This is a genomic window from Arthrobacter sp. zg-Y844, assembly GCF_024385465.1.
In the GTDB taxonomy this organism is placed as follows: domain Bacteria; phylum Actinomycetota; class Actinomycetes; order Actinomycetales; family Micrococcaceae; genus Arthrobacter_B.
In genome coordinates this window covers 1-57,671 of record NZ_JANFLS010000001.1, presented here as the reverse complement: position 1 = coordinate 57,671, position 57,671 = coordinate 1, and the positions used below count along the sequence as shown (strand labels likewise).

47 protein-coding genes and 3 tRNA genes (1 of these 50 running past the window's edge) are annotated in these 57,671 nt (G+C 66.0%); 23 read left to right on the top strand and 27 right to left on the bottom strand.

All coding sequences use genetic code 11. From position 1 onward, the window contains the following. The 3 genes from NNX35_RS00250 to NNX35_RS00240 all read left to right on the top strand — a co-directional run. Window positions 1-1,830, top strand: the 3' portion of a protein-coding gene (locus NNX35_RS00250; protein WP_255866686.1) for an AAA family ATPase. 1,230 nt of this gene lie to the left of the window's left edge; only the last 1,830 of its 3,060 coding nucleotides appear in the window; its start codon lies beyond the left edge, outside the window; it ends in the stop codon at window positions 1,828-1,830. A 130-nt stretch (window positions 1,831-1,960) separates the two neighbouring features. Beyond that, window positions 1,961-3,313, top strand: a complete 1,353-nt coding sequence (locus NNX35_RS00245) for an MFS transporter (RefSeq protein ID WP_255866685.1) — start codon at window positions 1,961-1,963, stop codon at window positions 3,311-3,313. A gap of 98 nt (window positions 3,314-3,411) precedes the next feature. Beyond that, complete coding sequence (locus NNX35_RS00240) at window positions 3,412-3,582, top strand: hypothetical protein (RefSeq protein ID WP_227918232.1); 171 nt, start codon at window positions 3,412-3,414, stop codon at window positions 3,580-3,582. A 79-nt stretch (window positions 3,583-3,661) separates the two neighbouring features. On the opposite strand, the gene NNX35_RS00235 is transcribed toward NNX35_RS00240, so the two are convergent. The 6 genes from NNX35_RS00235 to NNX35_RS00210 all read right to left on the bottom strand — a co-directional run bounded on the left by NNX35_RS00235 (window position 3,662) and on the right by NNX35_RS00210 (window position 9,486). Next, on the bottom strand, window positions 3,662-4,630 hold the full coding sequence (locus tag NNX35_RS00235; protein WP_255764601.1) for a serine/threonine-protein kinase: 969 nt from the start codon (window positions 4,628-4,630) through the stop codon (window positions 3,662-3,664). Between the two features lie 155 nt (window positions 4,631-4,785). Continuing rightward, window positions 4,786-5,595, bottom strand: a complete 810-nt coding sequence (locus NNX35_RS00230) for an alpha/beta fold hydrolase (RefSeq protein ID WP_255866684.1) — start codon at window positions 5,593-5,595, stop codon at window positions 4,786-4,788. Window positions 5,596-5,598: 3 nt separating this feature from the next. Beyond that, the gene (locus NNX35_RS00225; RefSeq protein WP_227918229.1) at window positions 5,599-5,928 is read right to left on the bottom strand and encodes a biotin/lipoyl-containing protein; all 330 of its coding nucleotides are present in this window, start codon (window positions 5,926-5,928) and stop codon (window positions 5,599-5,601) included. Then, on the bottom strand, window positions 5,921-6,886 hold the full coding sequence (locus tag NNX35_RS00220; protein ID WP_255765686.1) for an alpha-ketoacid dehydrogenase subunit beta: 966 nt from the start codon (window positions 6,884-6,886) through the stop codon (window positions 5,921-5,923). The genes NNX35_RS00225 and NNX35_RS00220 overlap by 8 nt, the downstream gene beginning before the upstream one ends. A 133-nt stretch (window positions 6,887-7,019) precedes the next feature. Further along, window positions 7,020-8,039, bottom strand: coding sequence for a thiamine pyrophosphate-dependent enzyme (locus NNX35_RS00215; RefSeq protein ID WP_255866683.1), 1,020 nt, complete (start codon window positions 8,037-8,039; stop codon window positions 7,020-7,022). A 109-nt stretch (window positions 8,040-8,148) separates the two neighbouring features. Next, complete coding sequence (locus NNX35_RS00210; RefSeq protein ID WP_370646905.1) at window positions 8,149-9,486, bottom strand: amino acid permease; 1,338 nt, start codon at window positions 9,484-9,486, stop codon at window positions 8,149-8,151. A 282-nt stretch (window positions 9,487-9,768) separates the two neighbouring features. On the opposite strand from NNX35_RS00210, the gene NNX35_RS00205 reads away from it, so the two are divergent. The 3 genes from NNX35_RS00205 (at window position 9,769) to NNX35_RS00195 (ending at window position 13,211) form a co-directional block, all read left to right on the top strand. Then, the gene (locus NNX35_RS00205) at window positions 9,769-10,245 is read left to right on the top strand and encodes an Lrp/AsnC family transcriptional regulator (RefSeq protein WP_255764598.1); all 477 of its coding nucleotides are present in this window, start codon (window positions 9,769-9,771) and stop codon (window positions 10,243-10,245) included. 84 nt (window positions 10,246-10,329) lie between these two features. Continuing rightward, window positions 10,330-11,748 (top strand): M20/M25/M40 family metallo-hydrolase, encoded by a 1,419-nt coding sequence (locus NNX35_RS00200; RefSeq protein WP_255866682.1) that lies wholly within the window; start codon window positions 10,330-10,332, stop codon window positions 11,746-11,748. Then, window positions 11,748-13,211 (top strand): MFS transporter, encoded by a 1,464-nt coding sequence (locus NNX35_RS00195; protein WP_255866681.1) that lies wholly within the window; start codon window positions 11,748-11,750, stop codon window positions 13,209-13,211. The genes NNX35_RS00200 and NNX35_RS00195 overlap by 1 nt, the downstream gene beginning before the upstream one ends. Here NNX35_RS00195 and NNX35_RS00190 read toward each other — a convergent pair. Both NNX35_RS00190 and NNX35_RS00185 read right to left on the bottom strand, forming a co-directional pair. Then, on the bottom strand, window positions 13,208-13,663 hold the full coding sequence (locus tag NNX35_RS00190; protein ID WP_227918224.1) for a MarR family winged helix-turn-helix transcriptional regulator: 456 nt from the start codon (window positions 13,661-13,663) through the stop codon (window positions 13,208-13,210). The genes NNX35_RS00195 and NNX35_RS00190 overlap by 4 nt on opposite strands. 9 nt (window positions 13,664-13,672) lie before the next feature. Next, entirely contained in the window at window positions 13,673-14,797 is a 1,125-nt protein-coding gene (locus NNX35_RS00185; protein ID WP_255765684.1) for an LLM class flavin-dependent oxidoreductase, read from the bottom strand. A gap of 539 nt (window positions 14,798-15,336) precedes the next feature. Between NNX35_RS00185 and NNX35_RS00180 the strand changes: the two genes are divergently transcribed. Next, window positions 15,337-16,767, top strand: coding sequence for an HNH endonuclease signature motif containing protein (locus NNX35_RS00180; protein WP_255866680.1), 1,431 nt, complete (start codon window positions 15,337-15,339; stop codon window positions 16,765-16,767). A 209-nt stretch (window positions 16,768-16,976) separates the two neighbouring features. On the opposite strand, the gene NNX35_RS00175 is transcribed toward NNX35_RS00180, so the two are convergent. The 3 genes from NNX35_RS00175 to NNX35_RS00165 form a co-directional block, all read right to left on the bottom strand. Next, a complete protein-coding gene (locus tag NNX35_RS00175) occupies window positions 16,977-20,105 on the bottom strand; it encodes an efflux RND transporter permease subunit (RefSeq protein ID WP_255764593.1) in 3,129 nt (1,042 codons plus the stop codon). A 118-nt stretch (window positions 20,106-20,223) separates the two neighbouring features. Further along, window positions 20,224-21,714, bottom strand: a complete 1,491-nt coding sequence (locus tag NNX35_RS00170; RefSeq protein ID WP_227918220.1) for a malate:quinone oxidoreductase — start codon at window positions 21,712-21,714, stop codon at window positions 20,224-20,226. 104 nt (window positions 21,715-21,818) lie between these two features. Further along, window positions 21,819-23,543, bottom strand: coding sequence for an ABC transporter substrate-binding protein (locus NNX35_RS00165; protein ID WP_255866679.1), 1,725 nt, complete (start codon window positions 23,541-23,543; stop codon window positions 21,819-21,821). A 125-nt stretch (window positions 23,544-23,668) separates the two neighbouring features. On the opposite strand from NNX35_RS00165, the gene NNX35_RS00160 reads away from it, so the two are divergent. Then, a complete protein-coding gene (locus NNX35_RS00160; protein ID WP_255866678.1) occupies window positions 23,669-25,390 on the top strand; it encodes an ABC transporter ATP-binding protein in 1,722 nt (573 codons plus the stop codon). 2 nt (window positions 25,391-25,392) lie between these two features. Then, window positions 25,393-25,929 (top strand): tetratricopeptide repeat protein, encoded by a 537-nt coding sequence (locus NNX35_RS00155; protein ID WP_255866677.1) that lies wholly within the window; start codon window positions 25,393-25,395, stop codon window positions 25,927-25,929. A 134-nt stretch (window positions 25,930-26,063) separates the two neighbouring features. Here the strand turns inward: NNX35_RS00155 and NNX35_RS00150 are convergent, their stop codons facing one another. From NNX35_RS00150 to bcp, 5 genes are all read right to left on the bottom strand, one after another. Beyond that, a complete protein-coding gene (locus NNX35_RS00150) occupies window positions 26,064-27,008 on the bottom strand; it encodes an ABC transporter permease (RefSeq protein ID WP_370646904.1) in 945 nt (314 codons plus the stop codon). Further along, window positions 27,005-28,009, bottom strand: coding sequence for an ABC transporter permease (locus NNX35_RS00145; protein ID WP_227918216.1), 1,005 nt, complete (start codon window positions 28,007-28,009; stop codon window positions 27,005-27,007). Before NNX35_RS00145 ends, NNX35_RS00150 begins: the two co-directional genes overlap by 4 nt. A 102-nt stretch (window positions 28,010-28,111) precedes the next feature. Continuing rightward, a complete protein-coding gene (locus NNX35_RS00140; protein WP_255866676.1) occupies window positions 28,112-29,806 on the bottom strand; it encodes an ABC transporter substrate-binding protein in 1,695 nt (564 codons plus the stop codon). A gap of 238 nt (window positions 29,807-30,044) precedes the next feature. After that, window positions 30,045-30,126, bottom strand: a tRNA-Leu gene (locus NNX35_RS00135). A 58-nt stretch (window positions 30,127-30,184) separates the two neighbouring features. After that, the gene (gene bcp / locus NNX35_RS00130; protein WP_227918214.1) at window positions 30,185-30,652 is read right to left on the bottom strand and encodes a thioredoxin-dependent thiol peroxidase; all 468 of its coding nucleotides are present in this window, start codon (window positions 30,650-30,652) and stop codon (window positions 30,185-30,187) included. 151 nt (window positions 30,653-30,803) lie between these two features. On the opposite strand from bcp, the gene NNX35_RS00125 reads away from it, so the two are divergent. The 3 genes from NNX35_RS00125 to NNX35_RS00115 all read left to right on the top strand — a co-directional run bounded on the left by NNX35_RS00125 (window position 30,804) and on the right by NNX35_RS00115 (window position 33,460). Next, window positions 30,804-31,337, top strand: coding sequence for a MarR family winged helix-turn-helix transcriptional regulator (locus NNX35_RS00125; protein ID WP_255764587.1), 534 nt, complete (start codon window positions 30,804-30,806; stop codon window positions 31,335-31,337). A gap of 109 nt (window positions 31,338-31,446) precedes the next feature. Beyond that, window positions 31,447-32,619 carry an RtcB family protein gene (locus NNX35_RS00120; protein WP_255866675.1) on the top strand — a complete coding sequence of 391 codons (1,173 nt, stop codon included), beginning with the start codon at window positions 31,447-31,449 and terminating at the stop codon, window positions 32,617-32,619. Between the two features lie 46 nt (window positions 32,620-32,665). Beyond that, the gene (locus NNX35_RS00115) at window positions 32,666-33,460 is read left to right on the top strand and encodes a GNAT family N-acetyltransferase (protein ID WP_255866674.1); all 795 of its coding nucleotides are present in this window, start codon (window positions 32,666-32,668) and stop codon (window positions 33,458-33,460) included. Window positions 33,461-33,484: 24 nt separating this feature from the next. On the opposite strand, the gene NNX35_RS00110 is transcribed toward NNX35_RS00115, so the two are convergent. The 4 genes from NNX35_RS00110 to NNX35_RS00095 all read right to left on the bottom strand — a co-directional run bounded on the left by NNX35_RS00110 (window position 33,485) and on the right by NNX35_RS00095 (window position 36,305). Then, window positions 33,485-35,131, bottom strand: a complete 1,647-nt coding sequence (locus NNX35_RS00110; RefSeq protein ID WP_255866673.1) for a tannase/feruloyl esterase family alpha/beta hydrolase — start codon at window positions 35,129-35,131, stop codon at window positions 33,485-33,487. A gap of 402 nt (window positions 35,132-35,533) precedes the next feature. Further along, window positions 35,534-35,609 (bottom strand) — tRNA-Lys (locus tag NNX35_RS00105). A 180-nt stretch (window positions 35,610-35,789) separates the two neighbouring features. Beyond that, window positions 35,790-35,865, bottom strand: a tRNA-Lys gene (locus tag NNX35_RS00100). Window positions 35,866-35,981: 116 nt separating this feature from the next. Beyond that, window positions 35,982-36,305, bottom strand: a complete 324-nt coding sequence (locus NNX35_RS00095) for a hypothetical protein (RefSeq protein ID WP_255862776.1) — start codon at window positions 36,303-36,305, stop codon at window positions 35,982-35,984. A gap of 94 nt (window positions 36,306-36,399) precedes the next feature. Here NNX35_RS00095 and NNX35_RS00090 point away from each other — a divergent pair, with 94 nt between their 5' ends. Further along, on the top strand, window positions 36,400-37,365 hold the full coding sequence (locus NNX35_RS00090) for a 2-hydroxyacid dehydrogenase (protein WP_255866671.1): 966 nt from the start codon (window positions 36,400-36,402) through the stop codon (window positions 37,363-37,365). A 16-nt stretch (window positions 37,366-37,381) separates the two neighbouring features. Here NNX35_RS00090 and NNX35_RS00085 read toward each other — a convergent pair whose 3' ends face one another. Next, on the bottom strand, window positions 37,382-37,867 hold the full coding sequence (locus NNX35_RS00085) for a hypothetical protein (RefSeq protein ID WP_255764582.1): 486 nt from the start codon (window positions 37,865-37,867) through the stop codon (window positions 37,382-37,384). A gap of 149 nt (window positions 37,868-38,016) precedes the next feature. Here NNX35_RS00085 and ilvD point away from each other — a divergent pair, with 149 nt between their 5' ends. The 7 genes from ilvD (at window position 38,017) to metG (ending at window position 47,805) form a co-directional block, all read left to right on the top strand. After that, window positions 38,017-39,720: a dihydroxy-acid dehydratase gene (ilvD, locus tag NNX35_RS00080; RefSeq protein WP_255764581.1), complete on the top strand. Its 1,704-nt coding sequence runs from the start codon at window positions 38,017-38,019 to the stop codon at window positions 39,718-39,720. A 422-nt stretch (window positions 39,721-40,142) separates the two neighbouring features. After that, window positions 40,143-42,050: an acetolactate synthase large subunit gene (locus tag NNX35_RS00075; RefSeq protein WP_255866669.1), complete on the top strand. Its 1,908-nt coding sequence runs from the start codon at window positions 40,143-40,145 to the stop codon at window positions 42,048-42,050. A 3-nt stretch (window positions 42,051-42,053) separates the two neighbouring features. After that, complete coding sequence (ilvN, locus tag NNX35_RS00070) at window positions 42,054-42,566, top strand: acetolactate synthase small subunit (RefSeq protein ID WP_227918205.1); 513 nt, start codon at window positions 42,054-42,056, stop codon at window positions 42,564-42,566. A gap of 48 nt (window positions 42,567-42,614) precedes the next feature. After that, entirely contained in the window at window positions 42,615-43,640 is a 1,026-nt protein-coding gene (ilvC, locus tag NNX35_RS00065; RefSeq protein WP_255764579.1) for a ketol-acid reductoisomerase, read from the top strand. Between the two features lie 173 nt (window positions 43,641-43,813). Next, a complete protein-coding gene (gene serA / locus NNX35_RS00060) occupies window positions 43,814-45,409 on the top strand; it encodes a phosphoglycerate dehydrogenase (protein WP_255764578.1) in 1,596 nt (531 codons plus the stop codon). An 86-nt stretch (window positions 45,410-45,495) separates the two neighbouring features. Further along, window positions 45,496-46,230: a hypothetical protein gene (locus NNX35_RS00055; RefSeq protein WP_255866668.1), complete on the top strand. Its 735-nt coding sequence runs from the start codon at window positions 45,496-45,498 to the stop codon at window positions 46,228-46,230. A 9-nt stretch (window positions 46,231-46,239) separates the two neighbouring features. Then, window positions 46,240-47,805, top strand: coding sequence for a methionine--tRNA ligase (gene metG, locus NNX35_RS00050; protein WP_255866667.1), 1,566 nt, complete (start codon window positions 46,240-46,242; stop codon window positions 47,803-47,805). A 53-nt stretch (window positions 47,806-47,858) separates the two neighbouring features. On the opposite strand, the gene NNX35_RS00045 is transcribed toward metG, so the two are convergent. From NNX35_RS00045 to NNX35_RS00020, 6 genes are all read right to left on the bottom strand, one after another. Next, window positions 47,859-48,371 carry a hypothetical protein gene (locus NNX35_RS00045; protein ID WP_255764575.1) on the bottom strand — a complete coding sequence of 171 codons (513 nt, stop codon included), beginning with the start codon at window positions 48,369-48,371 and terminating at the stop codon, window positions 47,859-47,861. A 111-nt stretch (window positions 48,372-48,482) separates the two neighbouring features. After that, window positions 48,483-50,984 (bottom strand): ABC transporter permease, encoded by a 2,502-nt coding sequence (locus tag NNX35_RS00040; RefSeq protein ID WP_255866666.1) that lies wholly within the window; start codon window positions 50,982-50,984, stop codon window positions 48,483-48,485. 2 nt (window positions 50,985-50,986) lie between these two features. Further along, entirely contained in the window at window positions 50,987-51,757 is a 771-nt protein-coding gene (locus NNX35_RS00035) for an ABC transporter ATP-binding protein (protein WP_255764573.1), read from the bottom strand. Window positions 51,758-51,824: 67 nt separating this feature from the next. Next, a complete protein-coding gene (locus tag NNX35_RS00030; RefSeq protein WP_255764572.1) occupies window positions 51,825-52,139 on the bottom strand; it encodes an MmcQ/YjbR family DNA-binding protein in 315 nt (104 codons plus the stop codon). A 4-nt stretch (window positions 52,140-52,143) separates the two neighbouring features. Then, window positions 52,144-52,866 carry a response regulator transcription factor gene (locus tag NNX35_RS00025; RefSeq protein WP_255764571.1) on the bottom strand — a complete coding sequence of 241 codons (723 nt, stop codon included), beginning with the start codon at window positions 52,864-52,866 and terminating at the stop codon, window positions 52,144-52,146. A gap of 5 nt (window positions 52,867-52,871) precedes the next feature. Continuing rightward, window positions 52,872-54,062: a sensor histidine kinase gene (locus NNX35_RS00020; RefSeq protein WP_255866665.1), complete on the bottom strand. Its 1,191-nt coding sequence runs from the start codon at window positions 54,060-54,062 to the stop codon at window positions 52,872-52,874. 146 nt (window positions 54,063-54,208) lie between these two features. On the opposite strand from NNX35_RS00020, the gene NNX35_RS00015 reads away from it, so the two are divergent. The 3 genes from NNX35_RS00015 (at window position 54,209) to NNX35_RS00005 (ending at window position 57,237) form a co-directional block, all read left to right on the top strand. Further along, complete coding sequence (locus tag NNX35_RS00015) at window positions 54,209-55,273, top strand: 3-isopropylmalate dehydrogenase (protein WP_255764569.1); 1,065 nt, start codon at window positions 54,209-54,211, stop codon at window positions 55,271-55,273. Window positions 55,274-55,334: 61 nt separating this feature from the next. Then, complete coding sequence (locus NNX35_RS00010) at window positions 55,335-56,441, top strand: branched-chain amino acid aminotransferase (RefSeq protein WP_255764568.1); 1,107 nt, start codon at window positions 55,335-55,337, stop codon at window positions 56,439-56,441. A gap of 7 nt (window positions 56,442-56,448) precedes the next feature. Next, complete coding sequence (locus tag NNX35_RS00005) at window positions 56,449-57,237, top strand: MBL fold metallo-hydrolase (protein ID WP_370646903.1); 789 nt, start codon at window positions 56,449-56,451, stop codon at window positions 57,235-57,237. Window positions 57,238-57,671 lie beyond the last annotated feature (434 nt).

Below are 57,671 nucleotides of genomic sequence, written 5' to 3'. Positions count from 1 at the left end.
CAGGACGCTGCGGAAGCCCATCGGGCGCAGGCCATCGACGCCGACGCCTCGCTGGACTCCCTGCGGGCGGAAGAGACGGAACTGGCCGCTGAAGCCGCGGCGCTGGGACGGCTGGCGGAAGGGGAACCGCGGGCAGAAACCGCCCTGGCCGCCGCCGAAGAACTGGTCGCGACCATCAGCGGCTATGCCGCCGCCAACGAGCGCGCAGCAGCGACCGCGACGGCGGCTGCCGACGCCCGGCAGGAGTATCAGGATCTGCGGCAGCAGTGGCAGGATCTGCTGCAGGCACGCCTGGACCAGGCAGCGGCGGAGCTGGCACAGGAACTCGCAGACGGCGCGCCGTGCCCGGTTTGCGGGGGACTCGAGCACCCGCGCCCGGCGGCGCTGCCCGACGGCGAGGCTCCGGTCACCCGCGAAGCCGAGCAGGCAGCCAAGGCACGCGCGGGCAAGGCCGAAGCGGCCTACGAAGAAGCCCGGCGCTTGGCCGGTACCGCTGCCGAGGAAACCGCAGCCCTTCGCGCCCGCGGCGGTGCAGGAGATGCCGCCGCCGCACAGGAACAGCTCGATGTGGCCCGCGCAGAGTTGGAGAAAGCCCGCGGCGCCGTCCGGTCGCTGGCCGAAGCAGACCGTCGCCTGACGGCGATCGCTGCGGAACTGGCGACCGCCGAGGCTGCCCGTTCCGAGGCCCTTATTGCTGCTGCACAGGCGGATTCGCGTGCCGCCGCAGCCCGTGAACAGGCAGCGGAACTGTCCGCGCGCATCGGCGAGGCCCTTCAGGGCTTCCCGAGCATCAGCGAACGCGTCCAGTCCCTGACGCTGTTCGCGGAGCTTGCCGCCGCCGCCCGCGAGGCGGCAGGCGCGGCTGCCGCGGCCGAAGACGAGTCGGGCCGGGTCAGCGCTGAACTGGATGCCGCCCTGGCCGGAACAGCCTTTGCTTCGGCGGCCGAGGTTGAGGCTGCGTTGCTCGACGCCGCCACCGCAGACGCCTACGCCTTGGCAGTTTCGAACTGGGAAGAGCAGGGCCGCAGGCTGCTGCTGCGGCGGGAATCCCAGGCAGCGGCCGGACCGGACGACGCCGCGGGGGAGCCGCTGGCCGTACCGGACGAGGAAGACGTGGCAGAGGCGGCAGAGGCGGCCGCGGCTGCACGGAAGGAACAGGAAGAGGCCGCCCTGCTCGTCCGCCTGCTGGAAGGCTCCGCCGGGCGGCTCGCTGAATACTCCACCGAGCTGGAGGCGTCGCTTAAACGCACCGCGCCCCTTCGCGCCCGGCGGGACCTGCTGCAGTCGGTGGCGGATACTGCCCGGGGCGGCGGCGAAAACCAATACAAGATGACGCTGAGTACCTACGTCCTGGCTGCCCGGCTGGAGCAGGTGGCAGCGGCCGCCACGGAACGGCTGGCTGCCATGACCGGAGGCCGGTACGCGCTGGTACACAGCGATTCCAAGTCCGGCAACCGCAAGGCCGGCCTCGGCCTGCACGTCACCGACGAGTGGACCGGCCAGCACCGGGATACTTCCACCCTTTCCGGCGGCGAAAGCTTCATGGCCTCCCTGGCCCTTGCCCTGGGACTGGCTGACGTGGTCCAGCAGGAAGCAGGGGGCGTGAACATTGAAACCCTGTTCGTGGATGAAGGGTTCGGCAGCCTCGACGAGCAGTCCCTGGAGCAGGTCATGGACGCGCTGGAAGGGCTGCGCGACGGCGGCCGGGTGGTCGGGCTTGTCAGCCACGTGGCGGAAATGAAACAACGGATCCCGGCGCAGCTCCAGATCCTCAAGGGCCGCAACGGTTCCTCGGTCCGTTACAGCGCCGGCGAGGCCCTTATCCACTGACGTTCCCGTCGATTTGGGGGTCTTTGGTTAGGTCCACCGGCTCGGCATGGGTAAAATTGGACCCGTTACACGGGTTGTGCGCACCGGGAGGGGGGACGGTGCGCGGTTCGACGTATCTGGATACCGCACCATGACCCAAGACACCTCCACCCCCACTCAGGCACCAAGCCCTGACTCCAACCCTGACTCTGCCCCTGCCGACCCGGTGAAAACCCCGTCCGCAGGCGGCCGCTACCAGGTCATCTTCGCCCTGGCGGGCAAGTCGTTCTTCCCCATCGCCTTCCTCGCACGGCTTCCCCTGGCCATGCTCACCGTCGGCGCACTCACCCTGATCACAGAGGTTTCCGGCTCCTACGCACTCGGCGGCCTCGCCGCTGGCGGCGTCGGCGTCGGGTCCGCAGTGGGTGCTCCGCTGCTGGGGTATCTGGCGGACCGGATCGGACAGCGGCCGGTCCTCCTCGGCACCGCCGTCCTGAACCCCGTGGCCATCGGCTTGTTCCTGCTGTCCGCTGCGCTCCTGGATCCGGCCGACGCGCCGTTCTGGATGCTTGCGGCCGCATTGTTCATGGGTGCTTCCTGCCCGCAGGTCGGGCCCATGGCACGCGTCCGCTGGATGGCCATGACCGCCCGCCGTCCGCAGGGCCGCGAGATGGACACCGCCCTGGCCTACGAAGGAACCGCGGATGAACTGACCTTCGTGCTCGGCCCGGCCCTCGTCGGCCTGCTCGCCGCCGCCGTCGCCCCTTGGCTGCCGCTTGTGCTGGCGGCAGTGCTGACGGCCACGATGGTGACCGCCTTTGCCGTGCACCACACGGTGGAGCACGTTGTCCCCACCTCGCGCCGCCCGAAGATTTCCCGCAAGGGAGCGACGCCGGCAGGAAGCGGACCGGATCCGGAAACACCGGCCCAGCGGGAACGTCCGCAGTGGCTGCTCATCATGGTTCCGGTGCTCGGCATGGTCGCCATGGGCTCGTTCTTCGGTTCCACCCAGACCAGCCTCACGGCGTTCGCCGGCAGCTTCGACATGGCCACTTCCGCCGGCCTCATCTACGCGGCCATGGCTTTGAGTTCCGCCGTTGCCGCCCTGTCCGTGGCCTTCTGGCCCGAGCGCTTCGGCACCGCGGGCCGCTGGGTACTGTGCGCCGCGGCGATGCTGGCGTTTACCCTGCTGCTGTTCCTGCCCTCGAGCATCGGCATGATGCTGGTTGTGCTGCTGATTCTGGGTCTTCCCGTGGGACCGACCATGGTCAGCATTTTCGGCATCGGCGCCATCGTGGCCCCGCGCGAACTGATGGGCACCGTAATGACCCTGCTGGCCAGCGGCGTCGTCACCGGCCAGGCGCTGGGTTCATCCGTGGCCGGAGGGCTGGCGGATTCCTTCGGTTACAGCCACGCCTTCATTGTTCCGACCGCTTCGGCCGCAGCGCTCCTGCTGCTGAGCCTGGTCGCTGTCCGCGCAGCCAGCAAACGCTCGGCCGCCTGACCAGGGCAGCCGCCCGATCCGTCCGCAGGTGTTGGCCGGGCCACAGTTGGCCTAGTATCGAATAAGTAGGCCAGCGAGCACCACAAAGGAGAAACACCATGGGAAATACCGAAAAGGAAGCCGGCCAGGGGGATCAGTCGAAGACGGGTTCGCAGGGCGGACCCGAAGGCACCATCCCCCAGAGCGAGGACGGTATTTCGGCTGCGAGCACCGAGGAAGCCTCGAACTTCGAGCCCGAAGAGGATGAAGCGGCCGGCGACGGCAAGTAGCCTCTTCCGCCCCTCGACGAAAAACGGATCGGTCCAGCAGGACCGATCCGTTTTTTATGTCTTCTCCGGCCCGTCCGGCCTAGCCCAGACTGGGGGCGTGCTGCGGCGGCGCCGGAATATAGATGTTGCCCGTGGTGACGCCGCCCGTTGCGGATTCACCGGTGTCCGGATCGCTGAGCGCGGAGTCCGGCGAAGGAACGGTCGACGGTCCATCCAGCACCATGGCTTCAGAGGCCAGGGAACGAAGCGCCACTGCCACTTCGTGGGCCTCGGGGCGTGCGTCCACCAGGCGGGACGTCATGGCCCGCAGGATGCCAGTCCAATCCGGCCCCACCCACTCGGGGATCTCGGGGTCACGGAGCAGGCGTGCCACGGCTGCTTCCACAATCGGTCCGGGGAAGGCCTTTTCCCCGGTCAGGCACTCCAGGAGCACCAGGCCCAGCGAGTAGACATCTGTCCGCGGGTCCACGGCAGCCCCCTGCGCCTGTTCCGGGCTCAGGTAGTTCGCTGTTCCGATGGTTGCGCCGTTGGCGGTGGCAACGGTGGCTTCGACCATCCGGGCAATCCCGAAGTCAGTGAGCCTCGGGTAGAGGCGGGTGTCCATGTCTTCCTGGGGGAAAAGCAGGATGTTCGCAGGCTTTACGTCGCGGTGGATCACTCCGTTGCTGTGCACGTAGTTCAGCGCATCGGCCAGATCGGCACCCAGCGCCGCCGTTGCGGAGGAGGAGAGGGGACCTTCCTTGAGCAGGCCGCGCAGGTCCGGTCCGTCCACCAGCTCCATCACGAGGAAGCTAGAGCTGCGGCCCTCGTCGTCAACGTTGACGCCGGCGTCCAGCAGGGTGACCAAGCCGGGGTGGTTCAGGGTTGCCAGCAGCTGCATTTCGATCTGCTGGCGGCGGGTTTCGTCATCCTCGCGGAACCCGGCGTTGAAAAGCTTGACGGCCACTTCCCGGCCAAGGTTTTCGTCGACCCCGCGGTAGACAGCGGCAGCGCCGCCGGACCCGATGAGTTCGGTGGTGCGGTAACGGTGCCCCAGGAGTACATCCACGGGTGTCCTCCCTTGAGGGTCAAAGATGAAAGCAGGGAATCTCGCCTGGCATTAATCAGTAGGCTGATCAATGTCAGGCGAGTCCACTAGCCTTTTCATCTTAGCGTGCACCCGGAAATGTTGGCGGATAACGAGCCGTCGTGACCAAGCTGTTATTAGCCCGCCAGGAATTCCACCGCAGCATTCTTGAATGCCCGCGAAGTCACGGCGTTGGTGTGGGTGCGGGCGGGAAGCGAGAGCATCCCGGCCTGCCCGCTCAGGGCGGCCAGTTCGGGCGCCGTCGCCGCGAGGTCATCGCGTTCCCCGGCGACAAGGAGCAGCGGCATGGACGGAACCGCCGCTGCGGGGGAGAAGGGTTCCTCCTTGATGGCCTCGATCATCCGGAACAGCGCGGCCAGGCGGTTCTGCGGAACCAGCTGGGCCATGCGCAGCAGTTCGGCGGTGCGGGGATCCGCCACGGGCGCCCCGCCCGCCGCTGCTTCGCGGGCGGCATCGAGGTCGAAGTCCGCCAGCGGGTCACCGCTTCCCGGCCCTCCGAGCACCATGCGGTGCACGAGTTCGGGCTGGGTCGCTCCGAATTCCCAGGCCAGGCGGGAACCGAGGGAGTACCCCACCACGTCCAGGCCGCTGGCCGGGTCGCCGTCGGCCAGCGGAGAAACGCCGGCGTCCTGGAGTACCTGCAGCAGGTCCGCGCGGATGCGGCTGGGGCGGTAGGAATCCAGGTCCTCCGGTGCGGCGCTGCCGCCGTGGCCGGGCAGGTCCACGGTAATGATCCGGCGTCCCGCGGCGGCCAGCGCGGTGATCCATCCGGAGTCATGCCAGTTCAGCTGCGCGCTGGAGGCAAAGCCGTGCAGCAGGAGTACGGGACGCAGCGCCGTCGTGCCCCCGGCATCTTCGGCCGGGTCGATACTCTCCACCGAAAGGCGGGGGTCGGTGCCTTCCACCAGGGAGCCGTAATCCGCCACTGCCTAGTCCTCGTCCAGCGCGGCGGTCAGCCGGACCCGGCGGCGCGCCGGAGCTTCCTGCGGCACCGTACCCACGATGCCGGCGGTGTTGTCCGGAACCTCGAAGACAATAAGCGGTTCGCCGACGTTGATCGTTTCACCCGGCTCGCCGTAGGTGCGCGCAACGCGTCCGGCCTGCGGGGAGGGCAGCTCCACTGCCGATTTGGTGGTTTCCACCTCGACCAGCGGCTGGTTGCGTTCCACCTGGTCGCCCACGGACACCAGCCACTCCAGCACGGTGGCCTCGATCAGGCCTTCGCCGAGGTCGGGAAGGGGGAAGGGGATTTCAGCCACGCCGGTACTCCAATACTCGCTGGATCCCGAACAGGATGCGGTCGATGTTCGGGATGTATTCGTCTTCAAGGTCGCCTGAGGGATACGGTACGTCGAATCCCGTGACCCGCCCAACCGGAGCGCGCAGGGTATCGAAGCAGCGCTCGGTGATCAGGGCGGCCACTTCGGCGCCGAGGCCCGAGGTCAGCGGCGCTTCATGGACGACGACGGCGCGCCGGGTCCGGGCGACGGAGGCGGCCAGCCCCTCGGCGTCGATCGGCTTCAGCCACCGCAGGTCCAGGACCTCCACCTCGATGCCGTCCTCGGCTGCCAGCTCGGCCACGGAGAGGCAACGGGCCACCATGGCGCCCCACGCGACCAGCGTGACGTGCTTGCCAGGACGAACCACCTTGGCACCCTCCAGGGGGCCGGCGTCGTCCAGGAATACGTCGCCCTTCTGCCAGTAGCGGGACTTCGGTTCCATGAAGATCACCGGGTCCGGAACGGCTACGGCGTGCTTCAGCAGGTGGTAGGCCTCGTGCGGGCTGGAAGGGGAAACCACCTTCAATCCCGGAACGTGGGCGAAGAGCGCCTCCAGCGACTCGCCGTGGTGTTCGGGGGCGCGGATGCCGCCGAAACTGGGGACCCGCAGGGTCACCGGCATGGGCATCGTGCCCCGGCTGCGGTAGTTCATCCGGGCCAGCTGGGTGACGATCTGGTTTACCGCCGGATACGCGAAGCCGTCGAACTGCACCTCGGGGATCGGGTGGAACCCGGCCATGGCCAGCCCCACGGACATGCCCAGGATGCCCGATTCCGCCAGCGGAGTATCGAAAACGCGGTCCTGACCGAAGCGCTTCTGCAGGCCGTCGGTGATGCGGAAGACTCCGCCGAGCCGTCCCACGTCCTCGCCCAGGACCACGGCTTTGGGATCCTCGGCCAGGGTTTCCGCCAGGGCCCGGTTCAGGGCCGCCTGCATCGAGAGGTTTTCCACCCGGCCGTCGCCGTCCTCCGGGGACGGGGCCAGGGGAGACTGCTCCTGCGCGGCGGTCTGCTCCGTGTTCCGGGCAGCGGCTTCCAGGTCGGAGGACGCCACGGCGTCGCTGAGCTGCTCAGACATGTTCGGATTCCTCCCGCCAGGCGCGGGCCTGGGCTTTGAGTGCTTCGGTGGGCTCGGCAAAAACGAAGTCGAACATTTCCCGTCCGGGACGCGGGCCGAGCGCCATGACTCCCTCGCGGACGGTGTCCGCATGGGCCTTGGCGTCCTGCAGCGCGGTGTCCAGGAAGTCGGCGTCCGCCAGGCCTTCCGTCAGGAGCCGGTCCGCCAGCAGCTGGACCGGATCCACGCCTTCGTCGCGCCGTTCCTCCGCCAGGCTCCGGTACCTGCCGGGATCGTCGCTGGTGGAGTGCGGGCCGCGGCGGTAGGTCATGGCCTCGATCAGTACCGGACCGTGTCCGGCCCTGGCATGAGCGGCGGCCTCGCGGGTGGCGAGGACGACGGCGGCGGCGTCGTTGCCGTCCACGGTGATCGCCTTCATTCCGTACCCGGCGGCACGGGCGGCGACGGTTCCGCCGGCCACCTGGGCCTCGGTGGGCAGCGAAATGGCCCAGCCGTTGTTCTGGACGAAGAAAATGACCGGAGCCTTCAGGACGCCTGCGAAGTTCATTGCTTCATGGACGTCGCCCTGGGAGCTGGCGCCGTCGCCGAAGTAGGTCAGGGCCACGCAGGGGTTCCCGGCGAGGGTCTGGCCGTGCGCCCAGCCCACGGCGTGCAGCACGGATCCGCCGACCACTGCCTGGATCGGCGCAAGCCGGGTCTGCACCGGGTTGTAGAGGCCGCCGTGCCAGCTGGCCTTGTGGGTGGACATATAGGCGGTCATATCCACGCCCATGGTGAGCGCCACGCCCATTTCCCGGTACGTGGGGAAAACGAAGTCATGCTTGGGATCCATGGCGAAGGCGCTGCCCACCTGGGCGGCTTCCTGGCCCAGTTCCGGGGCGTATCCGGGGATGATGCCCTGGCGCTGCCAGGCGATCGCGGCGAGGTCCAGCTGCCGGACGGCGGTGACCAGGCGGTACAGCTCCCGGAGTTCCTCCGCCGGCAGGGCCGCAGGTTGCAGATTATTGTCCATGGTCCGCAATTTAGTGCTTCACGCCACAGTGAGCAAACAGCGCCCCGAACATGACGCAGTCTGTACAAATGTAGCGTTCAGCCGCCGGATGTGCTTGGCAGTTTGCCTATCAGGCCTGGTCGGCTCGGTCCCCGGGTGCGGTGCGGGCCTTGGCAGCGCTGCGCCGTTCGAAGGACCAGGCCAGCAGGACCAGCACGGTGCTGAGGGCCGCCGTCGCCAGCAGCTGGATCCGCACATCGGGGTCGAAGAAGCCAAGGACCACGATTCCCGCGAGCAGTGCCAGCGCAAAGTAGGAGAGCCAGGGGAAGGCCCACATCTTGAACGTGAGTTCGACGCCGGCCGCTTCCGCCCGACGCCGCAGGATGATCTGGGAAACGATGGAGATGCCCCAGACCACCAGGCAGGTGGAACCGACGGTGTTGAGCAGGATCATCAGCACGGTGTCGGGGTAGAGGTAGTTCAGCACCACGGCAACGAAGCCGAAGACCACGGACGCCAGCACCGCCCGGCGGGGCACTCCGCCGGAGCCGAGGCGGCCCAGGGAGGCCGGAGCCCGGCCGCGCTCGCCCAGGGAGTAGATCATCCGGGACGCGCCGTACAGGTTCGCATTCATGGCGGACAGCAGCGCGATGACGATGACGACCGCCATGACCGTGTCCGCACCGGGGACCTTCGCTGCATGCAGGACGGCCACGAACGGACCGGTGCTCAGCGCTTCACTGTCCCAGGGCAGTACGGTGACCATCACCAGCACCGAACCGATGTAGAAGACCAGGATCCGCCAGATCACCGAGTTGATCGCTCCGGCAATGTTCTTGGACGGTTCCTCCGTGTCCGCTGCGGCGATGGTGATGATCTCGGTGCCGCCGAAAGCGAAGACCACCAGCAGCAGTCCCGAGGCCACCCCGGTCAGGCCGTTGGGCATGAAGCCGCCGTTGTCGAAGAGGTTGGAGGTGCCCGGCGACGGGACGCCGGGAAGCAGTCCGGCCACGAAGGCGACGCCGACCGCTAGGAAGATGATGATTGCGGCAACCTTCAGGATGGCAAACCAGTACTCGAATTCGCCCAGGCTGGCAGCTCCGGCCAGGTTGACGGCGGTAAACACGATGATGAAGGCCAGGGCCAGCATCCACTGCTCGATGCCGGGGACCAGGGAGGCGACGATGGCCGCAGCGGCCGTGGCCTCCGCGGCTATGACGATCACGATCTGGAACCACCACATCCACCCGACCGTGGTGCCCGCCGTGCGCCCCAGGGCTTTCTCGGCATATACGGAAAACGCACCGCTGCTGGGGTCGGCCGCCGCCATCTCGCCCATCATGCGCATGATCAGAATCACCATGGTTCCGGCGATCAGGAAGGAGATCAGCACTGCCGGGCCGGCCGCTGCGATGCCTTCGCCGGACCCTACGAAAAGGCCGGTGCCGATGGCACTGCCGAGGCTCATCAGGACAAGGTGCCTCGGCTGCATCTTCCGCGCGGAGGACGGTTCCCCGGCCGGAAGCGCAGTGTCAGTGCTGGACGGGCGGGCGGAACTGGGCATAACGGGAGAGGCCTTAGAACGAACGGATTGGCTGCCGGTGCGTGCCGTCCGCGGGCAGGGATGCCGCTGCAGGACTGTACACCGGATTCCATCTTAAGGCCGGTTTGTGTGCCGTCGGTTCCGGCAGTCGGCCGTGCTGCCTTTACAATTTGTACACTGCCTGTGCTTAGTCCCGGAAAGGACCCCATGCCCACCGACGCGCTGGACGCCCGTATCGTCACCCTGTTTACCGACAACCCGCGGATGTCGGTACTGGAGGCCTCGCGCCGGCTCGCCGTTGCCCGGGCCACGGTCCAGGCCCGCCTGGACCGGATGCAGGAGACCGGTGTGATCGCCGGCTGGGGTCCGCGGATCGACGCTGAGGCCCTGGGGTACGACGTCGTCGCCTACTGCTCGCTCACCATCCGCCAGGACACCGGCCATGACGCAGTGGTTGCGGCACTGTCCCGGATTCCGGAAATCCAGGAGGTGCATACCGTCTCGGGGGAGAGCGACCTGCTGGCCCGGGTGGCGGCGCGGTCCAATTCTGATCTGCAGCGGGTGATCGACGCGATCGTCGCCACCAACACGGTCCTGCGGACCTCCTCCGTGATTGTGCTGAACACGCATTTCGAAGGGCGGATGCTGCCCCTGCTGCATGCGGCAGCAACTCCGGAGGCCTGAGCCTCACCGCGTGGTTACCGCCTGGTAACTTAATCTTCTGCCCACTGGACTGTGATGCATGCCACAGCCGCTACACTCGCTCCCATGCCCAGCTCTCCCACGGCGCTATCCGCCGTTGCACTAGGCCGCGCGGCCGCTCCGAAGCTCGCCCGGCTCCTCACGTACCGCACCGTTTCCTCCCGGGTGCCCGAGGAAATGGAGCCGGACCAGTTCGAGGCCTTTATCGCAGCACTGCCGGAACTCTTTCCCCTTGTTTCCGCCGGCCTGCAGCTGGAACGGGTCAACGGGTTCGGGCTCCTGTACCGCTGGCCCGGGACGGCCTCGCCCGACGCCGCGGCCGGTGACGCCGCGGCGGTTGATGGCGCGGCTGTTGATGCCGCGGACGGCAGGGGTCCCGCGGTGCTGATGGCCCACTATGACGTGGTCCCGGTGGAGGACCCGTCGCGGTGGGACTACCCGCCGTTTGCCGGCACGGTCACGGAAACCTCCATCGAAGGCCGCGGGGCCCTCGATGACAAGGGGGCGCTGGCAGCCCTGCTGGAAGCGGCTGAACAGCTGCTCTCCGAGGGGTTCGCGCCCGCAGGGGACATCTACTTCTCCTTCGGCAACAACGAGGAAACCGCCGGCGATACGGCTGCCGCTGCCGCTGCCCTGCTCGCGGAACGCGGCATCCGTCCCTGGCTGGTGCTGGATGAAGGGGGAGCGGTGGCCTCGGGTGCGTTCCCGTTCGTGTCGGCGCCGCTCGCCGTCGTCGGCGTCTCAGAAAAGGGCATCCTCGACGTCGAACTGGCGGTGGAGGACGCCGGCGGGCATGCGTCCACGCCGAACCGGAGGGGTGCAACGGCGCGCCTGGCCCGCGCCGTCGTCCGCCTGGACCGCCGTCCTTTCCCGGCCGCCCTTCCGGATGTCAGCGTGGAAATGGTCCAGCGGCTCTCCGGCTCGGCGCCGCTGCCGCTCCGTCCGGTGCTGGGCAATGCCAGGCACCTGCGCGGTGCGCTGACCCGGGTGTTCGGGATGCTCGGCGGGGAGCCCAACGCCATGACCCGCACCACCGTGGCCGTGACCCAGCTGCGGGGAAGCAAGGGATCCAACGTCCTGGCCACGCGCGCCACGGCCAACGCCAATGTCCGGGTGGCTGTGGGCGAGACGGTGGCGTCCACTGTGTCGCGGCTGCGGTCGATCATCCGGGACCCCAAGGTGAGCCTGCGCGTGGTGGAGGGCAATGAGCCCTCGCCGGTCTCCGCGACGGACAACGCCCAGTTCGCCCTGCTGGCGGAAACCATCCGGACCTGTTTCCCAGACGCTGTTCCGGTGCCGTACATCATGCTTGGCGGAACCGACGCGCGGCGTTTCACCTCCATCTGCGAAGCGGTGTACCGCTTTGCCCCGTTCCGGATGAGCGCCGCGGACCGGGCCAGCATCCACGCCGACAACGAACGCCTGGGCATCGAGACGTTCGGCGAGGGCATCACGTTCTACAAGGCCCTGATGGGTGCGCTCTGATGTCCGCGCCGTCCCTGCCCGGACTGCGCATGATCGGCCCCCTCGTCGGGTTCCTGGTGCTGGTGGAAATCACCAGCGGCATCCTGCAGGGCTACTACACGCCGCTGCTCACCGACATTGCCCGCCACCTGGGGATCGACGACGGCGACGTCAACTGGTTTGAGTCCGCCCAGCTGATGCTTAGTGCCCTGGCCGTGCCGATCCTGGCCAAACTGGGGGACATCTACGGGCACAAACGCATCCTGCTGGTCTCCACGGTCCTGACGGCGGCGGCCTCCTGGGGAGTCGCCGTGGCACCGGATTTCTGGACGTTCCTGGCCGCGTGGTCGCTCCAGGGTTTCTACGTGGTCTGGCTGCCGATGGAGATCGCCCTGATTTTCAGCCGGGTGCGCCACACCCCCAACCGGGCCGTGCTTACCCGCAAGGCGGCAGGCCTGCTGGTCGGCGCACTCGAGCTGGGGGTGATCGGCGGAGCCCTGCTGGGCGGGGTGCTGGTGGAGCACCTCCCGCTCTGGCTCACGCTGTGCGTCCCCGCCGCCGCGGTGACGCTGTGTATCTTTGCCGTGCATTTCGGGGTGCCGGAATCCAGCTCCCTGGACGGCGGCACGGTGGACCGCACCGGCTTCGTACTGCTGGCGGTCGGGCTGCTCCTGCTTACCTCCGGGCTGACCTTCCTGCGGATCAACGGTCCGGAGACCTGGTGGGTGTGGGCCGTCCTGGCTGCCGGTGCCGCCGCGTTCATTCCTTTTGTCCGTTACGAGCTCGGGCAGAAGGATCCGCTGGTGGATTTCCGGATGCTGCGCATCCCGTCCATGTGGCCGGTCCAGCTGACCGCGGGGTTGTTCGGCATTTCGGTGCTCGGCGCCCAGGCGCCCATGTCCACGTTCGCCCGCACCGATCCCGCACTGTACGGCTACGGCCTGGGGCTGGCGGCCTCGCAGGTGTCCATCATCATCGGGACCTACGTCTTCGCCCTGCTCGCCGGCGCGCTGCTCTTCCCCTTGGCCGCCCGGCGGACCACGCCGAGGAACACCTTGGTGGGTGCCTCGCTCCTGGTCGGTGTCGGGTACGGGCTCTTCCTGCCCTTCCATGACACCCTGCCGCAGGCACTGATGAACATGGTGGTCGCCGGGCTGGGTTCCGGGGCGTTGGTGGCGGCGCTTCCCTCGGCTGCTGCCGCGGCGGCACCGCTGAACCGAACCGGCATGGCAACCGGGCTGACCAACACCACCAAGACCATCGGCGGGTCCTTCGCCTCGGCGGTCTTCGGAATTGCACTGGCCGGCGCAGCTGCGGACGCCCTTTCGAGCGGAGCGGCCGACGCCGGGACTGTGGCACCGCTGCAGGGCTACCTGACGGTCTGGGCGGTGTGTTCGGTGACTGCGTTTATCGCGGCAGCACTCCTCCTGCTGGTGCCCCGGCTGGCGTTCGCCGATCCGCCGCTGACTGAGGCGGCCGCCTAGTCCTCCAGGCTCGCCAGGACCTTGTCCGTCAGTTCCTTCAGGCGTGCCAGCTCAGTGTTGTCCAGGGCCGGCGTCAGGAGTTCATGGATTCCACGTACATGGATGCGGCCCAGGCGCCGTTGGACTGCCCGCCCCTCCTCGGTCAGCGAGAGCTCGACGCCGCGCTGGTCCTGTTCTGCCGGCCGGCGCTGCACCAGGCCCCGGGCTTCAAGCCGGTCCACCATCCGGCTCAGGCTGGGCTGGCTGATGAGCAGGTGCTCGTTGAGCTCGTTGAGCCGTATCCAGCCGCCGGGGCAACGCGTCAGGTTGAACAGGACGTCGTACTCCCGCATGGTGAGCTCCCGGAATTCCGGATCCCGCTGCAGGCGCCGCATAACGCCGACCTGGACACGGAACAATGATTCCCACGCTTCGGCTGCCTGTTTCGCCGTGACGTCGTTTGTTGAATGCATTGTCCCAGCCTACTGAACCGCAGGGGACGTCGATGCAGATGACGGGGCGGGCTCCGCGTCCGCCTTCCGGGCGGCGACCCGTGCGGCGTGGGTGGGTCCTTCGGGGACGTCGTCCGGGCGGCGGGAATCGAATTCCCTCCGCAGTTCCGGCAGCACGTATTCGCCGAAGAGGTCCAGCTGCTCCAGCACCGTCTTAAGCGGCAGTCCTGCATGGTCGATCAGGAACAGCTGGCGCTGGTAATCGCCGAAGTACTCCTGGAAGCTCAACGTCTTCTCCAGCACCTCCTGCGGGCTGCCCACCGTCAGCGGGGTCTGGGCGGTGAAGTCCTCCATGGACGGCCCGTGGCCGTAGACCGGGGCGTTGTCAAAGTACGGGCGGAACTCGTTGACGGCGTCCTGGGAGTTCTTCCGCATGAAGAACTGTCCGCCCAGTCCCACAATGGCCTGGTCGGCGCGGCCGTGGCCGTAGTGTTCGTAGCGCTCGCGGTACAGGCCGATCAGCTGCATGTAGTGCTCCTTCGGCCAGAAGATGTTGTTGGCGAAGAAACCGTCTCCGAAGTACGCGGCAATTTCGGCGACCTGCGGCGTGCGGATGGAGCCGTGCCAGACGAAGGGGGCGACGCCGTCGAGCGGGCGGGGCGTGGCTGTGAAGTTGTGCAGCGGAGTACGGAACTTGCCCTGCCAGTTCACGGTGTCGTTATCCCACAGCTGGCGCAGCAGGTTGTAGTTCTCAACGGTCAGTTCCACCGAGTCCTGGGGATCCTTGCCGAACCACGGATAGACAGGCGCGGTGTTGCCGCGGCCAAGGACCAGGTCCACCCGGCCGTCGGCGAGGTGCTGGAGCATGGCGAAGTCTTCCGCGATCTTCACCGGGTCATTGGTGGTGATCAGCGTGGTGGTGGTGGAGAGGATGATCCGCTCGGTCTGTGCGGCAATGTAGCCCAGCAGAGTGGTGGGGGAGCTGGCATAGAACGGCGGATTGTGGTGCTCGCCGGTGGCGTAGACATCCATGCCGATCTCTTCGACCTTGCGGGCAATGGCCACGGCGGCCTTGATCCGCTCCGCTTCGGTCGGGATGCGCCCGGTGACGGGGTCCCGGGTGATGTCGCTGACGCTGAAGACGCCGATCTGCATGGTTGCCTCCGGAAGTTCGAGTGTTCCTAAAAGTATATGCATATGCATACATCTCCCCTAACCGTTACCTGCTCCGGTTCATTCCCGGGTTCGGTTTCGGTGGGTGCTGAGGTGGGGTGGGGTGCCGCAGAGTGCCGGGGTCCCGTGCAGGTTCGATTGGTGCCGTGGGGACTCGACAATCGTGCTTGGCCACCTCCTCGGCTGACCCGGATTTCGGGTAGGTAGTCGGGGCGAAAAGACGGGTAATCCAGGTTCCTGAAGGGGCTGTTTCAGGCCTGTTTTCGACCCTGGAATGTCAGTGCCGGATGAAATCCTGAGGTATGGATCAGCTCGGAAACACCGAACCGACAACTGAAGAGCCAGGCATGGACCAGCCGCCGACAAGGCCGGCTGGTGACGCGGAGGCGCCCTGCTCTCCCGTAACTCTGGCGGTGTTTCGCGCGGCGCTGGCAGTAACTGTCGGTGACGGCGGAGGTGGTGCCACTCCTGTCGAAAGTCCTGCTGATGCTTACCCGGACGGTTTCACCGGGACCCTTGCGTTGCAGAACCTTGAAGCCTTCGACGAAGCCGCGGTCGGTGAGGCCTTGGCCCGGCTGGAGCATCTGATTTCCTGGGGGCAGGCGCTGCAGGCCCGCCTGTTGAACCGGATGGAGGAAATCTTCCGGGACAAGTTCTTCGCCCCGTCGGAGCGGGAAAAACCGGGGATTGCTTTCAGCCTCGCGGCTGCCGAATGTGCCGCGATCCTGAATGTTCCGCAGGTGACCGGTCAGCGGCTGCTGAGCGAGGCCGGGCAGCTGTGCGGCACCCATACGGCGACCCTGACCGGGCTGGAAGAGGGACGGTTCTCGTACCAGCATGCGCAGGTGGTGCTGGAGCAGTGCCAGAACGTTCCCGCCGCGAAACTGCCCGGGTTCGAGGCCGACCTACTGGCAGCAGCTCCGGGTCAAACGCGGGCGCAGTTCTCCGCCAAGGCGCGCCGGCTGCGCGAAAAGACGTTCCCGGAGACCATAAGCAAAAGGCACCTGACCGCCTTCGAACAGCGCAAGGTCACCCTGGACCGTGAAGAAGACGGCATGTCCTGTCTGTCGGCTCATCTGCGTGCTGCGGAAGCACAGCAGATTTACACGGCTCTCAGTACCGCGGCGCGGGGTGAGCAGGCGGGAGGAGATTCCCGGACCACCGACCAGCTGCGTGCCGACATCCTGGCGCAGCTGCTGATGGGCGGCAGCCGGAGACATTTGCCCGGCACCCCGGAAGAGGCCGCAACCCGAGACGCGTCCGGAACCCGACCCGGCACCGGCCACACCAGCAATGACACTGGCACAGCCACCCGGGACGAGGACGGAACCGGCTTTGGCAACGGCCCGGAGGGCGCACCCGATCGCACAACAGGACCGGACGAGGGAATCATCCCGAGGGCGGAAATCATGGTCCTGATCAACGCCGAAACCCTCTTCGGCGCCAACGACCAGCCGGCAGAACTGCATGGCTACGGACCCATCAGCGCCGAAGAAGCCCGCCGACTGGCCCGCAACGCCGTCGGATGGACCGGACTGGCCCAAAATCCGCACACCGGAGAGATCCTGGGCGTAGGACGGCGCAGGAAAGTCCCTGCCGGGCTTCGTCGCTGGCTCCGCGCAAGGGACGGAACCTGCAGGTTTCCCGGCTGTCGGGTCAGCACCGCAAATGCGGACATTGACCACACCATCGACTGGGCGAAGGGCGGTCCCACGGACCACGGGAACCTCGAACACCTCTGCCGCCGGCACCACCGATTTAAGACCCTCGGCTTCTGGAAGGCCTGCCAACCCACCCCCGGGGTGATCGAGTGGACTTCGCCGACCGGCCGTGTCTACCGAACCGAGCCCTTCCTGGAACTAGGCCCGCCGGGCACTGCACCTGATCCGCGGAAGGACCACAGGCGAAGGAACCCTGAGCAGAAGGAACCGGAACAGGTGCCGCCGTTCTGAACCTGCCGCCGTTCTGAACCTGCGCCCGTTCTGAGCATGCCCCGCTCTGGCCTTGCCACGCACTGAACCGGCCGGCCCGCTGCTGCTCTGAACTTGCCGCGCGCCCGAGCCAGCCCCGCGCGGCTGCGCATGCATCGGATGGGGGCCAAACCAGACCCACAACACAGACCCCCGACCAGTACCGCCAGACCGCCGACGCGCCTGCTCGCCTAGGCGCGAGCCCCGGCCTCGCTCACCGGCTTCTGTTCCTTCCGCTCCTGCCGCTTCTCCCGGGATCCTTCCACCAGACGGTAGAGCACAGGCACCAGGATCAGGGTCAGTGCAGTTGAGGAAATCAGTCCGCCGATCACCACAATGGCCAGCGGGCGGGAGATGAAGCCTCCCTCACCCGTAACACCCAGGGCCATCGGCGTCAGCGCAAAGACGGTGGCCAGAGCGGTCATGAGGATCGGGCGCAGGCGCTGCCGGGCGCCGCGGAAGATGGCATCCTCCACGTTCATGCCGGGTTCATTGCCCCGAGGCTGCCGGTACTGATTTATCAGGTCCATCAGCACAATCGCGTTGGTAACCACAATGCCCACCAGCATCAACATGCCCACCAAGGACGGAAGTCCCAGCGGAACCCCGGTCAGGAGCAGCAGCAGAACGGCACCGGTGGCCGCGAACGGAATGGAGACCAGCAGGATCAGCGGCTGCAGCAGGGATTTGAAGGTCGCCACCATGATCACGTAGACGATGGCAATGGCTGCAAGCAGGGCCAGCCCCAGCTGCGTAAAGGATTCGTTCTGCTGGGTGGCAGCACCGCTGAGCTCGGCCGTGACGCTGGTCGGAAGGTCGACTTCCGCCAGCCGTGACTGGACTTCGGTGATGGTGGCACCAAGGTTGTCGCCGTCGGGAGAGACGGAGACGACGGCGGTGCGTTCGCCGCCGGAGGAGGAGACCGACGTCGGCACCTCCACCTCTTCGACCGTGGCCAGCGCGCTCAACGGCACGGAGCCGGAGCCGGCCGGCACGGAAATGCCGTTCAACTGCTCCAAGGACGTGATGGGGGTACCCTCGCCGATGAGCACCGGCAGGTCATCGGTGCCCAGACGGACCGTCCCGGCCGGCAGCGGGCTGATCGTGGAGGCGACCAGCCCGGCGATCTGCTGCTCGTTCAGGCCGGCAGCAACAGCCTTGCCCCGGTCGATGCTGACCTGCACCACCGGCTGGGACGATGAGAGGTTGCTGCTCGCCTCGGCGACGCCGGGCAGGTCGGACATCGCCTCAACGATGGCGTCGCTGGCCGGCTGCAGCTCCGACGGGTCACCGGCGGACAGGGAAATATCCACTGTGTTGGACGTGCCGAAACCGCCGCCGGTACTGCCCAGGGTGACCTCTCCGGCGTCGTCGGCGTCCTCAAGGGCGGACCGCACGGTATCCCGCAGGGCCACCTGGTCCACCCCTTCCTCGGTGATGACGGTGAAGTTCGCAACCGAGGAGCCTCCGCCGGTAAACGCCGCCAGCCCGGAGGTGGAAGTGCCCATGGTGACCTGGACGTCCTTGACGCCCTCGATGTCACCCAGGATCTGTTCCACCTCCCCGGCAGCCTCGGAAGTGCGTTCCAAGGAGGTGCCCGCCGGCAGCTCCTGCCGCACGCTGAAGGTGTTCTGCCCCGTATCGCCCAGGAGGTTGGTGGGCAGCAGCGGGGTCAAAGCCGCCGTCGCCACCAGGATGATCAGCCCGGCGGTAACCGTGTAGACCGGATGGCGCTGGGTGGTGCGCAGGATCGGCAGGTAACCGCGCTGCAGGAAGGTCCGGGACTCCCGTTCTTCCGCTTCGGCACGGTACGCGGCCGGATCGGCCACGGGAGGGGTGGACTTGAGGAACCAGTACGCCAGCACCGGCACAATCGTCAGGGAAACCAGCAGCGAAGCCAGCAGCGCCAGGGACGTGGTGACAGCGAAGGGGCGGAACAGTTCGCCGGCGAGCCCGCCGACAAAGGCGATGGGCGCAAATACCGCCACGGTGGTGAGGGTCGACGCCGTGACGGCACCGGCAACCTCGCGGACGGCAGTGAGGATGGCAGAACGTTTATCCTCGCCGTAGCCCAGATGGCGCTTGATGTTTTCGATCACCACGATGGAGTCATCCACCACCCGGCCGATCGCGATGGTCAGCGCACCGAGGGTGAGGATGTTCAGGGAGTAGCCGAAGGCCAGCAGCCCGATGAAGGTCACCAGCAGGGAGAGCGGAATGGAAACCGCGGTGACCAGCGTGGAGCGGATGGAAAGCAGGAAGACCAGGATCACCAGCACGGCAAAGCCAAGGCCGAGCAGGCCCTCGGTGGTGAGATCGGAGATGGATGTTTCGATGAACGGTGCCTGGTCGAAGATCACCGTAAAGACGGCGCCGTTGCCCAGTTCATCCTGAAGGGAAGGCAGCAGGTCCATGACCTCGTGGGAGATGCCCACGGTGTCACCGGCCGGCGTCTTGGTGATGGATACGGCCAGCGTGGCCTCGCCGTTGGTGCGCGTGATCGAGCTGGCCTCGTCCTCGGTGACGTCCACCGAGGCCACGTCGCCGATGGTGACCGGAGTGCTGCCGGGCGACGATTCCGTGGACTCGACCGGCAATGCGGAAATCTTCTCGAGGCTGTCCAGCGGGGCGCCGACCTGGATGGACAGGGTCCGGCCGTCTTCCTGGACCGTTCCGGCCGGCAGGAGGGCACCGCTGTTTTCCAGTGCCTCCACGATGGCTGCCGGGGTGACCCCGGAGGCGGCAAGCGCGGCGTTGTCAGGCAGGATGGCTACGTGGCGGGTGGCACCGCCGGTGACCTCCGCGGTACGCACGCCCTCGATCTTCTGCAGGCGGGGAACGGTCAGGCGCTGCAGGTCGGCGTTGAGCTCCGCGAGCGGCTCGTCGGAGGACACGGCAAGGTAAACAATCGGGAAATCGCTGATGCTTCCGGCCAGCGACTGCGGATTCACGTCTTCGGGAAGCAGCTGCCGGGAGTTCGAAATGGCCCGGTCCACCTGGCCGCGTGCGCGGTCCAGATCGGTGCCGTAGGCAAAGGTAAGGCTGATGGTGGAGATGCCGGAGCGGGAAGTGGCCGTGGACGACTCGAGCCCTTCCACTGCAGTGAGCGCACCTTCCAGCGGCTCGCTGACTTGGGCATCAACCACATCGGGGGAGGCCCCCGGCAAAGCGGTGATCACGCTGATCTGCGGGAACTCCAGTGACGGGATCAGTTCCTGTTTCAGGGAGGTCATGGAAATGACTCCGAAAACAGCCACGAAAACCGTGATCAGGGCAATAAGCGCCCGGTTGGAGAGGGACAGCTTGGCCAAACGGTCCATGATCCTGCCTTAGGAAGGGCGAACTGGAGTTGGGCGACGCGGCTGTGCCGGCGTCGTAAATCGCTGTGCGGCGCAGGTCCTCCCGGAAGGGGAACCTGCGCCGCGGATAAAACTGGTGCTAGGAAAGTCCCAGGACCTTGTTGGTGTCGGCTTCAATCTCTGCCGCCAACTGCTCGTTCTCATTGAGCTTTACGCCGTAGCCCGGGATCATTTCCTTGATCTTCGGCTCCCAGCCGTCGAACTGGCGGGGGAAGGCGCGCTTGAGCAGGTTGATCATGATGGGCGGTGCCGTGGAAGCGCCGGGTGAAGCACCCAGCAGGGCTCCGATGGAGCCGTCGGCAGCAGTGATGAGTTCGGTGCCGAACTGCAGCACACCGCCCTTCTTCGGATCCTTCTTGATCACCTGCACGCGCTGGCCTGCCGTGATGAGGTCCCAGCCCTCGGTCTTCGCCGAAGGCATGAATTCCTGGAGTGCCTGCGTCTTGCCTTCGCGGGTCTTCATCACCTCGGTGACGAGGTACTTGACCAGGCTCATGTTGTCCTTGGCTACACCCAGCATGGGCACCAGGTTGGACGGCCGGACCGAAAGGGGCAGGTCCAGGTAGGAACCGGTCTTCAGGAACTTGGGGGAGAAGCCGCCGTACGGGCCGAACAGCAGCGAACGCTTCCCGTTCACGAAGCGGGTGTCCAGGTGGGGCACGGACATGGGCGGGGCGCCGACCGAGGCCTGGCCGTACACCTTGGCGTTGTGCCGGGAAATGATCGAATCGTCCGTGGAGCGCAGGAACTGGCCGGAGACCGGGAAGCCGCCGAAGCCCTTGCCCTCGGGGATGCCGGATGCCTGGAGCAGGTGCAGGGCTCCGCCGCCGCCGCCGATGAAGACGAAGCGGGCGGAGACGGTGCGGGTGGTGCCGCTGGCACGGTCCTTGACCTTCACATCCCAGCCGCCGGTGGAAGAGCGGGACACGTTGCCGACCTCGTGGCCGAAGTGCAGGTTCACGCCGTTGGCGCCGAGGTAGTTGGTCAGTTCGCGGGTCAGCGCACCGAAGTCGACGTCGGTGCCTCCGGCGACGCGCGAGGCAGCGACGCGCTGTGACGGGTCGCGGCCTTCCATGATCAGGGGTGCCCATTCAGCCAGTTTGGCCGGGTCCTCGGAGAACTCCATGGTCTTGAACAGGGGCTGTGCGCTCAGCGACTCGTAGCGGCGGCGCAGGTACTCGGAATGCGCGTCACCCCAGACGAAGCTCATGTGCGGCAGCGGGTTGATGAAGTTGTTGGAGATGTGGCCTGCAGACACCAGATGCGACCAGAACTGCCGGGAAACCTGGAACTGCTCGTTGATGCCCACCGCCTTCGCCGGGTCAACGGAGCCGTCGGCCGCGGCCGGGCTGTAGTTCAGTTCGCAGAGCGCGGCGTGGCCGGTTCCCGCGTTGTTCCAGGGATCGGAGCTTTCCAGCCCCGCCCGGTCAAGGCGCTCGTAGAGGGAAATGTCCCAATCGGGCTGGAGTTGCTTCAGGAACGCACCAAGGGTGGCGCTCATGATGCCGCCGCCGATCAGCAGTACATCAGTTTTCGTTGCGGAATTATCCGCCGGGCTATTAGCAGTCAACTTGTTCTCCAGTCGCGTGGGCGCTAGCCCTAGAAGCGTATCCCCGACCACATGTCTTCCTAAAATTATCGCTGCCCGTAGCCCTTCCGCGGGAGGGGTCGGACTCAGCGATCGGCCAGCGTTATCCGGTTGAACACTTCGTGGAGGACGGGGCTGGTGGGATAGCCGGCCACGCGGGGAGACAGCGCAAGGGCGGAAATCGGGAAGGCGAGGGGAACCGCCGGCACGCGTTCGGCAATCCGGTCGGTAATGGCCCGGTAGGCGTCGGTCTGTTCCTGGCCTTCCACGAGGCTCCGCGCTTTTGCGATGCCGCTGAAAACCTCGGGATCGTTATAGGAAAATTCGTCGGTATACCGGCCAAACAGGGTTCCGACAAAGTTGTCCCCGGCCTCGTAGGTCCCGGCAAGCCCCAGCAGGTGGAAGGCCCGGTCCTCCTTGCCCTGGACCTTCTCCAGGTAGCCCTCGGACCAGTCCACGGGGACCGGACGGATGTTGAAGCCGGCTGCGGTGAGCTGGCTGCTGAGCCTGGCATAGACGCGTTCCGGGGCGGGCAGGTAGCTGCGGGTGACGCGGCGGGGGTAGTAGAAGGGCAGCTCGCGCCCGTCGTAGCCGGCTTCCGTGAGCAGCTCACGGGCCTTGTCGACGTCGTACCCATAGCCGGCAACGGTGTCGGAGGTCAGGCCCAGCTTCTGCGGAAGGAACTGGTTGGCGGTCTTGGTGCCGTTGAGGAACAGGCCGTCCAACACTGCGGGCTTGTCGATGGCATGGGCGACCGCCCGGCGGATCAGTACGTTGTCCATCCCGGGGAAATTGGAGTTGATGCCCAGATAGAGGATGGAATACGGATCCCGCTGCTGGATCTGCAGGCCGTTGCGGGCCAGGTCGCCGACGTCGTTGACGGTTACCAGGTCATAGCCGTCCACCTCGCCCTTTTTCAGCGCCCGCAGCCGGCCCTCGGGGCTGGAAAGAGTCTTGAAGACAACCGTGCCGATCTGTCCGGCTTCGCCCCAGTAGTCCGGGTACGCTGCCAGCTCCACGGTGTCCTCGTTCCAGCTGACGAACTGGAACGGCCCGGTGCCCACCGGATGTGCGCCGTAGGCCGAGATGTTCCGGCCATTGCGTTCCTGGGTGAGGGCATCGGCCGTGGCGTCAGCCAGGGCCTTCGGGGAAGACATGGCGAACGCCGGAGCGGCCAGGGCGGGAATGAAGCTGTCGAGCGGCTCGGTAAGCTCCACCCGCACCGTGAACTCGTCCTCCACTACGCATTCGCGGTAGACCGCGGTCTTCGGGGAGTCCGAGAACCCCCGGAAGACGGATCTGTACATGAGGGAGTCGTTGCGCACGGATTCCGGCAGCGTGTACCAGCGTTCGAAGTTCCGGCGCACGGCTTCTGCGTTGAAGGGCTCGCCGTCGTGGAACGTGACGTCGCGCCGCAGGTCAAACGTGTACGTCCTGCGGTCCTCGGACTTGGTCCAGCTCTTTGCCAGCAGGGGAATCGGTGCCGAGGTCAGGGCGTCAACTCCTACCAGGCCTTCCAAAACCTGCCGGGTCACCCGGTAGGACTCGGTATCCGCAGCAAGCGCGGGGTCCAACGTGACCGGGCGGGCCGCCGTCGCAAAGGTGAACCGCTCATTGGGGCCCGCCGGACCGGTTGCCGTGGGTGTGGGAGTGGGGGTGGGAGAATCAGCTTCGGCAGTGCAGCCGGCGAGCATAAACGCCGCAGCCACCGCCCCGGCACGGATGACGGAGCGTCGGGAAAGGGCGGGAGCGCCGGATCCGGTGCCTGGATCTTTGGCAGGGCCGGATTTAGCGGTGCCGGATTTGGTCACGGTAATACTCCTCCGGGACGCTCCATCCCTCATTTTTCAGTGATTCTTCATTCTAAATGATTAAAAACCGGTAAACCGCTGTGAGACACGCGTCACAAGGGGCGCGAGTGGGGCAGGATGGGGAAATGACTGATTTGAGCACTGATTCGCCCCTGCTCGAGGTGAGCAACCTCGCGGTTAATTTCCGGACCATGGACGGAGAAGTTCCCGCTGTGCGCAACGCCGGTTTCTCCCTCCCGGCAGGCAAGACGCTGGCCATCGTGGGGGAGTCCGGGTCCGGGAAATCCACTACCGCAATGGCCGTCATCGGGCTGCTGCCCGGTAACGGCACCGTGGCTTCGGGCAGCATCCGCTTCGACGGCCAGGAACTGGTGGGCCTTCCGGAATCCAAGATGCGGGCAATCCGCGGGCGTTCCATCGGCCTGGTGCCGCAGGACCCGATGTCCAACCTCAATCCGGTCACCAAGATCGGCACCCAGGTTGCCGAAACCCTGCTGGTGCACGGGATGGCCACGTCCAAGGACGTGGACCGGAAGGTAGTGGAGGTCCTGACCGCGGCCGGGCTGCCCAACGCCGCGGAGCGCGCTAAGCAGTACCCCCATGAATTCTCGGGAGGCATGCGCCAGCGTGCCCTGATTGCCATTGGCCTGGCCTGCCGTCCCCGGCTGCTGATTGCCGACGAACCCACCAGCGCCCTGGACGTCACCGTCCAGCGGACCATCCTGGACCAGATCGATCGGATGACGGAGGAACTGGGTTCGTCCGTCCTGCTGATTACCCATGACCTGGGACTGGCAGCCGAGCGTGCCTCCGAACTGGTGGTTATGCACCGCGGCGAGGTCGTGGAAACGGGTCCCGCCCGCCAGCTCCTGGAGGACCCGCAGCACCCGTACACCCAGGCCCTGGTCCGTGCAGCTCCCAGTGTGGCAGCCGTGCGGCTGAGCCCGGGTGCCTTTGCCGGACATGCCGGTTCCAAGAGCGGGGCCGCTGCCGCGACGTCGGCAGCGGGTGAACTGGCTGCGGAACCCGCGGGCGCCGGCACCGCACCGGACAACATTGTGGAATTCCGTGACCTGACCAAGGTGTTCAAGATCCGCGGCCGCTCCGATGATTTCTATGCCGCCAAGAACATCACCCTGGACATTCCCCGCGGCCGCACCGTAGCCATCGTGGGGGAGTCCGGTTCGGGCAAAACCACCACGGCGCGGATGCTCTTGAAACTGATTGAACCCACCAGCGGAACCATGACCTTCGACGGCATGGACGTTGCCACCCTGGACAAGGTCCAGCTGCGTGAATTCCGGCAGCGCGTGCAGCCGATCTTCCAGGACCCGTACTCCTCCCTGGACCCGATGTACACCATTGAGCGGATCCTGGAAGAGCCGCTGAAAACCTACCGGCGCGGCGACAAGGCAGAGCGTCAGCGCCGCGTGCGGGAACTGATGGAGCAGGTGGCGCTGCCTCTTGAGATGCTGCACCGCTACCCTGCCGAGCTCTCGGGCGGGCAGCGGCAGCGCGTGGCCATTGCGCGTGCGCTGGCACTCAAGCCCGAACTGATTGTCTGCGACGAGCCGGTCTCGGCACTGGACGTCCTGGTACAGGCGCAGATCCTCCAGCTGCTGGGGGACCTGCAGCGCGAGTTCGGCCTCAGCTACCTCTTCATTTCCCACGACCTGGCGGTTGTCCGGTTGATCTCCGACTATGTGTGCGTGATGAAGGACGGGGAGCTGGTGGAGGCCGCCACCTCCGAGGAGGTCTTCTCCAATCCCCGCCACCCCTACACGCGAAAACTCCTGGCCTCGATTCCCGGCAATGAGCTCAACATCGACGGCGAGCTGGCTTCCTGACCATGGCTGAAACGCCGGCGGGTTCCGCAGCGGACCTGGAAGCAGAGCTGCGGCAGCTGCTCGCAGCCCGGAACCGGGAGGACATGGCCCCCACCATCGCGGCGCTGCTGGATGTCCGGGACCGCTATCCGGACAATGCCCGCGTCCGCTATGAAGTGGGCGGCGCCTATGACACGGCAGGGGAAGAGGCAACGGCTGCCGGATACTACGAACAGGCGCTGGCGCTGGGCCTGGAAGGCGATGTGCTGCGGCGCTGCTATCTGCAGTACGGCAGCACCCTGCGGCTGCTCGGGCGCTCGGAGGAATCGCTGGCGGTCTTCGCCCGCGCCCGGCAGAGCTTTCCCGGATCAGTGTCGCTGGGGGTCTTCGAGGCCCTGACCCTGCATGCCGCGGGCAAAGCGAACGCGGCGCTCGCCGGTCTCCTGGTCCTGCTCGCGGAGAATGTTTCCTCGGAAGACCTGGAACGGTATCTCCCGGCGCTGCACGGCAACGCGGCTTACCTCGCTTCGCTCGACGGCGGGGCCGGCCACCCCGCCTAAACCCGTACCCGGCCAACCAAGCCGGACAACGACGCCGGGCCAACGAAGCCGGGCCAACGAAGCCGGTCAACGAAGAAGGGCCCTCCAAACGGAGGGCCCTTCTTCGTTGACGGAGGCATTGCCGTCCGCGCTGGTTACTTTCGCCGTGTCTTGGGGTCCAAGGCCTCACGGAGGGACTCGCCCAGCAGGGTGAAGCCAAGCGCGGTGATGGCAATGCAGATACCGGGGAGGAAGGCCAGCTGCGGTGCCACGGCCAGTTCGGCCTGTGCGTAGGTAAGCATCCGGCCCCACTCGGCGGTCTGCGGCAGGCCGCCGCCGAGGCCCAGGAAGGCCAGCGCGGCGGCGTCGATGACCGCTGTCGCCAGGGTGAGGGTGGCCTGCACGATCAGCGGACCCATGCTGTTGGGCAGCAGGTGGCTCATGGTGATGGTCCGCCGGCTTAGCCCCAGGGTCTGCGCAGACAGGATGTAGTCGGCGCTGCGCTGGGAGATCATTGACGACCGCAGGAGCCGGGCGAAGATAGGTACCTGTGAGACACCGATGGCAATCATGATTGCCAGGGAACTTTGGCCCAGGAGGGCGGCAATGCTCACGGCGAGCAGCAGGTTCGGTACGGAGAGCAGGATGTCGACAAAGCGCATGATCACGCTGTCCACCCAGCCGCCCAGGCCGCCGGCGATGACCCCGAGCAGCACTCCGCCGGCCAGGCCCAGCGCCGTGGACACTACGCCGATGATCAGCGACGCGCGGGCACCCCAGATCAGCTTGGAGAGGACATCGCCGCCGAAACGGTCCAGGCCCAGGGGATAACCGTCAATGTCTCCCGGTCCGGGGATGTTCGTGGGGGTGATCTCCGTACGGCCGGGGAGGTCGTCGCCGCCAAAGGGGGCAAGCAGCGGGGCGAGGATGGCCACCAATATGAACAGCCCCACGATGACGGCGCCGGCGACGGCGGCAGGGTTGCGGCGCAGGCGGCGGAAAGCGTCTTTCCACATCCCGCTTCCGGTGGCGGGCTTGGCGGTGGGAGCACCGTCGGGAAGGATGGACCCGCCGGCTGCGGGGGGCAGAGTAGTACTCACTGGACACGCACCCTTGGATCGATGAAGCCGTAGGACACGTCAACCAGCAGGTTGATCAGTGAATATGCCACGGCAATGAAGACAATGAATCCCTGCAGGACGGGATAGTCGAGGGCGAAGATCGCGTCCCTCAGGAACCTGCCGATACCGCTGAACGCGAAGACGGTCTCGGTCAGCACTGCGCCGGAGATCAGCAGGCCGGTCTGCAGGCCGATGGTGGTGGTTACCGGCAGCATGGCGTTGCGCAGCACAAAACGGCCGCGGATGGTCTTCTCCATCAATCCTTTGGCGCGGGCTGTGCGGACATAGTCGGCGCCCTGGACCTCCAGGACCGATGCCCTGGTAATGCGCACGATGATCGCCAGCGGAATGGTCCCGAGGGCGATGGCGGGAAGCACCAGATGCATGACGGCGTCCCAGGACGCGTCCCATTCCCGGGTGAGCAGACCGTCCAAAACGTAGAAGTCGGTAACATGCGTGGCATCGATGCGTGGATCCTGGCGCCCGTCGGTGGGGAACCAGCCCAGCTGGATGGCCAGCACCCATTTGAGGATGAAGGCGAGGAAGAACACCGGGACGGTGATGCCGATCAGGGACAGGACCACCGAGGAGTGGTCCCAGAAACGTCCGTAATGGCGGGCGGCCAGATAACCCAGCGGGATGCCGATGCCGATCGCGAAGATAAGCGCCACGACCGCCAGCTCCACGGTGGCGGGAAAGCGGGTGGCGAATTCCTCCAGCACCGGGCGCCCGGTGACGATTGAGGTACCGAAGTCGCCCTTAAGCAGCTTTCCGACATAGGTGAAGTACTGCTCGATCAGCGGGCGGTCAAAGCCGTAGGCCTTGTTGATGTTGGCGATGGCTTCGGGGGAGGCCTTGTCACCGAGCAGGGCGGTGGCCGGACCGCCGGGCAGGTTGCGGACCCACAGGAACAGCAGGATCGAAAGGCCGATCAGGGTGGGGATCAGCATAAGAAGGCGTTTGCCGATGACTCGTAGCACGAGTGTCCTTTCCCAGCCGTGGGGCTGGAGGATCTGGGGAGGAAAAGTCGAGGCGCGTAGGAGGCCGGGGACCCCGCGGGGTCCCCGGCCTCCGCTTAGGTGTTACTTGGAGAGCTTGATTTCGCTGAAGACTTCGTCGTTCACCGGGCTGGCCGGGTAGGACTCGACCCGCTCGGAGAAGGCGAGCGACGGCGCCGGGTGTGCCAGCGGGATGGCCGGCACGAACTGGGCGATGTCCTCATTGATCTGCTCGTAGAGCGGGGTCTGCTCCTCGAGGGTGGAAACCTGGCGTGCCTCTTCCAGCGCGTTGAAGATCTCCGGGTTGTTGAAGCCGAACTCGGGCTTCTCCTGGCCGAAGAACACGCCTACGAAGTTGTCCGTGTCGTTGTAGTCGCCGGTCCAGCCCAGCAGGTGCAGGCCGTGATCGGAGCCTGCCTGCACGCGGTCGAGGTAGTCCGGGGACCACTTGTCCGACTGGGGGGTGACCGTGATGCCGACTTCAGCCAGCTGCGCGCTCAGGTTGGTGAAGACCTGCTCAGGCGTGGGCATGTACGGCCGGGAGACTCCGGTGGGGTAGTTGAACTGCACGGTGAAACCGTCCGGGTAGCCGGCTTCGGCCAGCAGGGACTTGGCCTTTGCCGGGTCGTATTCGTACGTGGTGACGTCTTCGTTGTAGCCGTTGACGACGTCGGGGATGAACTGGGTGGCCACCTTGGTGCCCTCGGGCAGGGTCTGGCTGACCAGTGCTTCCTTGTCGATGGCGTGCGCAATGGCCTGGCGGACCTTGGGGTCGGCCAGCTCGGGCACCTGCTGGTTGATGCCCAGGTACAGGATGGTGAACGGATCGCGCGGGATCACCTTGAAGCCGGCGTCGGCCAGTGCCTCGGTGTCGGCGGGGGCCACGAGGTCGTAGCCGTCAATGTCGCCGGACTCCAGCGACTGGCGGCGGGCCTGCGGATCGTCGATGACGCGGAAGATGATGTCGGTGACCTGGGCGTCGTCGCCGCCCCAGTAATCCTCGTTCAGGGACAGGGTGAGCTGGTTGCCCACGTCCCAGCCGTCGAACTTGTAGGGACCGGTGCCGGTGGGGTGTTCCTTGGCGTATTCGGTCAGCTCGGGGGCTTCGGCCGTGCCCGAGGAGTTGTTGGCGCCGAATTCCTCCAGGGCGGCCGGGCTCTGCATGCTGAATGCAGGCAGCGAGAGCGCGGCAACAAAGCCGGCGAAGGGCTTGTTCAGCGTAATCACGGCTTCGGCATCCGAGGTCGCTTCGCAGGACTTGTAGGTTGCCTCTTCGGGTGTGTCCGAGAAGCCCTTGAACAGCATGCCGTAGTAGTAGGCCTGGCTTTCGGCCTGCTGGATGCCGGTGAAGTTGTACCAGCGGTCAAAGTTGGCGCAGACCGCTTCGGCATTGAAATCGGTGCCGTCGTGGAACTTGACGCCCTCTTCGAGGTCGAACGTGTAGGTCATGCCGTCTTCCGAAGCCTCCCACGACTTCGCCAGCAGCGGGGCCGGGTCCGCGGTGCCGGGTTCGACGCCGACAAGGCCTTCGAAGATCTGGCGGCTGACGCGGAAGGACTCGCCGTCGGACGCGAAGGCGGGGTCCAGGGATTTGGGATCGGATGAAGCGGCGAAAACGAAGGTGCCGTCCACGTCACTGGAGCCGCCGTCGGCCCCTTCCTCGCGGTTGCTTTGGGCGCAGCCCGAAAGCACAAGCGCGCTCAGGGCGAGGCCGGCGGTAAGGGCGGACGCGCGCTTCTTCACGGACCGGCCTTTCCGGACACTGTCTGCTGAAAACATGTTTTGGGTACTCCTCAAGGGCGGATGAACGCTATGCGAGTGCTGCCTGCGGCCGGAAAGCCGGCCCGGATGCGTCTGTTGGACGCACACGTATGGACAGAGCCTAATGCGGAAGTGTTTCTGTTACGTGACATTCGTCACCGTCGGCGTGGTCACGATTCGGCAACGCCGGGGCCGCGGGCGATGAGCCCGGGCATGAAAAAAGCCCCGGTCCGAAGACCGGGGCTTTGATATCCGGTGCGCGAGGAGGGACTTGAACCCACACGTCCGAAGACACTGGAACCTAAATCCAGCGCGTCTACCAATTCCGCCACTCGCGCCGATTTCCCCTGCCTGCTGTATTGCGCAGCCGGGAAACCGGTCTTAGTCTACCCGAGGTTAGTCGAGCCCCAGGTCACGCCGGAGCTTGGCAACATGCCCGGTCGCCTTCACGTTGTACTGGGCGAGGGCAACCTTGCCTTCAGGGTTCACCACCACGGTGGACCTGATCAGCCCTTCGTAGGTGCGGCCGTAGTTCTTCTTCTCGCCCCATGCTCCGTAGGCTTCGGCCACGGCGTGGTCGGCGTCGGAGAGCAGCGGAAAGTTCAGGTTTTCGGATGCCGCGAACTTCTCCAGCTTCTCCACCGGATCGGGGGAGACACCCAGGACGGTGTAGCCGGCGCCCTTGAGGCTGTTCAGGTTGTCGCGGAAGTCGCAGGCCTCCTTCGTGCAGCCGGGCGTGGCCGCGGCCGGATAGAAGTAGACGATGGTGCTGCTGCCGTGCAGGTCCGCCAATGACACGGTTGTCCCATCGGCGGCGGGAAGCGCGAATTCCGGTGCGGTTTCATCCGGGCTCAGACGGGGCATTAGGTCTCTCCTTGGTGTCGATTTCGCCGTTGGTGCGTCATAACGCGACATTTCCAACGTGCGGTGGCTATCCTAGACTGTGGATCGGGGCGTAATCAGCAAACTGACTGTTTGCGGACGGATCCGTCGCCGAGAGGAAGAGTTTTATTTTATGCCGGATATGGAGCGCTGGCCCACCGGGCGCCTGCTATCTACAGCTGCACGCCTAGTAGAGCATGCCTGGAACGAGCGGTTGGTCAGCATCGGCCTGACCCACGCAGGCGTTATCGCGTTGGGTGTTCTTGACTCCCAGGGGCCAATGACGCAGGCACGCCTGGCACAGCTTGTGCGGGTTCAGGCCCAGACGATGGGCAAGACCCTCGCCCGCCTGGAGACCCACGGACACGTTAGCCGTGTGCGCAATGACCTCGACAAGCGCAGCCACATGGTGACGATCACCGAGCAGGGCAAGGAAGCACTCCACGAAGCACAGAACATCGAGCGCACGCTCCTCGACGGCGGAGAGCTGCTGTCAGAGGCACTGCGCACCCAGTTGCGGAAGGTCATCAGCGAGTTGGGAAGCCCGCGGTGGCAGGTCGCCGTCGACGTCCCCGGACTTCCGGTCCCGCCCGAAAGCGGTTTGGTGATCCTGCCGGAAAGTGCGGACGCCACGGAGGCTGCGGAAGCCCCGGCGGACCGCCGCTGACCGCCGGAGCGGCACCGAAAACGTACGAAGAGGCACATCCGCTGGATGTGCCTCTTTTTTCGTTTGGCCGTTAGCCTCAGTGGTAAGCACGCTGACGAAAGGGCTGCCCATGGAGCATAAGGTCAACGCGAAGTACATCAACTTCGCGAGCGTCATTGATGACGTCACCCTGGAGCAAAACACCAGGACGGCCCGGATGCCGTTCATCTATCCGCACCTGGCCTCCATGCCGGACGCGCACCTGGGGAAGGGTGCAGCTGTCGGATCCGTGATCCCCACCCTGGGGGCAATCATCCCTGCGGCGGTGGGCGTCGATATCGGCTGCGGGATGATCGCCGTCCGCACCCGGCTCTTTGCCGCGGACATTGCGGGCCTGAACCGCCGGGTTCTCCGCGAAGCGATAGAACATGCCATTCCGCTCTCAGCCGGCAACAACAACCGCAGCCTCACCGATTCGGCGCGTCTCCGGGTCGAGGAACTGGCCGACGACGCCGCTGCCGCCGGCTTTGACCCCGCGTCCTACCTCAGCGGCTGGCGGCTCCAGCTGGGCACCCTGGGCTCGGGGAACCACTTCATCGAAGTGTCCCTGGATGAAGAGGACGCGATCTGGCTGTTCCTGCATTCGGGCTCGCGCGGCGTCGGGAACAAGATCGCGCAGCAGCACATCTGGTCGGCACAGAACTACTGCGGCAAGCGCTCCATCGACCTGCCGGACCGGGACCTGGCGTACCTGGAGGAGGGGACCGAGGAGTTCGACCGGTACATTGCGGAACTGATGTGGGCCCAGAAGTTCGCCCTGCTGAACCGTGAGGAAATGATGGACCGGGTCGTGGGATGCTTCAGTGCCTGGACGGGGGAGGCCGTGCAGGAACGGGAGCGGATCAACTGCCACCACAACTACACCGAGGTTGAGCACCACTACGGCAGGGACGTCTGGCTCTCGCGGAAGGGCGCCATCGACGCTTCGCCGGGACGTCCGGGGCTGATCCCGGGATCCATGGGCACGGCGTCGTACGTGGTGGAAGGCAAGGGCTACGCGCCGTCGCTGAACTCCGCACCGCACGGCGCCGGCAGGGAGTATTCCCGGACGAAAGCGCGCAGGACCTTCAGCCAGGAGCAGCTGCGGAAGGCAATGAAGGGGATCGAATTCCGCGACACCCCCGCTTTCATTGACGAGATCCCGGCGGCGTACAAGGACATCGACGCCGTGATGGCGGACGCGAAGGATCTGGTCACGGTGAAGCACGTGCTGCGGCAGATCGTGAACGTCAAGGGAAACTAAGCCACGAATCCAGTGCAACGGGCCCGCAACGGTAGGGTATGGACCCATGACCAGACCCGCAGAGCTCCTTGCCGCCTATGACCGCCAGTTGCGCACCGATGCGGAAACTCCCGGCGCAGTCGCCGTGGAACGGCTGGGACCCCTGCGCCTGGTGACGTTCGACGGCGGCCGGGGCTTCATCACCTACGCCGCCCTGGACGGGGCGGATGCCGAGACCATTGCCGGCTGGGTAGCCGGTGCCCTCGCGTATTACCGGAGCGATCCGCAGATCCGGAAGGTGGAGTGGAAGACCCGGAGCCATGACCGGGCACCCGGACTCCACGAAGCACTGCTGCGCAACGGGTTCGAACCGGACGAACCCGAATCCATCATGATCGGGCGCGCGGCGGACCTGGCGGTGGATGTCCCGGTTCCCGAAGGGGTTGCCCTCCGCCGCGTCACGGAAGAGCAGGATATCCGCGCCATGAGTGCCATGGCGGACGGTGTATTCGGTGATCCGGTCTCCATTGCAACGGCGGACTCCCTCCTGCGCCGGTTGTCCCGCGGCGACGGGATGGAACTCTGGGTGGCGGAAAGCGGCGGCACGATCGTCAGCGCCGGCCGCCTGGAACCGGTTGCCGGCACGGAGTTCGCAGGCATCTGGGGCGGTGCAACGCTGGCGCCCTGGCGCGGCCGGGGTATCTACCGTGCACTTACCGCAGCCCGTGCCCGGTCCGCGCTGGCAGCGGGCAAGACCCTGATCCACAGCGATTCCACGGAGTACTCCCGCCCGATCCTGGAGCGCTCCGGCTTCCTGAAGGTGTCCTCCACAACGCCGTATCTCTGGCGTGCGGAGGCGTAGCTGCAGGAGCCGGAGCGCTGGCCGCTAGTGCCGGCCGGCTTCCCGGGAAAGCCAGTTGCGGCCGCCGCGGTGCTGCCCGCAGACGAGTTCCGTTCCCTCGGCCCGGCACCACGTCTGGTAGTCGGACGAATACAGCCGGGACCCCAGCCACTTGTAGTCCGGCCCGATCTCCCGTTTCGGCGTGTAGGAAGCGAAGTTCGCGGCGTCGTCGGTACTGCCCGAACCGTCATAGCGGGCCACGGCGGGATACGGGTAGACGGGCCGGGTGCGTGAAACCGTCTCGGCGCCGTCGTCGGCAGTTTCTATTTTCGAAGCGATAATCGACGCCGGCGCCCGGCCGCTTTCCACCCAGGCCATCACAGGGGTCAGGACGTCAAAGCTGTCCGGTCCCTCGCCGCCGCTGCAGTGTTCGACGCCGGGGAACATAAAGAGCCTGGCGAAGTCGTTGACGGAATGTTTGCCCATGGTTCCGCGGACGGCGTCATAGTAGGCCAACGTGGACTGCGGCGAAATGTGGTGGTCATTCCAGCCGTGCCACAGCAGCAGTTTGCCGCCGCTCCGCTTGAACGCTCCGAGGTCCGGATCCATGGCGGACATGTAGCTGGAGGACTGCATGGTTTCCCAGAAGGCCTGCTTGGTGAATTCGAGATCGGTCAGCTCGAAGTCCGGCCGGGGGTTGTTCGGATCGGCCAGGTAGCGCAGGTAAGACAACGCGAATTGCTCACTGGATACCGGATCGCCCTGAGCCTCGGGAACAAAGAGCGTCCACGCCAGTTCCGAGCCCCACTCGTGCGAGATTTCCGGTTCCAGCCGCCTGCCCTGATCGTCAACGGCGCCGTCATGCAGCTTCCGGACCACCTCGGCCTCGGCAGCGGACAGACAGGCTGCGGGATCCTGTCCAACTGCGCAGATGAGCGACGCCGGGTCGAAACTGCAGGCGCGCGGGTCATCGAGGACTCCGTCGGCCAGGCCGTCCAACGTATCGCAGGCCGCCAGGACCGCGTCGTGGATCAACGGCAGTTTCCCGGCGAGCAGGATGTCGTTGCCGTCGGCGTCCTTGTTGGCGAGGACATTCCAAGCGTGGTGGTAGGTGTTCTGCACGGCCATGTTGTTCGCCGGGGCGCCGGCTGCAATCCCGTCGAAGTCGTCCGGGAAGCGCTGCGCCTCCATCAGCGCCTCACGGCCGCCGTCGGAGCAGCCCGTGAAATAGGAGTAGGCGGGGGAGCGGCCGTAGAACTTCGTGATCAGCGCCTTCGCCGTCAGGGCGGTGACATGTACACCGCGGTAGGCGAAGTCGATCTGCGCCTGTGGATTATCTGCCGCCCAGGACCCGTCATTCTGCCCCTGGTGTCCCATGTCGGTGGTGGCGCTGGCAACGGTGCCGTCCTCCACCACCGGGCAATCCGCCGCCTGGCCGTAGTTGATGCTGGCGTTGCCGCAGAGACCGCCGCAGCCGGTCTGCAGGTACCGCTGGGTCCATCCCTCCAGCGGCAGCCGGACCACTATCGTGTTGGCCGGCGCGATGGTGCCGCGCACCTCGCAGTAGGGGTTCGGCGTGTTTTCGCTGACAACGACGGCGGAGGAGAGGGTGACTTCCGCTCCGGCCGCACGGCGTAGGTCCAGTCCGGTGACGTCGCCGCAGGACATAACGGGCGCGACCGCCGGCAGCACCCGGAGCCCCTCCTCCGTGACGGCTGGGGGCGGTGCGGGCCTGCGGTGGTCAGCCGCAGCGCCCGGCGCGGGGAAAAGCGACACCGCAAGCACGGCCAGGAGGCATACGAAGGCGCTGAGCCCAGGCCGCCGCATCGTACGTTCGGAGTGAGGGTGCTGCGGGGAAAGGAAAAGCGAGTGAGTGGTGGATCCGGATCGGTGCATCAGGTCTCCTTTGAGGTAGAGGCCTCCCCCCAAGACCGTGGCAACGCTGCCACTGGCCGAACGGTACCAATATTGTTGACGATCCGTAATAGCTGTTCGTCGACATTTGACGGTGCGCGGGCAGGTGGGAGATTCCCGGCGGCAAAACGAAAAAACCCCGTCCGACAGGCGCAATGCCTGGTCAGACGGGGTTTTCACTGGTGCACCCCCCGGGACTTGAACCCGGAACCCATTGATTAAGAGTCAATTGCTCTGCCAATTGAGCTAGAGGTGCGCACTTTGTTGGAAGGAAGACCTTCGCCGTGAGGCGCGGTTCGTTCTCCGCAACGACATGAAACATTACCACGTGTCGGCAGGCTCCACGAAATCCGGCCTGCATGCCCGGAGCCGCTGCCCGCCAGGGCAACAAAAAACCCCGCCCGGCCAGGCGAAGAGCCTGATCGGACGGGGTAATTGGTGCACCCCCCGGGACTTGAACCCGGAACCCATTGATTAAGAGTCAATTGCTCTGCCAATTGAGCTAGAGGTGCGTATTCGAGGTGATGGAAACCAGTGGATTTTCTCCGTGGTCGGCATCAGCAACGACATGAAACACTACCAGCAGTTCCGCCGGAGAACGAAATTCCGGCAGCTTTTGTGTCCCGTCTCACGTTGCATTCCGTTCCGGCGTACCGCCTGGATGGGGGAGGACCACCAATTCGCCCGGATTACCGTCCCAGTCGCCGCTGCTGTCCACCACCCAGGTCCGTGCGGGGAGGTTCGACGCCGGGTCCCCGGTGGTCACTGTCGTAACGGCGTCGCCGGGGACCGGGGTAACCGGAAGGTCAGGGTCCGGCACACCGGAAGTGTCGATCCCCGCAGCGGTCCGCACGGCACCGTGGGCCAGCATCCGCTCAGCTGTCCGGGCTGCCCAGACAGCCGCAACGGACCCAACCCCCAGGGCTGTGAAGAGAAAGGATTTCCGGGCCACGGCGGCCTCCTTCGATCGGCGGAAGGCACGTTTTTCACGTTACGGCCGGCGCCTGCCGCTGTCCATAGTCGAGGACCCGGTTACGCTGGCTGGCATGGCCGACACTGAATCCCGCAATGTTCCGGTGCGCACCCTGACCGTGCCCACGCCCGAACTTCTGGAAGCCCTGCAGCCCCTGCCCGACGGCATGAAGGCAGCAGTCTGGGACCTGGCCGGTGAACCCGAGGGGGTGGCGTATCCGGACATCGATGCAGTGGTGCTTCCCTACGCCAACGGATCAGACTACGGAGATGCGCTGGACCGGGTGCCGAACCTGCTGTTCCTGCAGGCGCAGTCGACGGGCTATGACGGGCTGCCCGAGCTGGTCGGTGAGGGTACGGCCATTGCCAGCGCCGCCGGCGTCCATGCCGCCGCCACGGCCGAGATGGCCCTTACCCTGATCCTGTCCGCGCAGCGGGGAATCGACACTGCGCTGAGCGCCCAGCATGAGGGCCGGTGGGAATCGATCCGGTATCCGGGGCTGGCGGACCGCCGCGTGCTCCTCGTGGGGGTCGGCGGAATCGGCCGGGAGATTGCCGCACGGCTGCACCCGTTCGACGTCGAACTCACCCGGGTGGGCAGCACGGCGCGGACGGATGACGACGGCGCGGTGCACGGTACGGACGAACTCACCGATCTGGCGGCCCGGGCCGAGATCCTGGTGGTCATCACACCCTTGAACGCGCAGACCCGCCACCTCATCGACGCCCGCGTACTCGCCGCCCTGCCGGACGGGGCGCTGGTGGTCAACGTTGCCCGCGGCGCCGTGGTGGACAGCGAAGCCCTCACCAAGGAAGTGGTGTCCGGACGGCTGCGCGCGGCTCTGGACGTCTTCGATCCGGAGCCCCTGCCGGCAGAGCATCCGCTGCGGCAGGCATCCGGGGCGATTATTACCCCGCACTGGGGCGGAAACACCGCAGCCTTCGAACCCCGGATCAAGGCCCTGCTGCGCGAACAGGTGCAGCGGCTGGCAGCAGGAAAAGAACCGCTGAACCTCGTCCGCCCCGGCCCGTGGGGGTAGGCGAACCGCCTGCCCCCTAGGCCAGTTCCAGGTAGGAGTCCACGAAGGAACGGAAATCTTCCCAGTCGGCGGACTGCTCCAGCAGCCGCTCGCCCGCTGAAGCCGTGGCCGGCAGGGTGGCCTGCGCTTCCACGGCAAACTGGAAGACGCGGCCGGTGCTTGTGCCCACCTCGTACGCGTCCGTGTCCAGCTCGTCGGTGTGGCTCAGATTGGTGGTGTTCACCGAAGTGGGTACTTCCAGCCCGGCGAGGGTATCGACGTCGAACGGAGCAAACACAACCTCGGCCGGACGCCACCGGTAGCCCAGCACGTAAAAACCGGTTTCACCGTCGAGGCCCGGCGTGGCCAGCACCAGGTTGTAGTCACCGTAATTGGGAATCTGGGATTCGAAGACGCGGCGCAGCACCCGCTTCAGCTGGTTGCTGGCGGGGTTTCCCAGGTCTGCAGTGTCCGTCTCCGCAGTATGTACGCCCGGATCCGTGGATCCTGTATCCGATGTCATACCCCCAGTCTATGAACACCGTCCCCCTATTCGGGAAGCCCGTGCTGTCCCTGCCTCTGATCTTCATCTGCTGTTCACAGGCCGTAACAACAGACGCGAATGTCCGTCACAGAGACCACCCCGGCAGGCTTAAGTCCTACGATCTACCCATGAGCGTGGACAACACACCGGACATCAAACCCCGCAGCCGAGTCGTTACGGACGGCATACACGCCGCCCCTGCCCGCGGCATGTTCCGTGCCGTAGGCATGGGCGACGACGACTTCGCCAAGCCGCAGATCGGCGTCGCCAGTTCCTGGAACGAGATCACTCCCTGCAACCTATCCCTGAACCGCCTCGCCACCGGTGCCAAAGAAGGCATCCACGCAGGCGGCGGCTTCCCCATGCAGTTCGGCACAATTTCCGTCTCGGACGGCATTTCCATGGGCCACGAGGGCATGCACTTTTCCCTGGTTTCCCGCGAAGTCATAGCGGACTCGGTGGAAACGGTGATGATGGCCGAGCGCCTGGACGGCTCCGTGCTGCTTGCCGGCTGCGACAAGTCCCTGCCCGGCATGCTGATGGCGGCAGCGCGCCTGGACCTCTCCAGCGTCTTCCTCTATGCCGGTTCGATCATGCCCGGCTTCGCCAAGATGGAGGACGGCAGCGAGCGGGAAGTCACCCTGATCGACGCCTTCGAAGCCGTGGGTGCCTGCGCCGCGGGCAAGATGAGCCTGAAGGACCTCGACTCGATTGAACGGGCCATCTGCCCGGGTGAAGGTGCCTGCGGCGGGATGTACACCGCCAACACCATGGCCTGCATCGGCGAGGCGCTGGGCATGTCCCTGCCCGGTTCGGCAGCGCCGCCCTCCGCGGACCGGCGCCGCGACGAGTTTGCCCGCAAATCCGGCGAGGCAGTGGTCAACCTGCTGCGCAAGGGCATCACCGCCCGCGACATCATGACCAAGAAGGCCTTCGAAAACGCCATCGCCGTCACCATGGCCTTCGGCGGCTCCACCAACGCCGTGCTGCACCTGCTGGCCATCGCCCGCGAGGCCGAAGTGGACCTCACCCTCGAGGATTTCAACCGCATCGGCGACACCATCCCGCACCTCGGCGACCTGAAGCCGTTCGGCCGGTACGTGATGTTCGACGTCGACAAGATCGGCGGCGTGCCCGTGATCATGAAGGCACTGCTCGACGCCGGCCTGATCCACGGCGACTGCCTCACGGTCACAGGCAAGACCGTGGCGGAGAACCTCGCGGCCATCAACCCGCCGGATCCGGACGGGAAGGTCCTGCGTGCCATGGACAACCCCATCCACAAGACCGGCGGCATCACCGTCCTGAAGGGGTCCATGGCTCCGGAAGGCGCTGTGGTGAAGAGCGCAGGGTTCGACGCCGACGTCTTCGAAGGCACCGCACGCGTCTTCGAGCGTGAACAGGGCGCCCTGGACGCCCTGGACGCCGGCGAGATCTCTGCCGGCGACGTTGTGGTCATCCGCTACGAGGGCCCCAAGGGCGGACCGGGCATGCGCGAAATGCTCGCCATTACCGGCGCCATCAAGGGTGCAGGCCTGGGCAAGGATGTCCTGCTGCTGACCGACGGCCGCTTCTCCGGCGGCACGACGGGCCTGTGCATCGGCCACGTTGCACCCGAAGCGGTCGACGGCGGTCCCATTGCTTTCGTGAAGGACGGCGACCGGATCCGGGTGGACATTGCCGCCCGCAGTTTTGACCTGCTGGTGGACCCGGACGAGCTCGAAGCCCGCAAGGTCGGCTGGCAGCCGCTGCCGCACAAGTTCACCAAGGGTGTACTGGCCAAGTACGCCAAGATGGTGAACTCCGCGTCCACCGGGGCGTACTGCGGGTGAGCCCCTCCTTGGGGCGCGGGCGTTGGATCGCCCGCGCCCCAGGGGCCCTAAGGGGCATCGCCCCCTCAGGCCTTTGCAGCCTTATTAAGCCCTGCCGCCTTCCGTGGGCAGGGCTTAATAGCCGAGACACACGTCCAGATAGTGAGACGGACGTCTCATAAGATTGACACCCCCGTAGGGGAACGCAAGACTGAACGGTATGCAGATCGTACCCGTCGTCCTTATCAAGCGCGTGGCGTAACAGCCCGACTTGTCTAAGACGTCACGCGCGAACCCCTACGGAGCCAACAGGCACGAGGGGTTTTTTTATTGGCATCGTCAGTTTTGGCTTCGCTGAACACAGAAGCCGTACCGGGCACAACCCGGGCCGGCCGTCGCATGACCGCATTGACCATGGATTAGCATCCGCAAAGGAAGTTCCGATGAGTAAGGGATCGCCAATCAGCCCTTCGCTGATGGCCTCGAAGGCAAATGCCGCTGCACGCGCGGCAGCAGCCAAGACCAAAGACGTAGCCAGTTCCGTGTCTGCGCATCCGGAAGCCGCGGATGAGCGCATCCAGGGGCCCAACAACACCGTTCCGCCCACCGAGATGACCGGCTCGCAGGCCATCGTCCGTTCGCTTGAGGAACTCGGCGTCGACGAAGTCTTCGGTCTGCCCGGCGGCGCCATCCTGCCCACCTATGACCCGCTCATGGATTCCACCAAGATCCGGCACATCCTGGTCCGGCACGAGCAGGGCGCAGGCCATGCAGCCGAAGGCTACGCCATGGTGACCGGACGGGCCGGCGTCTGCATTGTGACCTCCGGACCCGGGGCCACCAACCTCGTCACCGCCATTGCCGACGCCCACATGGACTCCGTGCCGATGGTCGCCATCACCGGACAGGTCTCCAGCGCGTTCATCGGCTCCGATGCCTTCCAGGAAGCCGACATCGTGGGCATCACGATGCCCATCACCAAGCACTCCTATTTGGTGACCGATGCCGCCGACATCCCCCGGGTGCTGGCCGAGGCCTTCCACATTGCGACGTCGGGCCGTCCCGGCCCGGTCCTCGTCGACATTGCCAAGGACGCGCAGCAGGCGAAGACCACCTTCTCCTGGCCGCCGAAGATCGATCTGCAGGGCTACCGCACCGTGGTCCGCGGACATTCCAAGCAGGTGCGCGAGGCTGCCCGCCTGATTGCCGCCTCGCAGCGGCCCGTGTTCTACGTGGGCGGCGGCGTGCTCAAGGCCAACGCCTCGGCGGAGCTGCTCGAACTGGCCGAACTGGTGGGCGCCCCGGTGGTCACCACGCTGATGGCCCGCGGCGTTTTCCCCGACTCGCACGAACTGCATGTCGGCATGCCCGGGATGCACGGTGCGGTTTCCGCCGTGACCGCCCTGCAGCAGTCGGACCTGCTGATCACCCTCGGCGCCCGTTTCGATGACCGGGTAACCGGGGTGCTGAGCTCCTTCGCACCCGGCGCCAAAGTCATCCACGCGGACATCGACCCGGCGGAGATCTCCAAGAACCGTCCGGCGGATGTACCGATTGTCGGCTCGGTGAAGGAAATCACCCCCGAACTGGCCGACGCCGTGCGCGGACAATTCGAAACCGCGAAACCCGACATCTCGGCCTGGTGGGCCGTGCTGAACCGGCTGCGCGAAACCTACCCGATCGGTTACGCCACTCCCGAAGACGGACTGATTGCCCCGCAAAAGGTCATCGAACGCATCGGTGCGATGACCGGCCCCGAAGGCGTCTACGTGGCCGGCGTGGGCCAGCACCAGATGTGGTCCGCACAGTTCATCAAGTACGAGCGACCCCGGGCCTGGCTGAACTCCGGCGGACTGGGCACCATGGGCTATTCGGTGCCCGCGGCCATGGGCGCGAAGGTGGGCGCACCGGACCGGGTGGTCTGGGCCATCGACGGCGACGGCTGCTTCCAGATGACCAACCAGGAACTGGCCACCTGCCTGATCAACAACATTCCGATCAAGGTCGCCATCATCAACAACTCCTCGCTGGGCATGGTCCGGCAGTGGCAGACGCTCTTCTACGAGTCCCGCTACTCCAACACGGACCTCAACACCGGGCATGACACCGTGCGGATCCCGGACTTCGTCAAGCTGGCCGAGGCGTACGGCTGCGTAGGCCTGCGCTGCGAACGCGACGAGGATATCGACGCGACCATCGCGCAGGCGCTGGAGATCAATGACCGCCCCGTAGTGATCGACTTCGTGGTCAGCCGCGACTCCATGGTGTGGCCGATGGTTCCCACCGGTGTCAGCAACGACCTGATCCAGATTGCCCGCAACATGACTCCCACCTGGGAAGAGGAGGACTAGGAAATGGCCCGCCACACCCTTTCCGTGCTGGTAGAAGACGTTCCCGGCGTGCTGACCCGGGTCGCCTCGCTGTTTGCCCGCCGGGCATTCAACATCAATTCCCTGGCTGTGGGCCCCTCGGAGGTGCCGGGCATGTCCCGCATCACCGTAGTGGTCGACGCCGAGGGTGACCTGCTCGAGCAGGTCACCAAACAGCTGAACAAGCTCATCAACGTCATCAAGATTGTCGAGCTGGTTCCGGATTCTTCCGTGCAGCGGGACCACATCCTGGTCAAGGTCCGCGCGGATGCCGCAACCCGGCTGCAGGTAACCCAGGCAGCCGAGCTGTTCCGCGCCTCGATAGTGGATGTCTCCACCGACTCGCTCATCGTCGAGGCAACAGGCACCGCCGACAAGCTCAACGCACTGCTCTCGGTGCTTGAGCCCTTCGGCATCCGCGAAATAGTCCAATCCGGAACCCTGGCCGTTGCCCGCGGCTCAAAATCCATGAGCGACCGCGCACTGCGCAGCGCCTGAGTTCCCCCACAGACCCTTGTCCTTAGAAACCAGTAGGAGATAACCAAAGTGACTGACATGTATTACGACGACGACGCAGACCTGTCGATCATCCAGGGCCGTACCGTCGCCGTCATCGGCTACGGAAGCCAGGGCCACGCCCATGCCCTCAGCCTGCGCGACTCCGGCGTGGACGTCCGCGTGGGCCTCAAGGAAGGCTCCGCCTCGCGTGCCAAGGCAGAGGCCGAGGGCCTGCGCGTGCTGAACGTGGCGGACGCCGTCGCCGAAGCGGACCTGATCATGGTGCTTACCCCTGACCAGGTGCAGCGTTTCGTCTACGCCGAGGACATCGCCCCGAACCTGCAGGCCGGCGACGCCCTGTTCTTCGGCCACGGCTTCAACATCCGCTACGGCTACATCCAGCCGCCGGCCGACGTCGACGTCGCGCTCGTGGCACCCAAGGGCCCGGGCCACATTGTGCGCCGCGAATTCGAAGCCGGCCGCGGCGTCCCGGACTTGATCGCCGTCGAGCAGAACCCCTCCGGTACCGCCAAGGAACTGGCCCTGTCCTACGCCAAGGCCATCGGCGGCACCCGCGCCGGCGTCATCGAAACCACCTTCACCGAAGAAACCGAAACCGACCTCTTCGGCGAGCAGGCAGTGCTCTGCGGCGGCGCCTCGCAGCTGATCCAGTACGGCTTCGAAACGCTGACGGAGGCCGGCTACCAGCCGGAGGTCGCGTACTTCGAGGTGCTGCACGAGCTGAAGCTGATCGTGGACCTGATGGTCGAAGGCGGCATCGCCAAGCAGCGCTGGAGCGTCTCGGACACCGCCGAATACGGCGACTATGTCTCCGGCCCGCGCGTCATTGACGAGAGCGTGAAGGAGAACATGAAGGCCGTCCTCGCGGACATCCAGAACGGTGCCTTCGCCAAGCGCTTCATCGATGACCAGGATGCCGGTGCCCCGGAGTTCAAGGAGCTGCGCAGGAAGGGCGAGGAGCACTCCATCGAAGCCACCGGCCGCGACCTGCGCAAGCTCTTCTCCTGGATCAAGAATGAAGACGATTACACCGAGGGTTCGGTAGCCCGCTAGCCGGACCGTAATCTCCGGCGCCGATTCGCCCTGCGCCCGCACCTGCGCGATAAGCTCGAAAAGCAAGCCGAATCGGCAAGGAGGCCGGACCCCACGGGTCCGGCCTCCTGCACGAAATGCCCCAACACAATCTTCCAGTGCAAAGAAATCTTCCAAGTGTAAAGAGGTCATCGGTGTCTGCCACCAAACCAGTCGTACTCCTTGCGGAGGAACTCTCGCCCGCCACCGTCGAGGCCCTGGGCCCCGACTTCGACATCCGCACCACCGACGGCGCCGACCGCTCCCAGCTCCTGGCAGCGATTGCCGACGTCGACGCCATCCTCGTGCGGTCCGCCACGCAGGTGGATGCCGAAGCGATCGCCGCCGCCAGGAACCTGAAGGTTATTGCCCGGGCCGGCGTGGGCCTGGACAACGTGGATATCAAGGCCGCCACGCAGGCCGGCGTGATGGTGGTCAACGCGCCGACGTCGAACATCATCTCCGCGGCGGAACTGACGGTGGGGCACATCGTGTCCCTGGCCCGGAACATCCCGCAGGCCAGCGCCGCCCTGAAGAACGGCGAATGGAAGCGCTCCAAGTACAGCGGCACCGAACTGTTCGAAAAGAAGATCGGCATCATCGGCCTGGGCCGCATCGGCGCCCTGGTGGCCGCACGCATGCAGGGCTTCGGCACCGAGATCCTCGCCTATGACCCGTATGTCACCTCCGCCCGCGCCGCCCAGCTGAATGTCCGGCTGGTGTCCCTCGACGAGCTGCTCGCCGAGTCCGACTTCGTCACCATCCACATGCCCAAGACCCCGGAAACGGTGGGCATGCTCGGCGCCGAGGCGTTCGAGAAGATGAAGGACACCGCCTACGTAGTGAATGTGGCCCGCGGCGGACTCGTGGACGAAGCAGCCCTGTACGAGGCGCTGCAGGCCGGAAAGATCGCCGGCGCCGGCGTCGACGTGTTCGTCAAGGAACCCAGCACCGACCTGCCCTTCTTCGCCCTGGACAACGTGGTGGTCACCCCGCACCTGGGCGCCTCCACCGCCGAAGCCCAGGAAAAGGCCGGCATCTCGGTGGCGAAGTCCGTCCGCCTGGCGCTGGCCGGGGAACTGGTGCCCGACGCCGTGAACGTGGCCGGCGGCGTCATTGCCGAGGACGTCCGGCCGGGCATCCCGCTGATCGAAAAGCTGGGCCGGATCTTCACCGCCCTGGCCTCGGATTCCGTGACCGCCATCGACATTGAAGTAGCCGGAGAAATTGCCGCCCTCGATGTGAAGGCACTGGAACTGGCGGCGTTGAAGGGGATCTTCACGGACATCGTGTCCGAGCAGGTCTCCTATGTGAATGCTCCGGTCCTCGCCGAGCAGCGCGGCATCGAGGTCCGGCTGCTGACCACCCCGGACGTGGATGACTACCGCAACCTGCTGACCATCCGCGGCGCCCTGTCCGACGGGACGCGGCTTGAGGTCTCCGGCACCCTTACGGGTCCGAAGCAGATCCAGAAGCTCGTGGGCGTGAACGGGTACGACCTGGAAATCCCCATCAGCGAGCACCTCATTGTGCTGATCTACCAGGACCGTCCCGGCGTCATCGGCGCCCTGGGCCGGGTCCTGGGCGAAAAGGAAATCAATATTGCCGGCATGCAGGTGGCCCGCAACTCCGAGGGTGGACAGGCACTGTCCCTGCTCACCGTGGATTCCTCCGTGCCGCAGGACGTACTGGAGGCACTGAAGCTCGAAATCGGTGCCACCGTGGCCCGCGAGGTGGACCTGCAGGACTAGCAGCACGCCCGCTGTCCGGAGGGCAGCGCCAGTATTGCCGGAAGGCCGGTCCCGAACAGGGCCGGCCTTCTCGCTATGCTGGGGCCATGTCACAGCCCCCGGCGGAGCAGGCCATGCCGGCGCACGAACGGCCCTGGACGGCGGGCGCCCTGCTGCTGGTGGGCATCGGCTCCTATGCCGCCGTCTTCCTTAACACGCAGGTCCTTTGGGGCTGGGACGATCAAGGTGCGGTTGTCCTGGTCAACCGGATGGTTTTCGCCCTGGCAGTGGTCCTGACCGGGCTGACGGTTTTTGCGCCGGCCCGGCCGCCCGCCGTCGGAATCCGGCTGGCGGTTTATCTGGCTCCGCTGAGCCTGCTGCTGTGGCTGGTCCCGGCGCAGTCCAGCTCTATGGAATTGCTGGTCGCGCTGCTGCCGCCCTGGGCTTTGTTGACCGCGCTCTACGGGGTCCGGTGTGGACTTCCGACGGGATGGAGATTCGTCCTGGCCTATCTCGGAACAGGTGCGGCCGGCTGTTTGCTGATCGCCACGGTGTGGGTCAACGAACTGGTGTGGATTATGCCCGTACTGCCCCTGATGCTGCTGCTTGGGCCCCGCTACCGGCAACGCAGGCTCAGGGCGGCGGTGGAGATTTTCCTGGCGGTGCTGCTGGCGGCGTGTATAGGGGCTGAGTTCGTCCTCCTGCCGCAGGGGGACTCCTGGTTGCCTTACCGCAGCATCGTGGGAACGGCGTGCACCATCAGCCTTTTTTACACCGCCGTCCTGCTGGGCATCGCCCGCCGTACCGGCACCGAAGCGACAAGTCCCGCTAAAACAGGGTAATTTTCTTATGTGACTTCTTCCGATTCCAAGACCCCGTTCTACATCACCACGGCCATCTCCTACCCGAACGGCGAGCCCCACATCGGGCACGCCTACGAACACATCGCCACGGACGCCATGGCCCGCTTCAAGCGCCTCGACGGCTACGACGTGTTCTTTATGACGGGCACGGATGAGCACGGCCTGAAGATGCAGCAGTCCGCGGATAAGGAAGGCGTTACCGCCAAGGAACTCGCGGACCGAAACTCTGCCGCCTTCAAACAGATGGAAGCGGACATGGGCACCTCCTATGACCGCTTCATCCGCACCACCGACGCCGACCATTACGCCGCAGCGCAGGCCATCTGGAAGCGGATGGAGGAGAACGGCGACATCTACCTCTCCAAGTACGCCGGCTGGTACTCCGTCCGGGACGAGGCGTACTACACCGAGGACGAGACCGAAGTCCGCGAGGACGGCGTGCGCTACTCCAAGGAGACCGACACCGAGGTGACCTGGACGGAAGAAGAAAGTTACTTCTTCCGCCTCTCCGCCTACCAGGACCGGTTGCTGGCCCTGTACGAATCCCAGCCGGACTTCGCAGCCCCGCGCTCGCGGTTCAACGAAGTCATCAGCTTCGTCAAGGGAGGCCTGGAGGACCTTTCCATCTCCCGCACCACGTTCAACTGGGGCGTGCCCGTGCCGGGCAACCCGGATCACGTGATGTACGTGTGGGTGGACGCGTTGACCAACTACCTCACCGGCGTCGGCTTCCCGGATACGGAAAGCGAAGCGTTCAAGAAGTACTGGCCAGCCGATGTGCACGTGATCGGCAAGGACATCTCCCGCTTCCACGCCATCTTCTGGCCGGCGTTCCTGATGTCCGCCAAGCTGGAGCTGCCTCGGCGGATCATGATCCACGGCTTCCTGCACAACAAGGGCGTCAAGATGTCCAAGTCGCTGGGCAACGTGGTGGCTCCGAAGGCCTGGGCCGAGCAGTACGGCTTGGACTCGGTCCGGTTCTTCCTGCTGCGCGAGGTGCCCTTCGGTGCCGACGGCTCCTACAACCACGACGCCGTCGTGGGCCGGATGAATTCCGACCTTGCCAACAACCTGGGCAACCTCGCCCAGCGCTCACTGTCCATGGTGGCCAAGAACTGCGGCGCAGCGGTGCCGCAGCCCGGAGCGTTCACCCCCGAGGACACAGCGCTGCTGGAAGCGGCCGGGAACCTGCTGCAGATCTCCCGCGAGGCCTACGAGGTCCAGGATTTCCACGGCGCACTGGAAGCCACCTGGAAGGTCCTCGGCGACACCAACGCCTACTTCGCCGACCAGGCACCGTGGGTGCTGCGGAAGACCGACGTCGAGCGCATGAACACCGTGCTCTACGTGACGCTGGAAGTGCTGCGCATTGTGGCCATCCTGATCCAGCCGGTGATGCCGGAAAGTGCGTCGAAGCTGCTCACTGTCCTGGGCCAGGACGACGACGCCGCCCGGCAGTTCAGTGCGATCGGCGCGCCGCTGGTGCCGGGTACCCAACTGCCGGCTCCGACCCCCATCTTCCCGAAGTACGAGGAACCGGCCGAACAGGCCTAAGACATAAAAACACCCCCGGCGGTTGCCGGGGGTGTTTTTGGTTCCTGGGCAGGTCAGATGGATTCGGCGGAGCCGAGGAACCGCTGCGCGGCGGTGCGTTCCATCACGCCGGCCACGTCTTCCTGCTGACGTCGGGCGGTCTCGGTGAGTTCCTGCAGCCGCGCCGTGTTGAACCGGTGATCCGTGGCGGAAAGCACCAGCAGGGTCCGCCACAGGGATTCCTTCATCCGCACCAGGGACTGCAGGGATTCCAGTTCCAGCTGCCCCGTGGCGCCGCCGCCGGTGCTGAGCGGATTCAGCGGACCCAGCTTGCCTGCTGCAGCCCCCACCATGGCCGCAGCCGCCTTCACCTTGCTGCGCGAATAGCCCAGCGCATGGATCAGGGATTCCAGCTCGTCGCGTTCATCGGCGATCTCTTCCGCGAGCCGGGCGAAGGTTTCCTCATAGGGGGATCCTTCCCAGGTGCGCTGCGCGGCTGTGAAAAGGCGGACGCCCGTTTCCGCCCCGACCAGATGGTCGTCCAGGTAGGCGGCCAGCGATTCGTGTTCCGTCTGTGACTGCTGCATGTGCTCTCCTCACGTCGTCCGGATGCATCTCGTCGTGCCGGCTGAAATCAGCCTGCTTAGTAATTCATCCTGTTCAGTATCCTTGCAGATCCGCGGCCGGACCGCGAGGAGCTAGTCCGCGGCCAGCCCGGCCACGGGGGAGAGCCGGGCCGCACGCCGGGCGGGAAGCACCGACGCAGCCAACCCCGCCAGGAGCGCCACGGCCAGGACGGCGAGCAGCTGCAGCCAGGGCAGCGACAGTGCCACAGTGGTGAAGGAACCCAGCGCGGATTCCGCTCCCAACCAGCCGTACAGTGAGCCCAGGATGCTGCCCATCAGGGCGGCCACACCGGCAATCAGCACGGCCTCCAGGGCAAGCATGCCGCGCAGCTGTCCGCGGGTCAGGCCCAATGCGCGCAGCAGCGAGGACTCACGGGTGCGTTCCAGGACGGACAGGGAGAGGGTGTTGGCCACACCCACCAGGGCAATCACCACTGCCACTCCCAGCAGCCCGGTGACCACCATCAGCAGGACGTTGATGATCTGTTCAAAAGCCCCCCGCTCAATGGCCGAGCCCGAGACGGCGTAGTCCTCCACGTCCACCGCCGCGGCAAGGTCGGTGCGCAGGTCCATCAGCTCGTTGGTGTTCAGGCCGTCCGCCACGGTCAGCCACAGCTGCGGCTGCACAGGATAGGTATCCGCTTCCGCCGCCGGCAGACCGCCGAGGGTTTCGGCAGTCTCGCTGCTGATCAGCGGCTGCAGCTGGCTGCTGTCCGAGACCACCACCTTCAGTTCGACGCTCTTGGCCGCTCCTTGAACCGTAAGGGTTTTCTCCGTGGTTCCCTGCGGCATCAGGATGACGCCTGGCTCCAGTACCAGGGTGGAATCCTGCAGCACCTTCGCGGCGTCGGCAGGGTCCAGGGCATAGACACCGTACGGTCCGTACTCCGTCTCGGTCATGCCGGCCGGAGGCACCAGTACCGCTTCCTGCACACCCTTCACGGCACGGGCCGCGTCCTCGTCGGTGGAGGTGAACGGCGAGTCGTCGATGGGACCGCTGATGCTGACATCAACCGGGTATTCCGCCGCCAGCACACCGTCCAGGGAGGTCCGGACGGTCGCAGCGCCGGTCATCATCATGGTCACCAGGGTGACGCCGATCAGCAGGGCGGAGGAAGTGGCGGAGGTGCGCTGGGGGTTGCGGACGGCGTTGAGGGCCGCCAGCTTGCCCGGCACACCCAACGGCGCCGCGATCCTGCCGACGGTGCGCACCAGGGACGGAACAAACAACGTGGCGCACATCAGCACGCCCACGAAGCTGAGCATCCCGCCGGGCAAGGCAATGAGCAGGTTCCCTTTTACCGCGCCGACGGCCAGCAGTGCGGCGCCGACCGCCAGCAGTACCAACCCGATGCCCAGGCGGACGCGTCCACGTCGAGTTCCTGCACGGACGTCGTCCGCCGGACGCAGGGCTGCCAGAGGTGCAACGGTCGTGGCGGCGCGTGCCGGAACCAGCGAGGCCAGGACTGTCAGCGCGATGCCGACACCCAGCCCGGCGACAACGGCCAGGGGGGAGACCGACAGTGTTGCGAAGCCGCTCTCCGGGATGTTCTTCAGGTAGGCGATAATGCCGCCAACGAGTGCAATGGCTGCGAGGACTCCGGCAACTGACGCCACGATGCCAACGATCAGTGCTTCCACGATGACGGAGCGGCGGATCTGCGAGCGGGCGGCGCCAATGCACCGGAGGAGGGCGAGTTCCCGCGTGCGCTGGGCCACCAGCACCGAGAAGGTATTGGAGACCACCAGGGCACAGACCAGCAGGGCTACGGCAGCGAAGGCCAGCAGGATGGTGGTGAGGATGTTCTCCCCTCCGGTGAAGGAGGCAACCACAGCGTCCGTCTGTTCCTGCGCGGTGCGGACGTACACACCCTCCAGGCCGCTGATGTCCTGCTGCAGTGCTGCGCGGACGTCCTCCACTGAGGCGCCGTCGGCCAGTGCCACCTGGATGCTGGTGAAACCGGACCCGGGCTCACCGAACTCAGCCGCCGTGGCAGAGGTTGAATACAGCTGCGGGGTTCCCATGAGCTGCGGGTCCTTGGACGCGGACACCAGGGCAGTGACCGTGAGCTCGGCCGTTTGTTGCTCACCTGCGGGGTCATCGATAAAGGCGGTGAGGGGTAGCACCGACCCCTCGGTCAGCTCCTGGCGCTCGGCGGTGTCCTTGTCCACGGCTACTTCGTTGTCGGCGACCGGGAGCGTTCCCTGGAGTACGTCCACGGGGAAGAGGTCCGCGTGCTCCGAGGTGTTGCCCAGCTGGGCGACGTTCAGGTCCTTGCCGAAGGCGACGTAGGTCTGCCGGGCCGCGTAGATACCCTCCACGCCGGGGGTCTCCCGGACCAGGGCGGCGGTGTCTTCATCCAATACGGCCGCGTCCGCACTGTACATATCGCTGGTGACGAGCAGATCGGCGTTCCGGTACGCCTCGCCGACGCTCTGCGTCAGCGAGGCCTTGGACGAGGAATTGATGATGAGGGTGGCGGTGAGGAAGCCGACGGCAATCAGCACCGCCAGGGAAACGGCGATGAACCGCCGGGCATTCAGGCGCACCTGCGCCAGGGCTACCTGCAGCATGCTTATGCCCCCAGCTGGGTGAGGGCGGCGAGCACGGACTCGGGGGTCGGCTGCGCCAGTTCCCCGACCAGCTCGCCGTCGTTCATCAGGACCACGCGGTCAGCGTAGGAAGCGGCCACGGGGTCGTGCGTCACCATGATGATGCTCTGGCCGAACTCCTTGGTGGAGCGGCGAAGGAGCGAGAGTACTTCGGCACCGGACTTGGAATCCAGGTTGCCGGTGGGTTCGTCGCCGAAGAGGACATGCGGGCGGGTCAGGAGGGCCCGGGCCACGGCCACGCGCTGCTGCTGCCCGCCGGAAAGCTCGTGGGGGCGGTGCCGAAGCCGGTCCCGCAGGCCGAGGGTTTCGGTGATGAAGTCCAGCCATTCACGGTCCACGGTGCCGTTGGCCAGGGAGACCGGCAACGTGATGTTCTGCTCCGCGGTCAGTGTGGGCACCAGGTTGAAGGACTGGAACACGAATCCCACGCTGTCGCGGCGCAGGCGGGTGAGATCGGCGTCCTTCAGACCGGTGATTTCGGTGCCGCCTACCCAGATACGGCCCGAGTCTGAAGTGTCCAGGCCCGCGAGGCAGTGCATCAGTGTGGATTTGCCGGAGCCGGAGGGGCCCATGATGGCGGTGAACGTACCGGTTTCGAAACTGACGTCCACGTCCTTCAGGGCGTGGACGCGGGTGTCGCCGGTTCCGTAGGTCTTGTTCAGGAGCTGTGCGGCGGCGGCCAGACGCGGTTTTCCGGCGCCGGCCGCAGGGGAATGCTGTGCAAGTGATGTCATACCGCCACAGTATTGCCGAGGCGGATGCGGTTACATCGGAGGGCAGGAGGTCATTTTTCTCAGCGTCTCATACCGTGGGTGGAAGGGGGCCGGCCAGCCGGTAGGACTCGCGGAGCAGCTCGGACAGCTCATCCGGAGGCAGATGCTCCAGCCGGGCCAGGAGGAGCAAGGGGGACCGGTTGTGGTGCGGCGTCCAATAGAACAGGTCCGGCTGCAGCGCCGCCAGCGCCTCGCGTTCGGCGCTCTTCACGGTCAGGACACCGTCCTCCCACATCCGGGCCATCAGGGTACGGGCGAACCAGGCCGGCTGCTTCCAGCTAAGGCGCTCCGTCACGCCCGGGAGGGAGAGACAGATGGAGCGAACGTCGTCGACCGTGACCATCTCCCTAGGGTGCGACAATCCCCGTCTCGTAGGCAATGACCACGGCCTGTACCCGGTCCCGGGCCTCCAGCTTGGCCAGGATATGCCCCACGTGGGTTTTCACGGTCGCTTCGGACAGGTACAGCTTCGCGGCGATTTCCGGATTGGACAGGCCCTGCGCAATCAGGGTGAACACCTCGTGTTCGCGCGGGGTCAGGGAGGCGACGGCGTCGGCATGCCGGCTGCCCGGCGCACCGGCCGTGCGCAGCAGGGGAGCGACGTGGTTCAGGAGGCGGCGCGTAGTAGACGGTGCAATGACGGCGTCCCCGCGGTACACGGTCCGGATGGCCTCCAGGAGTTCCTCGGGCGGTGCGTCCTTCAGGAGGAATCCGCTGGCTCCGGCCTGGATAGCGGTGAGCGCGTATTCATCCAGGTCGAAGGTGGTCAGGACTACGACCTTGGGTTTGCTGCCGGTGTCGCCGTCCAGAATCCGGGAGGTGGCTTCGATGCCGTCCATCCCGGGCATACGGACGTCCATCAGTACGACGTCGGCGGACACGGCTGCCAGCGCGGCCAGCGCCTCCCGCCCGTTACCGGCTTCGGCAACAACCTTGAGGTCGGGCTGGGAATTGATCAGCATCCGGAACCCGCCGCGCACCAGCTGCTGGTCATCAACGAGGAGTACCCGGATGGGGGCTGCGGGCTCGGTGGACGGGTCGGACGCTGCAGTCCAGGGGGAATCCGGCACTGTGGCTAGGCCTCCGTGTAGGGAATGAATGCTTCAATGCGGAATCCTCCGCCGGCCGCAGGGGCGGCCTTCAACGTTCCATCGTAGAGGGACAGCCGCTCTGCCATGCCCTTGATGCCCTGCCCGGCGCCGTCGTCGTGCAGGGCCGACGCCGCGCCCAGCCCGTCGTCGTGGACATCCAGTTCCAGTCCGGCAGGGGTCCACCGCAGGGCCACGTCGGCACGCGCCCGCGGGCCGGCGTGCTTGAGCACGTTGGTGAGCGACTCCTGGATCACCCGATAAGCGGTAAGCTCCGCCCCCGGCGGCAAGGCGCGCCGCGGCGTACCGGTAACGCTGAAGGCGGCTTCCAGCCCGCCCCGTTGAACGGACTCAAGCAGTTCGTCGATGTCGGCGAGGGAAGGGAGGGGACGGGTAGAGGCGGCTTCGTCGCCGCGCAGTACGCCAAGCAGTCGGCGCATCTCCCGCAGGGAACTTCGGCCGGTCTCTGCAATGACGCCCAGCGTCTTCGGCGCGATGTCCGGGTCCTCGGCGCTCGCATACCGGGCGCCGTCGGCCTGGGTGATGATCACGGACAGCGAGTGCGCCACGATGTCGTGCATTTCGCGGGCGATGTGGCTGCGTTCATCGGCGGCGGCGAGTTCACGTTCCTGTTGGCGTTCAACTTCGAGCCGATGCGCGCGGTCCTGGAGGGCCTGCACGGCCAGCCGCCGGGTGCGGGTCAGGTCGCCGAACGTCCATGCCACCAGGACCACCGCTTCGACGGCGACGAGGTCGATGACGGCGATGACGGAAATGCCCTCCCCGGCGATGTCGGGGAAGATATACCGGATCAGGAAGAGTGCCCCGCCGATGGCGGCCAGGGCCAGCCCGGCAATGCTCGCCCAGCGCGGGGCGAAGGCAGCCAGGGAATACACAGTGACCAGAACGAAGATGTCTGCCGGCAGACCGGTGACCGGGACCAGGAAAAGCTGGAGGACACAGGCGGCGGCTTGGACGGCGGCTGCCGCCACCGGGCGGCTGCGGCGCCAGGCCAGGCTCATGCAGATGGCCGCGGACAGGAAGAACTCGACGTTTTGTCCTCCTCCCGTCAGCAGGAAGGGGACGGCGAAGATGAGCGTGGCAGCGATTGCCTGCCAGAAGTTCACTTTCCCGGAGTTCGCCTGCAGCCAGGCATAGAGTCGTCGGTGTACGAGCATGGAAACCAACTTTAGGGGTGTTCGGGCGTCCGCGCGTCATACTGCGGGTTGAACTCCCGGGGGTGACGTCCCGGAGGTCCGTCCCGGGTGTCCACGATGCGGGACGGGTTGCCCGGTATCTGGACCAGTTTCCTAGGATGGGCAGCATGAGCGAAGACACACCCCGAACCATTTCCCTGGCCGTCATCCCCGGCGACGGGATTGGCCCCGAAGTCACCGCCGAAGCAGTGAAGGTGCTGCTGGCGGTTACCGGCGGCAGCCCCGTCCGGTTTGAGCTGACGGAATACCCGCTGGGAGCGGAGCACTGGCTGGAAACCGGCGAGACGCTTCCGGAGCACACACTGGAAGCGCTCAAGGGGCACGATGCCATCCTGTTCGGTGCCGTGGGTGCCGCACCGGGGGACACGCTCGTCCCGTCGGGCCTGATAGAACGCGAACTGCTGCTGAAGCTGCGGTTCAGCCTGGACCACTACGTCAACCTGCGGCCGTCCCGCCTGTACCCGGGTGTGCACAGCCCGCTTTCTGCTCCGGGCAACGTGGACTTCGTTGTGGTGCGCGAAGGTACCGAGGGACCGTACGCCGGCAACGGGGGAGTGCTGCGGGAGGGCACCCCGCAGGAAATCGCCACCGAGGTATCCCTGAACACCGCGTACGGCGTGGAACGGGTAGTGCGCGACGCCTTCCGTCGGGCCGCTGCCCGGCCGCGCCGCCACCTGACCCTGGTCCACAAGCACAACGTGCTGGTGAATGCGGGCAGGCTCTGGAAGCGCACCGTGGAGAAGGTGGCCGCCGAGTTCCCGGAGGTGACGCATGACTACCTGCACGTGGATGCCGCAACGATCTTTATGGTGAGCGATCCGTCACGCTTCGACGTGATTGTCACCGACAATTTGTTCGGCGACATCATCACGGACCTCGCAGCGGCGATCACCGGCGGGATCGGCCTGGCGGCCTCCGGAAACATCAACATGGACCGGACCTTCCCCTCCATGTTCGAGCCGGTCCACGGCTCCGCTCCCGATATTGCCGGGCAGCAGAAGGCCGACCCGACCGCAGCCATTCTTTCTGCCGCGCTCCTGCTGCAGCATCTGGGCTTCCACGAAGAAGCGGCCAGAGTGGAACGGGCAGTGGAGAAAGACCTCGCCGGCAGGGACGGAACGCGGCGTTCCACCGCTGAGGTCGGCGATGCCATTGCCACCGCGGTGTCATAAGCTCGTGCATAGCCAATAAGCAGTCGTAGAACGGGCTTTTGCCGTTCACAGTGGAGGAATCATGACCGTCAGCGCACTGGAGTTTTCCCAGGAGCTTTCCAGCAATCCCAAGCTCGCCGCCGAGCGTGCAGCCATCCTGGCAAACCCCGGGTTCGGCGACTACTTCACGGATCACACCGCCGTCATTGACTGGAAGGCGGGGGAGTCCGGCGAGCAGGAGTGGCAGAACGCTCGGATTGAGCCCTACGGTCCCATCTCCATTGATCCTGCCGCCGGCGTGCTGCACTACGGCCAGGAGATTTTCGAGGGCCTGAAGGTCTACCGCCATGCCGACGGTTCAGTGGTGAGCTTCCGTCCGGAGGCCAACGCAGCCCGCCTGAACCTTTCCGCCCGCCGGCTTGCCCTGCCCGAACTGCCCGAGGAACTTTTCCTGGAGTCCATCCGCCAGCTGGTGGCACTGGACCAGGACTGGATCCCCGACGGCGACGGTGCCGCGCTGTACCTGCGTCCCTTCATGATCGCCACGGAGGCCTTCCTTGGCGTTCGCCCGGCCCGTGAAGTCTCCTACCGGGTCATCGCCTCCCCGGCCGGAAATTACTTCGGCGGGGAATTGAAGCCTGTATCCATCTGGCTCTCCTCCAAGTACGCCCGCGCAGGCCGCGGCGGCACCGGGGAAGCCAAGTGCGGCGGCAACTACGCGGCGTCGCTCATTGCCCAGATGGAAGGCGAAGCGAACGGCTGCAAGCAGGTGCTGTTCCTGGACGAATTCAATGACAACGCCGTTGAAGAACTGGGCGGCATGAACGTCTTCTTCGTCTTCAAGGACGGCCGTCTGGTCACGCCGGCCCTGTCCGGCACCATCCTGCACGGTATTACCCGCTCGTCCGTGCTGCAGCTGGGCCGCGACCGCGGCATGGACGTCCAGGAACGCAAGATCACCCTGGACGAATGGCGCGAGGGCATTGCCTCCGGCGAGATCACCGAGGTGTTCGCCTGCGGTACGGCTGCCGTCATTACCCCGATCGGCCAGCTGAAGTCCGAGGACGAGGTCATTGGCTCCGCCGACTCCAAGCCCGGCGAGGTCACCATGTCCATCCGCGAGCAGCTGCTCGGCATCCAGACCGGCACCGTGGAGGATACCCACGGCTGGCTGACCCGCCTGGCCTAGGACAAACATGCCAATGCTTCCGGAGTCCGGAGTGGTCCGCAGCAGTGACCTGACCCGCGTAAGGCTGGCGCCGAACCCGGGTCCCATGTCGCTGGACGGTACCAACAGCTACATTGTGGCTGCCCCCGGATCCGGAAGCACGGTGGTGGTGGACCCGGGCCCCCGGGACGAGCAGCACCTGCAGGCCCTGGCGGATGCCGGAACCGTGGAGCTGGTGCTCATCACCCACCGGCATTCCGATCACACGGAGGCCAGCCGGCGGTTCGCCGAACTGACCGGCGCTCCGGTGCGGGCCTTCGATCCCGCTTTCTGTGTGTCGGGCAAACCACTGGCGGCTGATGAAGAGATCTCCGCTGCAGGTGTGGACATCCGGGTCCTTGCGGCTCCGGGCCACACGTCCGATTCGGTGTGCTTCTGGCTTCCCGACGACGGCGCCAACGGTTCCGTCCTGACGGGGGACACCATCCTGGGGCGGGGTACTACCGTGCTGGACTATCCGGACGGAAACCTCGGCGATTACCTGGACACACTGGATATGCTCTCCAACCTTGGACCGGCCATGGTCCTTCCCGGACACGGACCGGTCCAGGCGGACCTTAGTTCCCTGGTCCTGACCTACCGCGACCACCGAGAAGAAAGGTTGGAACAGATCCGGGCAGCCCTGGCACAAGCCGGGCCGGACGCCGGCGCGGGGGAGATCGCTGACTTGGTCTACTCCGATGTGCCGGCGAACGTCCGCCGGGCGGCGGAACTTTCGGTGGCCGCGCAGCTCGCCTATCTGCGGAACGGCAGCTGACGAAGGAGATTCCGGCCCGGAGCTGTCCGCGCGGGTGTGACGAGGAAAACCGGCTGCGGGCTTGCATGGGGGCAGCGGGACAGTCCTAAAATGGAAACATCGGTTGCAGGGCAGGGGACGGAAAACTGTTCCCGGGCCCAGTGCGGCAGGTCACTTCGATCCGGTTTGCAAGGACCGGAAGCGATGTGTAGAGTTACATGAGTCGCCGCGGCCGGGACGCTGGAAAAGCGCCCGAGCATGGCGGCCAAACCCCAACAAAAAACAGAGTCCAACCAGTGCGCGCCCTTCGCGGGGCCGGTGGAAAAGACTCCGTTGGATGCTGGGTCCGGAACGGCGGAAAACGCCTTTCACGGGCTCCCGACAAGGGAAACCGCGAATTGCAAATAACGCCGGAATGGAATAAGATATAAAACATTGCAGCGAAGAAGAAAAGG

Excerpts from the sequence above, each read along its gene's own strand:
- NNX35_RS00215 (WP_255866683.1), bottom strand. The coding sequence starts at position 8,039 with ATGGACAATAATCTGCAACCTGCGGCCCTGCCGGCGGAGGAACTCCGG.
- NNX35_RS00205 (WP_255764598.1), top strand. The coding sequence starts at position 9,769 with ATGCCCACCGACGCGCTGGACGCCCGTATCGTCACCCTGTTTACCGAC.
- NNX35_RS00045 (WP_255764575.1), bottom strand. The coding sequence starts at position 48,371 with ATGCAGCAGTCACAGACGGAACACGAATCGCTGGCCGCCTACCTGGAC.
- NNX35_RS00055 (WP_255866668.1), top strand. The coding sequence starts at position 45,496 with ATGTCACAGCCCCCGGCGGAGCAGGCCATGCCGGCGCACGAACGGCCC.
- bcp (WP_227918214.1), bottom strand. The coding sequence starts at position 30,652 with ATGCCCCGTCTGAGCCCGGATGAAACCGCACCGGAATTCGCGCTTCCC.
- NNX35_RS00120 (WP_255866675.1), top strand. The coding sequence starts at position 31,447 with ATGGAGCATAAGGTCAACGCGAAGTACATCAACTTCGCGAGCGTCATT.
- NNX35_RS00125 (WP_255764587.1), top strand. The coding sequence starts at position 30,804 with ATGCCGGATATGGAGCGCTGGCCCACCGGGCGCCTGCTATCTACAGCT.
- ilvN (WP_227918205.1), top strand. The coding sequence starts at position 42,054 with ATGGCCCGCCACACCCTTTCCGTGCTGGTAGAAGACGTTCCCGGCGTG.
- NNX35_RS00240 (WP_227918232.1), top strand. The coding sequence starts at position 3,412 with ATGGGAAATACCGAAAAGGAAGCCGGCCAGGGGGATCAGTCGAAGACG.
- NNX35_RS00035 (WP_255764573.1), bottom strand. The coding sequence starts at position 51,757 with ATGACATCACTTGCACAGCATTCCCCTGCGGCCGGCGCCGGAAAACCG.
- NNX35_RS00220 (WP_255765686.1), bottom strand. The coding sequence starts at position 6,886 with ATGCAGGCGGCCCTGAACCGGGCCCTGGCGGAAACCCTGGCCGAGGAT.
- NNX35_RS00160 (WP_255866678.1), top strand. The coding sequence starts at position 23,669 with ATGACTGATTTGAGCACTGATTCGCCCCTGCTCGAGGTGAGCAACCTC.
- NNX35_RS00185 (WP_255765684.1), bottom strand. The coding sequence starts at position 14,797 with ATGCAGATCGGCGTCTTCAGCGTCAGCGACATCACCCGGGACCCCGTC.
- NNX35_RS00210 (WP_370646905.1), bottom strand. The coding sequence starts at position 9,486 with ATGAGCCTCGGCAGTGCCATCGGCACCGGCCTTTTCGTAGGGTCCGGC.
- NNX35_RS00245 (WP_255866685.1), top strand. The coding sequence starts at position 1,961 with ATGACCCAAGACACCTCCACCCCCACTCAGGCACCAAGCCCTGACTCC.
- NNX35_RS00085 (WP_255764582.1), bottom strand. The coding sequence starts at position 37,867 with ATGACATCGGATACAGGATCCACGGATCCGGGCGTACATACTGCGGAG.
- NNX35_RS00020 (WP_255866665.1), bottom strand. The coding sequence starts at position 54,062 with ATGCTCGTACACCGACGACTCTATGCCTGGCTGCAGGCGAACTCCGGG.
- NNX35_RS00140 (WP_255866676.1), bottom strand. The coding sequence starts at position 29,806 with ATGTTTTCAGCAGACAGTGTCCGGAAAGGCCGGTCCGTGAAGAAGCGC.
- NNX35_RS00005 (WP_370646903.1), top strand. The coding sequence starts at position 56,449 with ATGCCAATGCTTCCGGAGTCCGGAGTGGTCCGCAGCAGTGACCTGACC.
- NNX35_RS00015 (WP_255764569.1), top strand. The coding sequence starts at position 54,209 with ATGAGCGAAGACACACCCCGAACCATTTCCCTGGCCGTCATCCCCGGC.
- NNX35_RS00195 (WP_255866681.1), top strand. The coding sequence starts at position 11,748 with ATGTCCGCGCCGTCCCTGCCCGGACTGCGCATGATCGGCCCCCTCGTC.
- ilvD (WP_255764581.1), top strand. The coding sequence starts at position 38,017 with ATGAGCGTGGACAACACACCGGACATCAAACCCCGCAGCCGAGTCGTT.
- NNX35_RS00175 (WP_255764593.1), bottom strand. The coding sequence starts at position 20,105 with ATGGACCGTTTGGCCAAGCTGTCCCTCTCCAACCGGGCGCTTATTGCC.
- NNX35_RS00010 (WP_255764568.1), top strand. The coding sequence starts at position 55,335 with ATGACCGTCAGCGCACTGGAGTTTTCCCAGGAGCTTTCCAGCAATCCC.
- NNX35_RS00190 (WP_227918224.1), bottom strand. The coding sequence starts at position 13,663 with ATGCATTCAACAAACGACGTCACGGCGAAACAGGCAGCCGAAGCGTGG.
- NNX35_RS00090 (WP_255866671.1), top strand. The coding sequence starts at position 36,400 with ATGGCCGACACTGAATCCCGCAATGTTCCGGTGCGCACCCTGACCGTG.
- NNX35_RS00155 (WP_255866677.1), top strand. The coding sequence starts at position 25,393 with ATGGCTGAAACGCCGGCGGGTTCCGCAGCGGACCTGGAAGCAGAGCTG.
- NNX35_RS00115 (WP_255866674.1), top strand. The coding sequence starts at position 32,666 with ATGACCAGACCCGCAGAGCTCCTTGCCGCCTATGACCGCCAGTTGCGC.
- NNX35_RS00030 (WP_255764572.1), bottom strand. The coding sequence starts at position 52,139 with ATGGTCACGGTCGACGACGTTCGCTCCATCTGTCTCTCCCTCCCGGGC.
- NNX35_RS00075 (WP_255866669.1), top strand. The coding sequence starts at position 40,143 with ATGAGTAAGGGATCGCCAATCAGCCCTTCGCTGATGGCCTCGAAGGCA.
- NNX35_RS00200 (WP_255866682.1), top strand. The coding sequence starts at position 10,330 with ATGCCCAGCTCTCCCACGGCGCTATCCGCCGTTGCACTAGGCCGCGCG.
- NNX35_RS00040 (WP_255866666.1), bottom strand. The coding sequence starts at position 50,984 with ATGCTGCAGGTAGCCCTGGCGCAGGTGCGCCTGAATGCCCGGCGGTTC.